This window comes from Salinivibrio socompensis S35, from assembly GCF_000513715.1.
In the GTDB taxonomy this organism is placed as follows: domain Bacteria; phylum Pseudomonadota; class Gammaproteobacteria; order Enterobacterales; family Vibrionaceae; genus Salinivibrio; species Salinivibrio socompensis.
The window spans coordinates 1-57,671 of record NZ_AQOD01000063.1 but is presented as its reverse complement, the minus strand read 5'-3'; the positions used below and the strand labels follow the sequence as shown (position 1 = coordinate 57,671).

Annotated in this window: 36 protein-coding genes and 17 pseudogenes (1 of these 53 running past the window's edge); 44 read left to right on the top strand and 9 right to left on the bottom strand. The window is 50.1% G+C overall.

All coding sequences use genetic code 11. The features are described from left to right. Window positions 1–561, top strand: a pseudogene (phoR, locus tag DZ54_RS20195) (phosphate regulon sensor histidine kinase PhoR); it begins 734 nt to the left of the window's first position. Then, window positions 555–1,509: pseudogene (locus tag DZ54_RS20190) on the top strand (PstS family phosphate ABC transporter substrate-binding protein). Before phoR ends, DZ54_RS20190 begins: the two co-directional pseudogenes overlap by 7 nt. On the opposite strand, the gene ppx reads toward DZ54_RS20190, so the two are convergent. Both ppx and ppk1 read right to left on the bottom strand, forming a co-directional pair. Then, a complete protein-coding gene (gene ppx, locus DZ54_RS0108335; RefSeq protein WP_025673738.1) occupies window positions 1,506–3,017 on the bottom strand; it encodes an exopolyphosphatase in 1,512 nt (503 codons plus the stop codon). The pseudogene DZ54_RS20190 and the gene ppx overlap by 4 nt on opposite strands. Next, window positions 2,992–5,105: pseudogene (ppk1, locus tag DZ54_RS20185) on the bottom strand (polyphosphate kinase 1). Before ppk1 ends, ppx begins: the two are co-directional and overlap by 26 nt. Before the next feature lie 472 nt (window positions 5,106–5,577). On the opposite strand from ppk1, the gene DZ54_RS25945 reads away from it, so the two are divergent. The 5 genes and pseudogenes from DZ54_RS25945 to phoU all read left to right on the top strand — a co-directional run bounded on the left by DZ54_RS25945 (window position 5,578) and on the right by phoU (window position 11,028). After that, a complete protein-coding gene (locus DZ54_RS25945; protein WP_240473944.1) occupies window positions 5,578–6,564 on the top strand; it encodes a hypothetical protein in 987 nt (328 codons plus the stop codon). Continuing rightward, on the top strand, window positions 6,564–7,808 hold the full coding sequence (locus DZ54_RS25940) for an ABC transporter permease subunit (RefSeq protein WP_240473943.1): 1,245 nt from the start codon (window positions 6,564–6,566) through the stop codon (window positions 7,806–7,808). Before DZ54_RS25945 ends, DZ54_RS25940 begins: the two co-directional genes overlap by 1 nt. 17 nt (window positions 7,809–7,825) lie before the next feature. Further along, window positions 7,826–9,472, top strand: a complete 1,647-nt coding sequence (gene pstA / locus DZ54_RS0108320) for a phosphate ABC transporter permease PstA (RefSeq protein ID WP_025673737.1) — start codon at window positions 7,826–7,828, stop codon at window positions 9,470–9,472. A gap of 18 nt (window positions 9,473–9,490) precedes the next feature. Then, a pseudogene (gene pstB / locus DZ54_RS20175) lies at window positions 9,491–10,310 on the top strand (phosphate ABC transporter ATP-binding protein PstB). Between the two features lie 10 nt (window positions 10,311–10,320). Beyond that, window positions 10,321–11,028, top strand: a complete 708-nt coding sequence (phoU, locus tag DZ54_RS0108310; RefSeq protein WP_021022902.1) for a phosphate signaling complex protein PhoU — start codon at window positions 10,321–10,323, stop codon at window positions 11,026–11,028. Window positions 11,029–11,032: 4 nt separating this feature from the next. Here the strand turns inward: phoU and ppk2 are convergent, their stop codons facing one another. The 3 genes and pseudogenes from ppk2 to DZ54_RS0108295 form a co-directional block, all read right to left on the bottom strand. Beyond that, entirely contained in the window at window positions 11,033–11,845 is an 813-nt protein-coding gene (gene ppk2 / locus DZ54_RS0108305; RefSeq protein WP_025673736.1) for a polyphosphate kinase 2, read from the bottom strand. Between the two features lie 129 nt (window positions 11,846–11,974). Beyond that, window positions 11,975–12,732 (bottom strand): annotated as a pseudogene (locus DZ54_RS20170) (copper homeostasis protein CutC). A 216-nt stretch (window positions 12,733–12,948) separates the two neighbouring features. Continuing rightward, complete coding sequence (locus tag DZ54_RS0108295; RefSeq protein ID WP_025673735.1) at window positions 12,949–13,551, bottom strand: peroxiredoxin C; 603 nt, start codon at window positions 13,549–13,551, stop codon at window positions 12,949–12,951. A gap of 142 nt (window positions 13,552–13,693) precedes the next feature. On the opposite strand from DZ54_RS0108295, the gene DZ54_RS0108290 reads away from it, so the two are divergent. The 3 genes and pseudogenes from DZ54_RS0108290 (at window position 13,694) to aceA (ending at window position 18,109) form a co-directional block, all read left to right on the top strand. Beyond that, window positions 13,694–14,626, top strand: coding sequence for a hydrogen peroxide-inducible genes activator (locus tag DZ54_RS0108290; RefSeq protein ID WP_025673734.1), 933 nt, complete (start codon window positions 13,694–13,696; stop codon window positions 14,624–14,626). A 495-nt stretch (window positions 14,627–15,121) separates the two neighbouring features. Then, window positions 15,122–16,728: pseudogene (gene aceB / locus DZ54_RS20165) on the top strand (malate synthase A). Between the two features lie 77 nt (window positions 16,729–16,805). Beyond that, window positions 16,806–18,109: pseudogene (gene aceA / locus DZ54_RS20160) on the top strand (isocitrate lyase). A 58-nt stretch (window positions 18,110–18,167) separates the two neighbouring features. On the opposite strand, the gene DZ54_RS0108275 reads toward aceA, so the two are convergent. Then, window positions 18,168–18,608, bottom strand: a complete 441-nt coding sequence (locus DZ54_RS0108275) for a CBS domain-containing protein (RefSeq protein WP_025673733.1) — start codon at window positions 18,606–18,608, stop codon at window positions 18,168–18,170. A 236-nt stretch (window positions 18,609–18,844) separates the two neighbouring features. On the opposite strand from DZ54_RS0108275, the pseudogene queA reads away from it, so the two are divergent. From queA to secF, 5 genes and pseudogenes are all read left to right on the top strand, one after another. Further along, window positions 18,845–19,902 (top strand): annotated as a pseudogene (gene queA, locus DZ54_RS20155) (tRNA preQ1(34) S-adenosylmethionine ribosyltransferase-isomerase QueA). Between the two features lie 108 nt (window positions 19,903–20,010). Then, a complete protein-coding gene (tgt, locus tag DZ54_RS0108265; protein WP_025673732.1) occupies window positions 20,011–21,132 on the top strand; it encodes a tRNA guanosine(34) transglycosylase Tgt in 1,122 nt (373 codons plus the stop codon). Between the two features lie 36 nt (window positions 21,133–21,168). Next, window positions 21,169–21,498 carry a preprotein translocase subunit YajC gene (yajC, locus tag DZ54_RS0108260; RefSeq protein WP_021022912.1) on the top strand — a complete coding sequence of 110 codons (330 nt, stop codon included), beginning with the start codon at window positions 21,169–21,171 and terminating at the stop codon, window positions 21,496–21,498. Between the two features lie 27 nt (window positions 21,499–21,525). Further along, window positions 21,526–23,379: a protein translocase subunit SecD gene (secD, locus tag DZ54_RS0108255; RefSeq protein ID WP_025673731.1), complete on the top strand. Its 1,854-nt coding sequence runs from the start codon at window positions 21,526–21,528 to the stop codon at window positions 23,377–23,379. Between the two features lie 12 nt (window positions 23,380–23,391). Continuing rightward, window positions 23,392–24,339 carry a protein translocase subunit SecF gene (gene secF, locus DZ54_RS0108250; protein ID WP_025673730.1) on the top strand — a complete coding sequence of 316 codons (948 nt, stop codon included), beginning with the start codon at window positions 23,392–23,394 and terminating at the stop codon, window positions 24,337–24,339. 134 nt (window positions 24,340–24,473) lie between these two features. On the opposite strand, the gene suhB is transcribed toward secF, so the two are convergent. Next, the gene (gene suhB / locus DZ54_RS0108245) at window positions 24,474–25,277 is read right to left on the bottom strand and encodes an inositol-1-monophosphatase (RefSeq protein ID WP_025673729.1); all 804 of its coding nucleotides are present in this window, start codon (window positions 25,275–25,277) and stop codon (window positions 24,474–24,476) included. Window positions 25,278–25,513: 236 nt separating this feature from the next. Between suhB and trmJ the strand changes: the two genes are divergently transcribed. The 19 genes and pseudogenes from trmJ to der all read left to right on the top strand — a co-directional run bounded on the left by trmJ (window position 25,514) and on the right by der (window position 42,995). Beyond that, window positions 25,514–26,278 (top strand): tRNA (cytosine(32)/uridine(32)-2'-O)-methyltransferase TrmJ, encoded by a 765-nt coding sequence (gene trmJ, locus DZ54_RS0108240; protein WP_025673728.1) that lies wholly within the window; start codon window positions 25,514–25,516, stop codon window positions 26,276–26,278. Window positions 26,279–26,400: 122 nt separating this feature from the next. Further along, window positions 26,401–26,922, top strand: coding sequence for a Fe-S cluster assembly transcriptional regulator IscR (gene iscR / locus DZ54_RS0108235; RefSeq protein ID WP_025673727.1), 522 nt, complete (start codon window positions 26,401–26,403; stop codon window positions 26,920–26,922). Between the two features lie 30 nt (window positions 26,923–26,952). Beyond that, window positions 26,953–28,165: pseudogene (locus DZ54_RS20150) on the top strand (IscS subfamily cysteine desulfurase). Window positions 28,166–28,218: 53 nt separating this feature from the next. Then, window positions 28,219–28,602, top strand: a complete 384-nt coding sequence (gene iscU, locus DZ54_RS0108225) for a Fe-S cluster assembly scaffold IscU (RefSeq protein WP_025673726.1) — start codon at window positions 28,219–28,221, stop codon at window positions 28,600–28,602. 20 nt (window positions 28,603–28,622) lie between these two features. Beyond that, a complete protein-coding gene (gene iscA / locus DZ54_RS0108220; RefSeq protein ID WP_025673725.1) occupies window positions 28,623–28,946 on the top strand; it encodes an iron-sulfur cluster assembly protein IscA in 324 nt (107 codons plus the stop codon). 13 nt (window positions 28,947–28,959) lie between these two features. Further along, window positions 28,960–29,471: pseudogene (hscB, locus tag DZ54_RS20145) on the top strand (co-chaperone HscB). 45 nt (window positions 29,472–29,516) lie between these two features. Continuing rightward, window positions 29,517–31,363 (top strand): annotated as a pseudogene (hscA, locus tag DZ54_RS20140) (Fe-S protein assembly chaperone HscA). A 2-nt stretch (window positions 31,364–31,365) separates the two neighbouring features. Next, a complete protein-coding gene (gene fdx / locus DZ54_RS0108205) occupies window positions 31,366–31,704 on the top strand; it encodes an ISC system 2Fe-2S type ferredoxin (protein WP_025673724.1) in 339 nt (112 codons plus the stop codon). A 29-nt stretch (window positions 31,705–31,733) separates the two neighbouring features. Continuing rightward, window positions 31,734–31,934, top strand: coding sequence for a Fe-S cluster assembly protein IscX (gene iscX, locus DZ54_RS0108200; RefSeq protein ID WP_025673723.1), 201 nt, complete (start codon window positions 31,734–31,736; stop codon window positions 31,932–31,934). A 203-nt stretch (window positions 31,935–32,137) separates the two neighbouring features. Beyond that, window positions 32,138–33,431: pseudogene (pepB, locus tag DZ54_RS20135) on the top strand (aminopeptidase PepB). A 171-nt stretch (window positions 33,432–33,602) separates the two neighbouring features. Continuing rightward, a complete protein-coding gene (gene ndk / locus DZ54_RS0108190) occupies window positions 33,603–34,031 on the top strand; it encodes a nucleoside-diphosphate kinase (protein WP_025673722.1) in 429 nt (142 codons plus the stop codon). Window positions 34,032–34,286: 255 nt separating this feature from the next. Beyond that, window positions 34,287–35,407, top strand: a pseudogene (gene rlmN / locus DZ54_RS20130) (dual-specificity RNA methyltransferase RlmN). Window positions 35,408–35,434: 27 nt separating this feature from the next. Next, entirely contained in the window at window positions 35,435–36,190 is a 756-nt protein-coding gene (pilW, locus tag DZ54_RS0108180; RefSeq protein ID WP_025673721.1) for a type IV pilus biogenesis/stability protein PilW, read from the top strand. Next, window positions 36,180–37,160 carry a cytoskeleton protein RodZ gene (gene rodZ / locus DZ54_RS0108175; RefSeq protein WP_025673720.1) on the top strand — a complete coding sequence of 327 codons (981 nt, stop codon included), beginning with the start codon at window positions 36,180–36,182 and terminating at the stop codon, window positions 37,158–37,160. Before pilW ends, rodZ begins: the two co-directional genes overlap by 11 nt. Window positions 37,161–37,175: 15 nt before the next feature. Continuing rightward, on the top strand, window positions 37,176–38,303 hold the full coding sequence (gene ispG, locus DZ54_RS0108170; RefSeq protein WP_025673719.1) for a flavodoxin-dependent (E)-4-hydroxy-3-methylbut-2-enyl-diphosphate synthase: 1,128 nt from the start codon (window positions 37,176–37,178) through the stop codon (window positions 38,301–38,303). A gap of 53 nt (window positions 38,304–38,356) precedes the next feature. Continuing rightward, window positions 38,357–39,625 (top strand): histidine--tRNA ligase, encoded by a 1,269-nt coding sequence (gene hisS, locus DZ54_RS0108165; protein ID WP_025673718.1) that lies wholly within the window; start codon window positions 38,357–38,359, stop codon window positions 39,623–39,625. 12 nt (window positions 39,626–39,637) lie between these two features. Next, window positions 39,638–40,231, top strand: a complete 594-nt coding sequence (locus DZ54_RS0108160) for a YfgM family protein (RefSeq protein ID WP_025673717.1) — start codon at window positions 39,638–39,640, stop codon at window positions 40,229–40,231. A 9-nt stretch (window positions 40,232–40,240) separates the two neighbouring features. Continuing rightward, window positions 40,241–41,398 (top strand): outer membrane protein assembly factor BamB, encoded by a 1,158-nt coding sequence (gene bamB / locus DZ54_RS0108155; protein WP_025673716.1) that lies wholly within the window; start codon window positions 40,241–40,243, stop codon window positions 41,396–41,398. A gap of 92 nt (window positions 41,399–41,490) precedes the next feature. Continuing rightward, window positions 41,491–42,995: pseudogene (gene der / locus DZ54_RS20125) on the top strand (ribosome biogenesis GTPase Der). A 402-nt stretch (window positions 42,996–43,397) separates the two neighbouring features. Here der and xseA read toward each other — a convergent pair. After that, window positions 43,398–44,785: pseudogene (gene xseA / locus DZ54_RS20120) on the bottom strand (exodeoxyribonuclease VII large subunit). Window positions 44,786–45,021: 236 nt separating this feature from the next. On the opposite strand from xseA, the gene guaB reads away from it, so the two are divergent. The 4 genes and pseudogenes from guaB to DZ54_RS0108120 all read left to right on the top strand — a co-directional run bounded on the left by guaB (window position 45,022) and on the right by DZ54_RS0108120 (window position 51,727). Beyond that, window positions 45,022–46,485: an IMP dehydrogenase gene (gene guaB, locus DZ54_RS0108135; RefSeq protein ID WP_025673715.1), complete on the top strand. Its 1,464-nt coding sequence runs from the start codon at window positions 45,022–45,024 to the stop codon at window positions 46,483–46,485. Between the two features lie 75 nt (window positions 46,486–46,560). Then, a pseudogene (gene guaA / locus DZ54_RS20115) lies at window positions 46,561–48,135 on the top strand (glutamine-hydrolyzing GMP synthase). 308 nt (window positions 48,136–48,443) lie between these two features. Then, window positions 48,444–49,651: pseudogene (locus DZ54_RS20110) on the top strand (tyrosine-type recombinase/integrase). Window positions 49,652–49,753: 102 nt separating this feature from the next. Then, window positions 49,754–51,727 carry a tetratricopeptide repeat protein gene (locus tag DZ54_RS0108120; RefSeq protein ID WP_128080485.1) on the top strand — a complete coding sequence of 658 codons (1,974 nt, stop codon included), beginning with the start codon at window positions 49,754–49,756 and terminating at the stop codon, window positions 51,725–51,727. Between the two features lie 140 nt (window positions 51,728–51,867). Here DZ54_RS0108120 and DZ54_RS20105 read toward each other — a convergent pair whose 3' ends face one another. After that, on the bottom strand, window positions 51,868–52,587 hold the full coding sequence (locus DZ54_RS20105) for a hypothetical protein (protein WP_205619376.1): 720 nt from the start codon (window positions 52,585–52,587) through the stop codon (window positions 51,868–51,870). Between the two features lie 346 nt (window positions 52,588–52,933). Between DZ54_RS20105 and DZ54_RS0108110 the strand changes: the two genes are divergently transcribed. From DZ54_RS0108110 to DZ54_RS0108085, 6 genes are all read left to right on the top strand, one after another. Next, complete coding sequence (locus DZ54_RS0108110; protein ID WP_025673713.1) at window positions 52,934–53,164, top strand: helix-turn-helix transcriptional regulator; 231 nt, start codon at window positions 52,934–52,936, stop codon at window positions 53,162–53,164. 4 nt (window positions 53,165–53,168) lie between these two features. After that, the gene (locus DZ54_RS0108105) at window positions 53,169–54,023 is read left to right on the top strand and encodes a helicase RepA family protein (RefSeq protein WP_025673712.1); all 855 of its coding nucleotides are present in this window, start codon (window positions 53,169–53,171) and stop codon (window positions 54,021–54,023) included. Beyond that, window positions 54,013–54,921: a replication protein C, IncQ-type gene (gene repC / locus DZ54_RS0108100; RefSeq protein WP_037353940.1), complete on the top strand. Its 909-nt coding sequence runs from the start codon at window positions 54,013–54,015 to the stop codon at window positions 54,919–54,921. Before DZ54_RS0108105 ends, repC begins: the two co-directional genes overlap by 11 nt. A 1,149-nt stretch (window positions 54,922–56,070) precedes the next feature. Continuing rightward, complete coding sequence (gene trbJ / locus DZ54_RS0108095; RefSeq protein WP_025673710.1) at window positions 56,071–56,850, top strand: P-type conjugative transfer protein TrbJ; 780 nt, start codon at window positions 56,071–56,073, stop codon at window positions 56,848–56,850. Window positions 56,851–56,852: 2 nt separating this feature from the next. Continuing rightward, window positions 56,853–57,035: a hypothetical protein gene (locus DZ54_RS0108090; protein WP_025673709.1), complete on the top strand. Its 183-nt coding sequence runs from the start codon at window positions 56,853–56,855 to the stop codon at window positions 57,033–57,035. Between the two features lies 1 nt (window position 57,036). Then, entirely contained in the window at window positions 57,037–57,558 is a 522-nt protein-coding gene (locus DZ54_RS0108085) for a type IV secretion system protein (protein WP_025673708.1), read from the top strand. Window positions 57,559–57,671: the final 113 nt, after the last annotated feature.

Here is a 57,671-nt window from a genome sequence, read left to right as displayed (position 1 = left end):
GCATGGCGTGATGACAGAGCAATTATCGCGGATGGAATCATTGGTTGAGCAGCTGCTTACTTTGTCTAAGATTGAAGCCGCGGCTAAGCCCGATCTCGATCATCATGTCGACGTTCCCGCGATGCTCGATGTACTGCAAAAAGAGGCGCAGGCGTTAAGTGGTGACAGTGAGCATTTACTTACCTTTGAGGTTGATACGGCGTTGAAAGTCCGAGGTAATGATGATCAGCTGCGTAGCGCGATCTCAAACCTTGTCTATAACGCGGTTAAACATACCCCCGCCCAAGCTGAGATTCAGGTGCGCTGGTATCGGTCGAAAAAAGGGCCGCGTTTAGAGGTCACAGACAGTGGTGAAGGCATCCCGCCGCAACATTTAGACCGATTGACAGAGCGATTTTATCGTGTAGACAAAGCGCGATCGCGAGAAACCGGTGGCAGTGGGCTGGGGTTAGCGATTGTCAAGCACGCGCTGAGCCACCATGACGCTGAGTTGGATATTAAAAGTGAAGTCGGGTAGGTAGCACCTTTGCATTCACGTTGCCGGAGCGCTTAGCATGTTAAAGTGCGTTATCATCGCGGTATGTCTATTTTGGAGCTTGGGTGCATTCAGCCAAACTGACCGTTTGCCGGACTACCAACGTACCAGTGGTGTATCAGGTAACTTAAGCTCTGTGGGCTCTGATACGCTCGGTAACCTCATGGCCGCGTGGACAGATGGGTTTAAACGTTTGCATCCAGGCGTCAACATTCAGTTGCAAAGCTCTGGGTCTGCATCGGCGTCCCCTGCGCTGGTGGAGGGCACCGCACAACTCGGGCCAATGAGCCGTGCGATGCGAGTCAGTGAAGAAAACGCCTTTCAAGCGAGGGTTGGCTACCCACCGACCGCGGTCCCGGTCGCGATTGACGCGATGGCCGTATATGTCCACCAAGATAATCCGCTTCGTGCCATCCGTTTTCAACAGCTTGATGCACTCTTTTCCAGGACGCTATGGTGCGGTGCCAGTGAACCCATCACGACTTGGGGACAACTGGGTCTAACCGGACGTTGGCAGCATCGTGATTTGCAGTTGTTTGGCCGAAATTCGGTATCTGGCACTTATGGCTATTTTAAACAATCAGCGTTGTGTCGCGGGGATTTTCGGGCCGATGTGAATGAGCAGCCAGGCTCAGCGTCGGTGGTGCAGTCGGTGGCTTCCTCTCTCAATGCGATAGGTTATGCGGGGATCGGACACCAAGCGTCTGGTGCTCGTATGCTTGCTATTTCCCACTATGGCGAGAAAGCCTTTCCCCCGACGTGATAAAGCCATCCGAGAAGGTGAGTACCCACTTACACGGCATCTGTATTTGTATATTAATAAAGCTCCGAATCAACCGCTTGCACCTTTAGAAGCGGCGTTTATGCGTTATATTCTCTCTTTGCAGGGGCAAAAAGCAGTGAGCCAGCAAGGATACATCCCATTACCGGCACAAATGGTGCGTGCACAACGACAGGCGCTCGAGCTCGATTAGTCGTGACAGGTCAACACCCAGTTTACTGATTGCCAGTAGTGTTTTTCGGCTTCAAGGTCTGCGGCTAACAACCGGTTATCTTGGAGCCATCCCGTAGGAAAATCGAGCTGCCATGCCCCTTTTTTATCCACATTGAGTGCGATATCGGGCAGTGGCTGATCGTTGCGTTGGGAGTGCAATACACACGCTAAGCGCAAAGCGCAAATCAACGTCTCAATCAGTTTCGGCTTAAACAGCGTGAACTTTTGCATTTCATTAAGCTTTAACGCCTTTCGGTGGAAGCGCGCGAGTGTTGCGAGTACTGTCTGTTGTTCTTGGTTAAAGCCGGGCAAATTGGTATGACGTAAAATATACGCTGAATGCTTGTGGTAACCCGGATAACCAATGCTCAGCCCAACCTCGTGGAGCAGCGCTGCCCAGTTAAGCAACCCGGCGAGCTCGGATTTTTTACTGCCTTTATCGGGTTCTGCTTGCCCATAAAAGTGGGCCGCCGTTTGCTGAACTCGTCGGGCATGACTGAGGTCGATATTGTAGCGCGCCGCCATGTCGTCCGTGGTGCGGCCGCGGATATCTGTGCGTTGAAAACGATCTTCCATCTCATAGAGCAAGCCCTCGCGCAGCGCCCCATCCGAAAAGCGCAGTGACTCGATGGCTAACGCATCAAAGATCCCGGACAAGATAGCTACGCCAGCGGCAAACACAGGCTGTCTATCGACTGACAAGCCCGGTAAATTGATGTGCTCAGTGGTTTTAAATGTAAGCAGCGTTTCAATCAAATTATCCAGGCGTTCGCGAGTAATAATACCATCTTCATCGCCCATGCCGATGATCACCTCGAGGATCGCTTTCACCGTCCCTGAAGCGCCTAGAGCCACTTGCCAGCCCGCTTGTCGGTATTGGCTTGCGAGACTCTCTAGCTTTTGCCGAGTGGCTAACTGCGCTGCCGCAAATTGCTTTGAAGTAATGGTGCCTTTGGGAAAAAAACGTTCATTGTAGCTAACACATCCCATTCGCTTACTATTGACCAGGATCGGATTAAAGTTATCGCCAATGACTAATTCTGTGCTGCCGCCGCCAATATCAATCACCAGTTTACGGCCGATATTTTGTTGGGTGTGTGATACGCCCATATAAATTAAACGCGCTTCTTCCTCACCAGAGATGATCTCAATCGGGTAAGGAAGCACTTGGTTCGCACGCTGGATAAACGTCTCGACATTTCGGGATTGACGCAACGTGTGGGTCGCGGCAATACGGACGTTATCCACGTCAATGCCGTTGAGGCGCTCGGCGAACATGGCTAAACACTCTACGCCTCGATCAATGGCTTCATCGCTAAGACAATGCTGACTGTCTAGCCCTGCCGCGAGTCGGACGCGTTGTTTATGGCGACTGACGATTTGAAGCCCTTCACCGACAACGCGCGCGACGACCATATGGAAACTGTTGGAGCCGAGATCGACAGCGGCAATCTCGCGCGGTTTATCTTTTGACTGGAGGTGTGTCATGTTGCAACTTTTCCGCGTGTTTGAGGGCTTGGCGCTCTATGTGCTTGAGGTAATCATAAGTCTCTATTTGTGAACGGATCTTTTTCTTATTACCGCGTTTAACATAGGCGTTGGACATGGCTTTATCGATGACACGCGCTTTCGCACGATCGGCAAACTGAATTTCCAAGATCGCCATGATGCGATCTTGGAGTTTTGGGTCACGAATAGGGCCCCAACTTCAATACGGTTATCGATATTTCGGGTCATCCAATCGGCAGATGAAATATAGATATCACGTTCACCGCCATTTTCAAAGGCAAACACACGCGGGTGCTCGAGGAAACGATCCACAATGCTGATCGCCTTGATATTTTGACTTACGCCCTTCACCCCAGGTACCAGCGAGCACATGCCGCGTACAATAATTCGAATTTTTACCCCTTCATTGCTGGCTTTGTATAAGAGATTGACTAAGCCTTTATCGACGAGGTTATTCACCTTTAAGGTAATACCAGCTTTGCGTTTGGCGCGTGCATGTTCCATTTCGCGCTCGATCAATTTATACATCCGGCGGCGTGAATTGCGCGGTGATACAATCAGGTGGTTAAATTTCACTGGGCGATAGGGGTTCTCGATAAAGTCGAAGACTTTTCGGATCTCTGATGTCAGCTGCTGATCGGCCGTGAAAAGGGCAAAATCGGTATAGAGCCGTGCTGTTTTCTCATGAAAGTTACCGGTACCAATATGACCATAATCGCGGATGACGCCATTTTCTCGGCGAGATATCAAACATAACTTAGAGTGAATTTTCAGCCCGGGTGTACCAAACACCACTTTGACCCCTGCATCAGTCAATACGCGAGACCATTCAATGTTGGCCTCTTCATCAAACCGCGCTTGAAGCTCGACCACCACGGTGACACGTTTGCCGTTGTTAGCCGCATCGATCATTGAATTGATAATGCGCGAGTTCTTTGCCACACGATACACGTTGATCCGAATGCTGCGCACTTTAGGATCAAACGAGGCTTGTCGCACCAGCTCAGTCATATGCCGGAAGGTATGGTAGGGATAGTAAAGCAGTATGTCGCGCTCACGTATCGCCCGAAACGCATTATTTTGTAGCTGAAAATCGGCACTTTCGAATGGCGGCAGCGGGGGATTTTCCAGGTATTTACGCCCCACATTGGGAAAGCCGATAAAATCACGAAAGTTATGATAGCGCGCTCCGGGCAATACACTGTCATAATCAGAAATCTTTAATACCTGGATGAGCTTGCTCACCATTTCAGGTGGCATATCACGCTGATAAACAAATCTCACAGGAAGGGCGGTTAAGCGTTGGTCCAAACTTTCCGACATGTTTTCGAGCAGGCTATGCTCGACTTCGTTGGTCAAATCATATTCGGCGTCACGGGTCATTTTCATTGCGTAAGCGTCGACAGTGTCGTAGTCGAACAAGCCACTAAATATTTGGTCAACACATAGACGAATAATATTGTCCAATAAGATGATGGTCTTACGCTGGCGCTTCCCCTTGGGCTCAGGCACTTTGACGAACCGGTCCAAGTCGTCAGTGGGGATCTCAATCAAGGCATATTTGGGCTCTTCTCCGGCTTTTTTTAGCTGGACGGCCAAATAGGAATACGCGTCTTTCAAAAAACTTAAAACATCGACGTCCTTGTTGAGCATAATTGGCGTAATGTAAGGCAAGATATTGCTGCGAAAGTAGCGTTTAAGCCATTGGGCTTGGTGTTCGGACAGTTGCCGCTCATTGACCAAAAAGATATTGCGGCGTGCCATCTCAAGCAATATATCATTATAAAGATGATCGAAGTCTTGATTGAGCTTGACGACTTTAGCCTGAATTTTACTGAGTAACGCCTTGGCGTTACTATCCACTCCTCGCTCTTCGTCGATAATGATACGGCGTTTCACATCGGCAAACCGTACTTGATAAAACTCATCAAGATTGGATGAGAAAATACCTAAAAAGCGAACACGCTCTATAATCGGCACGCTTTTGTCTGCGGCCTCCTGCAGCACGCGCTCGTTGAAGGATAGCCAGCTCAGTTCTTTGTCGACATGATGGGAGTCTAAAGTCATAGCGTGTGAGAAAATCCTGTTCTACTGAATAAGATGGCTGTCAAATAGACTCTCAAAGAGTCAGGCAGCATTTCAAGGGCTTCGTGTAATACGCTGATATTGGACACGCTTTTCAGAAGCGTATTCAGTTTGTTGATAGGTGAATAACAAGGTGCTTCATGCGCGATCCTTACGGCGATTGTTCAATCAATTATTGAGGTCGTTCAAGGTCTTGTCTATGCTTCACAACACTAAACTCACGAAAGTGTGCCCAATATCAACTTTGGCCAGCCTAAAGCCCATTTGTTGCATATTTATTGCGTACCGCTCAGTGACGTATCGTTCGGGCTTTGAGTGTGCTATTTCACACGCGATTCGACGAATGCCCGGATCTTCTCTGTTTTTACACAGATGAGATAGGGGGCTGTCCTGTCACAAAGTTGTCATTGTAATGAAATACAATCAAGGGCTTGATTAAAAACAAGAGGCACCAATGACCCACTCTTCCCCATCACTGACCGACACCAAACGCACGCGACGTTTAAAAGATAAACTGACGCGTCAAACCGTGCGTCTTGGTGGTGTGATGGTATTCGTGACCTTGTTGCTGCTGTTCTTTTATCTTTTAACCGTAGTGATTCCCCTTTTTTATCAAGCCAGTGTGACCGTCAGTGAACGCTTTTCTATCTCATCGCCTGGAACTCCCCGTTTTATCGGCACCGATAATCGCAATCAACTCGTTTATGGTTTAGATGAGACAGGGGTATTAACGGTTGCCCGTCGTCCCAGTCAATCTTCTGCACCCAAGGAAGCGGCGCTATCCGCGCAGGCTAAAACTGTCTTGCAACGTTCACTATCGAGCATCAGTCGTCCGGCTATGAGCTGGGCTCAAGGGACAGCGCCTGTTGTTGCGGTCGAGCGTGTCCCCGGTCAGATTGATGTCTGGCAGTTGAGTTTTCGCAATCACTATCAAGACAGTCATACGGTAATTCCGCAGTTATCACCGATGAGCGCGTTTGGTGGATCAGTGACGATGGATCCGGAAGGGCAATCTCTCGATAAGCTCGCGCTTGCGATACCAGATAGCTTGCATGGTCAGCCGACAGCGCCGGTGTTGGTTGCTGCGACCGCTGACAATCAATTGGTGATTTATCGGGGACGTCATCGAGCATCATTGCCTTTGAATGCGCCAGTCAGTGAGTTGGCGCTATCGGCAGATGGACAACGTTTATTCGTACGTCAGCATCATATTTTATCGGTTTGGCAGTTAACTAATGAGGAGTCAGTCAAACGCGAGCGTCTGAACCTGAGCAATGTGAACGCGAGCCCGGTGATTACCATGAGGCTACTGGCGGGTGGACGCTCATTAATGTTGCAACATCAAAATGGCGATTTGACGCAATGGTTTGATGTCATCAAAAGTGGTGAGCCGTCATTGACCAAGGTGCGAACGTTTCGCCCGGTACAGGGGCAAAAATAATGGCGCCAGAGCTACACCGTAAAAGCCTTGCCACCGTGGATAATACCGGGCAACTGAGCCTGATTCACGTCACCAGTGAAAAACAGCGACATTTTGATAGGCGATTTACGTCGGTCCCAGACGTGTTGGCGTTTGCCCCTCGCGCTAACGCCTTGATAGCGGTAACACAACACCAGTGGCAGTGGTTAGCCGTGGATAACCCTCATCCAGAAGTCAGCATCCATTCTTTATGGCAAAAAGTATGGTACGAAGGCTATTCGTCACCTCAATATGTGTGGCAGTCGACGTCGGCTGACGATAGCGCTGAAGCCAAGCTGAGTGTGGTACCGGTGATATTTGGCACATTAAAAGTAGCGGTCGTTGCCTTACTGTTTGCGGTTCCGATGGCCATTGGCGCTGCTATTTATACAGCTTACTTTATGTCATCAGGGTTGAGACGATGGGTAAAGCCGACGGTTGAGACGATTGAAGCATTGCCTACGGTGATCATTGGCTTTTTAGCGGGCTTATGGCTTGCCCCTTGGGTTGAAGCACATATTGCCAGTGTCTTTCTGTTGATGGTCCTGATGCCGTTGGTGTTGCTTGGATTGAGTGTCTGTTGGCGTATGATCCCCCGATATGCTCGCCGTCGTTTGCCGGACAACGCCCAAATACTGGTGATCATTCCAGCTCTACTATTGGTTGGCATGATAGCCGTGTCTCTGGGGCCTGGGATTGAGCAGATTTGGCTCGGGGGGGATGCGCGCCAATTCATTACACACGAGCTTGGTATTGGTTATGACCAACGTAATGCCTTAGTGGTTGGACTTGCGATGGGCTTTGCGGTGGTTCCCACCATATTCTCTATTGCTGAAGATGCGATATTTTCTGTTCCGCCGCATTTAAAGCAAGGCGCGTTAGCACTGGGTGCAACCCATTGGCAAACACTGATGCGAGTTGTGTTGCTCACTGCCAGCCCAGGAATCTTCTCTGCGGTGATGATGGGATTAGGCCGTGCGGTGGGTGAAACCATGATTGTGTTGATGGCGACAGGGAATACACCGATCATGGATTGGAATTTGCTAGAAGGGCTTCGGACCTTGTCGGCCAATATCGCGGTGGAGATGCCGGAGTCCGAAGTGGGAAGTTCACACTATCGCGTGTTGTTTTTAACCGCCTTTATTCTGTTTGTTTTCACCTTTGTCTTTAATACGTTGGCTGAGCTTGTCCGTCAGCGCTTACGCGACAAATACAGTCACCTTTAATTGAGATGAGAGTGCGTATGCGTCCATGGATAAAATCTGGCACACCTTGGGTCTGGATGACAGCGGGAATGGTGAGCGTCAGTCTTATTGCGATTCTCGGGGTATTGCTCTTACTCGGCGTTCGTGGCTTGGGGTATTTCTGGCCCATGCCGGTGACCAGTTTTGAATTGCAGACCGAACAGGGCCCAGAAACCGTGGTTGGACAGGTTTACCGCGCGGATGAGGTTGATGCCACTCAGTTGATTGACGCCGGTGTTAGCTTGCCAACATACCGCCAACCGACTTATCAGCGTTTGGTGGTGAAAATTGGAAACCGTGAACGAGAAGGTCTCGACTTTCGTCAGTTACTCGAGTTTCAGATAAAAAGTCAACATACGCCGATAGAAATGGCGATGATTGAGCGTCATGATAATGGGGTCTTTTATGGCAAGCCCAAAGCGTATATTGATCAAAACGGCATACGCCATGGCTTAGTGATTTCTACGCTTCGTCAACAACTGGCGGATTTGGCTGCCCGTCGTGATGTGATCAATAAAATTGAGCAAGTTCATCTGGCGGGGGTGAATTATCAGCTCGAACAGCTGCGATTAGAAAAAAAGTCCCTCGAGCTTGAGGGCGAATTGGACAAACACGCCCAGTCGCAGATGACAGCCCGCCGCACGCAGTTGCTGGCTCAGTATCAACAACTGGAGAAAAAGCTCGCACAGTTAAGGGATAAACAAAAAACGGGCCAACTCGTGGTTAAAGATAGCCACGGCGATGAGGTCGCACTGCCGCTCGAGAATGTGCTTAATGTTTGGTATCCCAATGCGATGAGCGAGGTGGATAAGCTGACATTTTGGGGGCATCAAGTCGCGGCTTTCTTGTCTGAATCACCGCGTGACAGTAATGCGGAAGGCGGTGTTTTCCCTGCGATTTTTGGCACGGTTTTTCTGGTTTTATTAATGGCGGTGATTGTGACGCCTTTGGGGGTTGTAGCTGCGATTTATCTTCATGAGTATGCGCCCAAAACGGCGTTCACTCGGTTGATTCGGATTGCGGTTGTCAACCTCGCTGGGGTGCCATCCATTGTTTATGGTGTGTTTGGTTTAGGCTTTTTTGTCTATTTCATTGGTGGCACCATCGACGATATATTTTACCAAGCGGCTCAACCGACTCCCGTGTTTGGTACGCCCGGCATTCTTTGGTCGGCGTTAACGTTAGCGATCTTAACCTTGCCGGTCGTGATTGTTTCAACCGAAGAAGGGCTGGCGCGCATTCCTACGAGCGTGCGTCATGGGGCGTTTGCGTTGGGCGCGACCCAATCTGAAATGCTCTGGCGGGTGGTGTTGCCGATGGCAAGCCCGGCGATGATGACAGGGTTAATTTTAGCGGTTGCACGTGCCGCTGGTGAAGTGGCGCCCTTAATGCTGGTTGGCGTGGTGAAAGTCGCGCCTTCGCTGCCTGTCGATGGTCACTTTCCTTTCTTACACTTAGAGCGGAAGTTTATGCATCTAGGCTACCATATTTATGATGTGGGCTTTCAAAGCGCACACATCGAGACCGCGCGACCCCTAGTGTATGCTACGTCGTTTTTACTCGTGTCTGTGATCGTGGCACTGAACTTGTCCGCGATCGGTATCCGTCATTATTTGCGTGAAAAATATCGCGCATTGGAACTGTAACGATAAGGATCCTGCTCGATGTTTTCGATAACACCGCCTATAGGGATAACGCCTCGCTTAGATTTGGGAAATTTGCCGAACGAGCAAACCGCGTTATCTATTCGGGATCTGAACCTTTATTACGGAGCGACGCAAGCACTGTTTGACATCAGTATGCGCATCCCGAAAGGCAAGGTCACGGCGTTTATCGGCCCGTCTGGATGTGGAAAGTCGACCTTGCTGCGTTGCATTAATCGTATGAATGATTTAGTGGATGGATGTCGCGTGCGTGGTGAAGTCACCTTACATGGACAAAATATCTACCACCGCGAGGTTGATGTGCCGGCGTTACGCCGCCAGGTCGGCATGGTATTTCAGCGTCCTAACCCGTTTCCTAAATCCGTGTATGAAAATGTTGTCTTTGGTTTACGACTGCAAGGGATTAATGATCCCCCGAACCCTAGACGATGCAATGGAGCGTTCGCTGCGGGGGGCGGCTCTGTGGGATGAGGTAAAAGATCGTCTTAACGATAACGCATTCGGTCTTTCAAGTGGGCAGCAGCAGCGCCTTGTGATTGCCCGTGCGATCGCAATTGAACCAGAAGTGTTATTACTGGATGAACCCTCCTCGGCGCTGGATCCGATCTCGACGTTGACGATTGAAGAGTTGATCAATGATCTGAAAACGCAATACACAGTGGTGATTGTTACCCATAATATGCAGCAGGCGGCGCGTGTCTCCGATCAAACCGCCTTTATTAATATGGGCCGCTTGGTGGAGTATGCCGATACCGATACCTTGTTTACGACGCCAAAAAACAAACAGACAGAAGATTACATCACCGGTCGCTACGGATAAGGAGCAGGCCTTGGATAATTACAATATTAGCCGCCATATTTCTGGCCAATTTAATGCTGAATTAGAAGCGATTCGTACCCATGTACTTGCGATGGGAGGGCTGGTGGAGCGCCAACTCACTGATGCACTTCGTGCCATGCACAATCAAGATGAAGAGCTGGCGCGCCATGTTATTCGTGAAGATCACAAGGTGAATGGCATGGAAGTGGCCATCGACGAAGCGTGCACGCGAATTATCGCCAAGCGTCAGCCAACGGCCAGCGATCTACGTCTAGTGATGGCGATCATCAAAACCATCACGGATCTGGAACGTATTGGTGATGTCGCCGATAGCATCGCTAAAATGGCATTGGATAACGCCAGTCATTCCCAGCAACCCTTTTTGGTGTCCCTAGAGGCATTGGGTCAGCGTGCCGCCAAAATGCTACATGATGTACTGGATGCTTTTGCGCGGATGGATATTGATGCAGCCATGAAGGTTTACCGGAAGGATGACTCTCTCGATCGTGAGTATGAGGGGATCTTGCGTCAGCTGATGACGTATATGATGGAAGATCCCCGTTCTATCCCTAATGTGCTAAAAGTGATGTGGTCAGCACGCGCGATCGAGCGCGTGGGAGATCGCTGCCAGAATATTTGTGAATACATCATCTATTTTGTGAAAGGGAAAGATGTTCGCCATATTCAAAAAGAGGAGCTAGAAAAGCTCCTCAAATAGGCGTTTAGTCGTTATCGATCCACTCACTGACCTTATCAGGGACAAAGCTTTGGTCATGGAGAGGCATGCGCACATATCCCTCTTTGTTGATCTCGGGAAGGATAACGTCGGGGTAATCAATCTCTTTATAGGGGATCTGAGAGAGAAGGTGCGCGATACAGTTGAGTCGCGCATGCTTTTTATTGTCGGCTTCCACCACCCACCATGGGCTCTCCTTGGTGTCTGTATGAGCAAACATGCGATCTTTGGCCTCGCTGTATTGCACCCAGCGATTGCGGGACTCTAAATCCATGGGGCTAAACTTCCAACGTTTTATTGGCGTATTTATCCGCTCGGCAAAACGCTTCTCTTGTTCTTCGTCGGAGACGGAAAACCAGTATTTGAGCAAAATAATCCCCGATCGGATCAGCATGCGCTCAAATTCAGGGCAAGTGCGGAAAAACTCTTCATATTCTTCATCGCTACAAAAACCCATGACGCGCTCTACGCCGGCGCGGTTGTACCAACTGCGGTCGAATAAAACCATTTCTCCGCCTGCAGGTAGGTGCTCGATATAGCGTTGAAAATACCACTGAGTGCGCTCGCGTTCCGTGGGTTTATCCAGTGCAACCACACGACACACCCGTGGATTGAGTTTTTCGGTGATCCGCTTTATCACCCCACCTTTACCTGCAGCATCTCGCCCTTCAAAGATCACCACGACTTTTAATTGTTCGTGCTTCACCCATTCTTGCAATTTGACCAGCTCAGTTTGCAGCTTGATCAATTTCTTTTCGTAGTGTTTTTTGCTGATTTTAGGGGACTTTTTATCTGACAAAGCGGCACTCCTTTTGCGATGGTCACCATTTTACGTTAGAAAACTCAACGATGAGATGCAATGTCCTTTCCTCCACGATCAATGCAGCGCTGCAAAAAGGCTCGATCAATCACAGTATGATGAGAGCGGCTAGCGGATTTCATATTGATTAAACCGAGACACAGCCTGCTTCACCGCTCTGACTTGAACGGGATCAGTGATAGGGTAACCGGATTCGTCTTTCTCACCCATGGTCGTAACCGCTTGAGTATGTGATGAGCTTGCTTTTGTTGTGCGTGCAGAAAGATGGATATCACGTGCACCGGTATGAGCGATGATTTCTGCGGCATTATCGGGCGTGATCCCTGCCCCCGGCATGATACGAAGCGAGGTGTGGCGGAGATAATCGACCCAGGTTTTTAATTGCGCTTTGCCTTGCATGGCATGGGGAGCGCCGCCTGAGGTAAGAATACGTTCAACCGCGGGTCGCGCGACAAGGGCGTCTAACGCTGCCATTGGCTCTGTGCAATGATCAAACGCGCGATGAAACGTCATCCCCATTCCACGGGCTTCGGTCAACATTGCATCGAGTAACGTCAAGTCTAAGGCACCATCTGGCGTAAGGCACCTATTACCACCCCCTGACAGCCAGCCTGGCGGGCAGCCGCAATGTCTCTGAGCATCACTTCTGCTTCATCAGAGGTATAAACAAAGTCTCCCTCTCGCGGGCGTATGATGGCGTAAACGGGCACGCGAGCTTGCTGCATGGCCTGATACAAGGTTCCCTTGCTGGGTGTGAGTCCCCCGAGTTTTAGTGAAGCACAAAGCTCGATACGGTCTGCGCCTGCTTGTTGGGCAATCGATAAGGACTGGATACTATCAATACATACTTCGACGATGATGGTCATGGGTGCTCCTTGTTCAATCGATCTAGCATAACCGTGAGTAGGACTGCCGTCATGAACAGATGAAGCAAGATGTGAGAAGCAAAGAAAGGTTGGTGGCGTGAAAGCGTTAGGAATAAACGGGAAATAAAAAAAAGGGCCCGGTTCAACCGGGCCTCATTATACTATTACATTGCTCAGTGCGGGGCACATTGCTTAGTGCGGGGCACGTAAACTTATTTACAGGTCGTCAGTGTGCTCAGAAAGGTACGCAGCGACACCTTCTGGTGACTCAGCCATACCGGCTTTACCTTCTTCCCACTGTGCTGGGCATACTTCACCGTTTTTCTGGTGGAAGTTCAATGCGTCAACCATACGCAGCATCTCGTCGATGTTACGGCCTAGTGGTAGATCGTTAACAACTTGGTGACGAACAAGGCCATCTTCGTCGATAAGGAACGAACCACGGAACGCAACGCCCGCTTCTGGGTGCTCAACGTCGTATGCTTTACAAATTTCGTGCTTAACGTCACCAACCAGTGGGTATTTCACTGCGCCGATACCGCCGTCTTCCACTGGCGTCTTACGCCATGCGTTGTGCGAGAACTGAGAGTCGATAGATACACCGATAACCTCAACGCCTTTAGCTTGGAAATCGCTCAGGCGCTTATCGAACGCGATCAGCTCTGATGGGCACACAAAAGTGAAGTCGAGTGGGTAGAAAAAGACAACCGCTTTCTTGCCTTTGGTGAACTCTTTCAGGTTGAAGTTATCAACGATTTCGCCATTACCTAGTACGGCAGCGGCAGTAAAATCTGGTGCTTGACGACCTACGAGTACCATATCTCAGCTCCTATTTAATTGTTGTCCTGATTATCAGGTTCCTATATAAGCGAGACAAACTATAGCTAACTTGTTAGATTGAAAAAAGTGGAATTAATAGATTGTTATAATCGGAAAATACGATTACCTAAAATATGATGTTATGAACAAATATCCCTCGTTAAAGCAGCTAAACTACTTGGTTACCCTATCCGAAACGCGTCACTTTGGTGAGGCGGCGAAACTGTGTTTTGTCAGCCAGTCGACACTGAGCGCGGGGATTCAAAATCTAGAAGAACTGATTGGTGCACAACTGATCGAGCGTGACAATAAAACCTTGGTACTCACCGGCATAGGTGAAGAAGTGGTGCGCCGAAGCCGGGAAATTCTCGCTCGTAGCCAAGATCTCATGGAGTTGACGCAAGTTAAGTCTGATCCGATGCATGGTAAGGTACGGTTAGGCTGTATCCCGACCATTGCGCCTTTTTTACTCTGTGATGTGGTCAAGCAAGTGAATCAACATTATCCCAATTTAGATTTACTGCTGCGCGAGGACACCACCGCCAATTTACTCACGGCGCTCAAGCACGGCGAGATGGACATCTTGATCCTCGCGCTACCAATGGATATTGGCACCATGACGCGCCGTGTGGTGGGTCGCGATCCGTTTAAAATGGTAATGAGCCGCAAGCAGGCGGCACAGCTAATTTTACCCGTCGATTATGAATCCCTACCTGATGAGTCTGTTTTTCTATTAGAGCGTGAACATTGCCTCACCGACCATGCAGTATCTGCCTGCCAAATGACGGCGTCACAGAAGATTAATCCATTCATGGCAACCAGCTTGCATACCCTGGTGCAGATGGTTGCCAACGGCAATGGAGTGACCTTCATCCCGCAAATGGCGATTGATCATGGTTTGATTGCTAATTTAGATGTGCATTTAGAAATGCCGCCAGGAAAAGCGGCTTATCGTGATATCGGTATGGTCTGGCGGCCCTCTTCAAGCCGATTAGAGACGTTTAATAAGCTCGCCGATCTGGTTGCAGGGCTGCTATCCCCAACAGTCAAAGACATATTAACTGAAAATGAGTGATCTATGCTGTATTGGTGGCGAGTATGCAGTTTTATATTCTGTTTTTGTGTCTCAAATATGACTGTATCGACGTTGGATTATTATCACGAAAAAAAGCAGCATGCCTAAATTCTACTTTGGTTATTTTGTTTTAAATAATGATTTAAAAGAAAAAATATTTTTGGTATGAGGTTATTAATGCCTTTTTATGTAATTTAATTACGTAACTGGTTACAATAGGGTGACAAAAATATGATCTTGGTAGCAGTGTTGCATCATTCTATTAATTCATACAAAAAAGCATATTCGAGTTTATGCTCTAAATTATATAAGATTATGATTTTTAATGGATCAGTGCGAATTTGTGGGTTTCTGCCACTGAACGTTAGGTTGATTTTTATCCGAGTTTGAGCCAACTTGAAGACGAAGGCTGGTGTTGGGCATCTAACGTTGACTCAATGCGCCTGAATAAATTTTGTTGTGATTGGATTACAAATGACAAGCCAGGGAGGCGATATGACAGAAGCGTGCTCAACCTTACGCGAATCACTGGTGATTAACGAGACCGTTACCCCAGAGCAGGCAGAAATTCTAACCGATGATGTATTGTGTTTTCTAGCCAGCCTCGCTGATCGATTTGCGGAGCGCGTGCCTGGTCTTCTTGCCACCCGCGAGCAGCGCCAGCAACGCATCGATGCAGGAGAACTGCTTGATTTCCTTCCTGAGACACAGTCGATTCGCCAAGATGACTGGACCATTCGCGGTATTCCCGCTGACCTACAAGATCGGCGGCTAGAAATCACCGGTCCGGTGGATCGGAAAATGGTGATCAATGCCCTTAACGCGAATGTGAAAGTGTTTATGGCGGACTTTGAAGACTCGTTTGCGCCGGCTTGGCCACAAGTGGTCGACGGGCAGCGCAACTTGCGTGATGCCATTAACGGCACCATTAGCTATGAACAACCGGAAACCGGAAAGCGTTATCAGCTTAATGAGGATCCTGCGCGCCTTATCTGTCGGGTCCGGGGCCTTCATCTGACAGAAAAACATGTGATGTGGAAAGGTAAGCCGCTACCTGGGGCTTTGTTTGATTTCGCGCTCTATTTTTTCCATAACTATCGTCGGCTGCTTGAGACAGGTTCCGGTCCGTACTTTTATTTGCCCAAGCTACAGGCCTATCAAGAAGCCGCTTGGTGGAGCGATGTGTTCTCATTTGCGGAAGATGAATTTGGGCTGAGCCGAGGCACGATTAAAGCCACCGTATTGATCGAAACTTTGCCGGCCGTGTTTGAGATGGATGAGATTTTATATCACTTACGTGATCATATCGTCGCACTGAACTGTGGCCGCTGGGATTATATTTTCAGCTATATCAAAACGCTACGTAACCATCCTGACCGGGTGTTACCTGACCGTCAGGTAGTCACCATGGACAAGCCCTTTCTCAATGCTTATTCACGACTGTTAGTGAGAACGTGTCACAAGCGCGGTGCATTAGCCATGGGCGGTATGGCGGCATTTATCCCGAGTAAAGACCCAACTGAAAACCAGCAGGTGCTGGATAAAATCGAAAAGGACAAAACCCTTGAGGCCAACAATGGCATGATGGGACCTGGATCGCTCACCCTGGCTTAGCGGATACAGCGAAAGCCATTTTCGATAAAGCGCTTGGCGATAAGCCTAACCAACTGGCGGTTTCACGTGAGCAAGATGCACCAATTACCGCTACCCACTTGCTTGAACCTTGTGAAGGGGAGCGCACTGAGGCCGGTATGCGCCACAATATTCGCGTAGCGGTTCAATACATCGAGGCCTGGATTTCAGGCAATGGTTGCGTGCCGATTTATGGCTTGATGGAGGATGCGGCAACGGCAGAAATTTCTCGTGCGTCCATCTGGCAATGGATCAAGCACCAAAAGCCGCTCAGCAATGGCAAGGTAGTGACCAAGGATCTGTTTACGCAATATCTGGAAGAGGAAATGGGTGTTCTCGAAAACGAGCTGGGCGCCGAGCGTTTCGCCCAAGGGCGGTATCGTCAAGCCGCAACCTTAATGGCCAAGCTGACGATCAGTGATGAGCTGGTTAACTTCCTGACACTGCCAGGCTACGAATATTTGCCTTAATGGGCATGGAAGCAAAACAACAACATGGAATGAAAGTGAGGGGCTAACAACGCCCTGCAAACAAAGAGGAATGGAACATGACTTTGACTCGCCAACAACAAATCGCGCAACTGGAAAAGGACTGGCTGAAAATCCACGCTGGAAAAACGTAAAGCGAACATACACCGCTGAGGAAGTGGTCAGTATGCGCGGCTCTTTTGTCCCTGAGAACACCATTGCCAAACGCGGCGCAGCTAAACTGTGGGATCTTGTTAACGGCAGTGCCAAAAAAGGCTATGTTAACTGCTTGGGCGCGTTAACGGGTGGCCAAGCGGTGCAACAAGCAAAAGCCGGCATTGAGGCTGTTTACTTATCAGGTTGGCAAGTAGCGGCGGACAATAACACCGCCTCAAGCATGTATCCGGACCAATCACTTTATCCGGTCGATTCGGTGCCGTCGGTGGTCAAACGTATCAACAATGCTTTTCGCCGTGCAGATCAAATCCAGTGGTCAAAAGGTGGATCACCAGAAGAGGGAACCGATTATTTCCTCCCTATCGTTGCCGATGCCGAAGCTGGGTTTGGCGGCGTACTCAACGCATATGAGTTGATGCGCAGTATGATTGAAGCAGGCGCGGCGGGTGTTCACTTTGAAGATCAGCTGGCATCAGTGAAAAAGTGTGGCCACATGGGTGGGAAGGTGTTGGTACCAACCCAAGAAGCGGTGCAAAAGCTGGTTGCGGCGCGTTTGGCCGCGGATGTTGCTGGGACTGATACGCTCGTGATTGCTCGTACGGATGCCAATGCGGCTGACCTATTAACGTCAGACTGTGACCCTTATGACAAAGACTTTATTGCCGGTGAGCGTACCGCTGAAGGTTTTTACCGCGTGCGCCCAGGCATTCAACAAGCGATTTCTCGTGGTCTTGCCTATGCGCCGTATGCCGATTTGATTTGGTGTGAAACTGCGACACCGGATCTGGAAGAGGCGCGTCAATTTGCCGAAGCGATTCATGCTCAATATCCGGATCAGTTATTGGCGTATAACTGCTCGCCATCCTTTAACTGGGAGAAGAACTTGGATGCCGATACCATCGCCCGCTTCCAGCAAGCGCTGTCAGATATGGGTTATAAGTATCAGTTCATCACCTTAGCGGGGATTCACAACATGTGGTACAACATGTTCGACCTTGCCCACGCTTATGCCCAAGGTGAAGGCATGCGCCACTATGTGGAGAAGGTGCAGCGGCCTGAGTTTTCTGCGGCGGAGCGTGGTTATACGTTCGTGGCTCACCAGCAAGAGGTTGGCACCGGGTATTTTGATCAGATGACCAATATTATCCAAGGCGGTCAATCTTCGGTGACTGCACTCACTGGCTCAACTGAGGAAGATCAGTTTTAATTCAAGCCGTTATCTTGGGCATGAAGTAAGAAAGGGAGTGGAGACACTCCCTTTTTATTTATTCGCCTTCTTCCATCGGTTCGCTTTCTTCCTGAATTTCGAGCAAAGTTGAGGCAATCGCGACAAAATCACTGTCGGTGATGATCCCAACCAACCGTTGGTGTTTAATCACGGGCAAGCAACCTATTTTCCGATCTAACATCGATAATGCCGCGGCACGTAATGAAGCCTCCGGCGTGACGGTAACAAGCTGCCTATCGGTAAATTGCGCGAGTGGCGTGTAGATTTGATCATCGCCATTGGTCGCTTTTCCTAAAGAAGACGCTTGGGCGGAGAGCACATCGCGTTGGGTGACAAGCCCAAGCAAACGCTCATTATCATCGACGATGGGTAGGTGACGGAAGCGTTCTAAACGCATTAAGCGATGCGCATCATCAAGGGTATGATTTGGACTCAGCGTATGCGGATGCCGGGTCATCATATCATCAACAGTAAACATGGCACCTCCTTGTTATCAGTGCACAGGATTACTTTTACTGTAGTGCACTTAAACCGGGGTAGACGTGATACGCATCAATTATCCGCGTAAGGGGTAAAAACGATAAACATAGCCGCGAGTGGATGACACGGAGCCACGCGCGGATGATCATGATTGAAAAATTGACCGTTTCGCTCGCTTGATATTCACGGTGGGCTACCTATACTAGCGGCCTGCTTTTTATCTAGGCAAACGTCATGCAATTATCCGATTTTCACTTTGAGCTTCCCGATGAATTAATCGCCCGCTATCCACAACCGGATCGTAGTGGGAGTCGATTACTGTCGCTGGAGGGGAATAGTGGTCAAGTCACGCACCGTCAGTTTAAAGATATCCTGGATTTGGTCGAGCCAGGCGACCTAATGGTGTTCAACAATACTCGAGTGATTCCCGCGCGTGTTTATGGCCGCAAAGCTCAGGCGGTAAGATTGAAGTGTTGGTTGAACGTGTGCTCGACGAGCGTCGTTTTCTCGCTCATGTGCGCGCATCGAAAGCACCAAAACCGGGGGCTGCGTTATTCCTCGGTGATAACGGACAGATCCCTGCAGAGATGGTGGCACGCCATGACGCCCTGTTCGAGATTCAGCTAAACGGCGATAAAGGAGTGGTCGATACACTGAACGACATTGGTCACATGCCACTGCCGCCGTATATTGACCGTCCTGATGAAGACAGTGACAAAGAGCGTTATCAAACCGTTTATAACCAAAAATCCGGTGCGGTAGCGGCACCGACCGCTGGCCTGCATTTTGATGATGGCATCATGGCGGCATTGAAAAACAAGGGCGTCAACATTGCCTTTGTTACCTTGCACGTGGGAGCCGGAACATTCCAACCGGTTCGGGTCGACAACATTGAAGAGCACACCATGCATGCTGAGTATGCTGAAGTGCCTCAAGAGGTAGTCGATGCGGTCAATCAAACGCGCGCACAAGGCAAGCGGGTGATTGCGGTAGGAACCACCTCTGTGCGCTCATTAGAGAGTGCGGCGCAAGCGGCGAAACAAAAAGGCGAGCCACTGGCGCCATTTTTCAACGATACCCAGATTTTTATCTACCCGGGTTATCAGTGGCAGCTGGTGGATGTGCTGGTTACTAATTTCCACTTGCCTGAATCAACATTGATCATGTTGGTAAGCGCGTTTGCCGGTTACGCGCACACCATGGCGGCTTATCGCGCTGCAGTTGATGAGCGCTATCGCTTTTTCAGCTATGGCGATGCCATGTTTATCACGCGTCAGCAACAACCTGATTAATGGATTGTCACGCGAAGCCAGGTTTCGCGTGAACTAAGCTTGCGGCAGGGTAAACCTTGTTAGCATAAGACACACGCCAGACTGTTTCTCTGGCACTGAGGAGGATTCGTGGAATACGAACTGAAGAAAACCGACGGGCGCGCTCGCCGTGGCCGTTTGATCTTTGAACGCGGTACGGTTGAAACCCCGGCGTTTATGCCGGTGGGTACGTACGGCACCGTAAAAGGAATGACCCCTGAAGAAGTGAAAGGCACAGGAGCTGAGATCTTACTCGGTAATACCTTTCACCTGTGGCTGCGCCCAGGACAAGAGATTATGCGACTGCACGGCGATTTGCATGACTTTATGCAGTGGCATGGCCCTATCTTAACCGACTCTGGCGGTTTTCAAGTCTTCAGCCTAGGGGATATCCGTAAAATTACTGAAGAAGGGGTGCATTTTCGTAACCCGGTTAACGGTGATCGCATTTTCATGGATGCGGAAAAGTCGATGGAGATCCAATACGACCTCGGTTCAGATGTCGTGATGATTTTTGACGAGTGTACCCCGTATCCAGCGACGCACGCGGAAGCGAAAAAATCGATGGAAATGTCACTGCGCTGGGCCAAGCGTAGCCGGAACCACTTTGACAAATTGGGTAACAAAAATGCGCTGTTTGGTATCGTACAAGGCGGCGTATACGAAGACCTGCGCGACATTTCGGTAGAAGGACTGACCGAGATTGGCTTTGATGGTTACGCCGTCGGCGGGCTGGCGGTCGGTGAGCCGAAAGAAGATATGCACCGCATTCTTGAACATACCTGTCCGCAGTTGCCGGAAGACAAACCCCGTTACCTAATGGGGGTGGGCAAACCGGAAGACTTAGTGGAAGGGGTGCGTCGTGGCGTTGATATGTTCGATTGCGTGATGCCAACTCGAAATGCCCGTAATGGTCACCTATTTATTACCGGCGGTGTGATCAAGATCCGTAATGCGAAACATAAAAGTGATACCTCGCCTTTGGATCCCGAGTGTGACTGTTACACTTGCCGCCATTATAGCCGTGCCTATCTTTACCATTTAGACCGTTGTAATGAAATCCTTGGTGCGCGACTCAATACTATCCATAATTTGCGTTATTATCAGCGCGTCATGGAAGGTTTGCGTAACGCGATTGACGAAGGTAGATTAGATGCCTTTGTAGCGGATTTCTACGCGCGTCGTGGCAAGGAAGTGCCACCGCTCGATTAATTTCGAATTCAACAACTAGAACGAGGACGTGATTGAATGTTTATCTCACAAGCTCACGCAGCGGCTGAAGCCGGGCCACAAGGTGGCGGTATGCAGCTTTTCATTATGCTTGGTCTCTTTGCGGTCATTTTTTATTTTATGATTTACCGCCCGCAATCGAAGCGTGTCAAAGAGCATAAAAACCTAATGGCATCGATGAGCAAAGGGGACGAGGTACTCACCGGCGGTGGTCTGGTGGGTAAAATTACCCAAATAGCTGAAGACAATGACTTTATTGTGATTGCTCTCAACGATAATAACGAAGTGACCATTAAAAAAGACTTCGTGACGGCAGTACTGCCCAAAGGTACTATCCAGTCTCTTTAATTTTCGCAACCATAAAGGATGCATGCTGTGCTAAACCGTTATCCTTTGTGGAAGTACATCATGGTGCTAATAGCTTTGGTTATTGGCATCGTGTATGCGCTTCCCAATTTATACGGTGAAGATCCAGCAGTACAAATTTCCGGGGCGCGTGGCGCCTCGGTAGATATGACTGCACTGGACTCCATCAAACAAACCCTCGAATCCAACGATCTCTCCTACCAATCGATTGCACTTGAAGAAGGTACCGTCTTAGCCCGCTTTAAAGACACTGAATCGCAAATCAGTGCCCGTGATGCGCTGATGTCTCGCTTCGATAGCAATGATTATGTAGTCGCATTAAACCTTGCGCCGGCAACGCCCTCTTGGTTGGACGCCCTTGGCGCAACACCGATGAAATTGGGCCTAGATTTACGCGGTGGGGTACACTTCCTAATGGAAGTGGATATGGACGCGGCGCTGGAAAAACTGATCACCCAGCAAGAAGATAGCTTTCGCACTGATTTACGTGAAGCCCGAATTCGCTATCGTGGGTTACGTGTCGAAGACAACACGCGCGTGATGGTTAACCTGCGTAACGCAGAAGACACCAATAAAGCCCTCGAACTACTGTCGAACAACTATCGAGACATGAACTTCTCGGTTGATGAAAACGACGGTACCTTGACCGCGGTCTATAAAGACGATCGGTTAAAAGAAATTCGTAATTACGCCGTGGCGCAAAACATCACCATTCTGCGTAATCGTGTTAATGAGCTCGGGGTCGCAGAACCTTTGGTCCAACGTCAAGGTGCGAGTCGCATCGTGGTTGAATTACCCGGTGTGCAAGATACGGCCCGAGCAAAAGAGATCCTGGGCGCGACCGCGACATTGGAATTTCGTGAAGTCGAGCAAGATGCCGATTTATCTGCGGCGATGGCAGGGCGTGTCCCACCTGGTAGTGAGCTAATGCGCTCGCGCGACGGGCGTCCTGCGGTATTGAAAAAGCGGGTCATCTTAACCGGTTCACACATCACAGACGCCAGCTCATCACGTGATGAGTACAGTCGCCCACAAGTGAATATCTCGCTCGATAGCGAGGGCGGTGACAAAATGTCTGACTTCAGTAAGCGCAACATTGGCGAGCTGATGGCCACCGTGTTTGCGGAGTACAAAGACAGTGGTGAGCGTGATGAAAACGGCAAGGTGATCTTGGAAAAACGCGAAGAAGTGATTAACCAAGCGACCATCCAATCAGCTCTCGGTCGTAACTTCCGAATTACTGGGATTGACTCAGCAGCAGAAGCGCACAACCTGGCGCTATTGCTACGTGCGGGTGCCTTGATTGCACCGATTTCGATTGTGGAAGAGCGCACGATTGGTCCATCCATGGGGCAGCAAAACATCAATATGGGTATACAAGCCTGTTTATGGGGCTTGGTTGCGGTCATGCTGTTTACACTGGTTTATTACCGTCGTTTCGGTTTGTTTGCTAACTGTGCGTTGTTCGCCAACATCATATTGATTATTGGGATTATGTCACTGATCCCGGGCGCGACCATGACGCTACCGGGTATTGCCGGTATTGTCTTGACCGTGGGGATGGCGGTGGATGCTAACGTGCTTATCTTCGAACGTATTCGCGAAGAGCTGCATGAAGGGCGTAGTCCACAACATGCGATTGATCGGGGTTACTCCAACGCTTTTAGCACCATTGCGGATGCCAATATTACCACGTTGATCACGGCGATCATCTTGTTTGCGGTGGGTTCTGGGGCAATTAAAGGCTTCGCGGTGACACTATCGATTGGTATTTTGACCTCCATGTTTACCGCTATCGTGGGAACGCGTGCACTGGTAAACCTAGTGTATGGCGGCAAGCGCGTCGAAAAACTGTCGATTTAAGGGAGCCCAAGCATGTTTCAAATATTTAAACCGGACATGTCGATCAACTTTATGCGTTGGTCCAAAGTGGCCTTCGTGCTTTCGATCTTCATGATTGCGGCCTCCGTGGTGACCTTATCAACCAAATGGTTGAACTGGGGGCTAGATTTTACCGGCGGTACCTTGATTGAAGTCGGATTTGAACAACCGGCTGATCTCGCGTTAATCCGAGATTCGCTATCCGCCGAAGGCTTTGGTGATGCCGTGGTGCAAAACTTCGGTAGCGCGACGGATGTGATGGTGCGATTGCGTCCACGTAATGACATGGAAGGTGAAAACCTCGGCAATGAAGTGCTGAATGCCATTAAGTCTGGCACCGGTGATAACGTGGAAATGCGCCGCATCGAGTTTGTCGGCCCTAATGTTGGGGACGAGCTGACGGAAGCAGGTGGTTTGGCAATCATCATTGCATTGGTTTGTATCCTGATCTACGTCTCGTTTCGTTTTGAATGGCGTCTAGCGTCAGGTGCCGTCATGGCACTGGCTCATGATGTTATTATTACGCTTGGGCTTTTCTCGCTGTTCGAAGTAGAGGTGGATCTCACTATCGTCGCGGCGTTACTGACTGTGGTGGGCTACTCGCTGAACGATACGATTGTGGTGTTTGACCGTATTCGGGAGAACTTCCGTAAGCTTCGTAAGGGTGAGTCAGACGAAATTATCAACGCATCTGTTTCACAAACCCTCAGTCGAACCACGATTACCTCGGGCACCACCTTGTTTGTGGTTATCTCGCTCTTTACCTTGGGCGGGTCGATGATCCATGGGTTTGCCATGGCGTTGCTGATTGGTATTACCGTGGGGACATACTCATCGATTTATGTCGCCTCTGCGCTGGCACTGAAACTTGGTATTGCGCGTGAACACCTCCTGGTTCCAGAAGTGGAAAAAGAAGGGGAAGAGTTCGACTCGATGCCTTAACTACATTGGCCCTGCGACATGAGTGGGGCAATGTATTGGTCTGATGGCTAACCTATCATAAAGCGCTATCCGGCAGACACAAAAAAGCGGCGTTCAATGAGCGCCGCTTTTTTATCGATATCTCGCCTGTATCTTTATTTTTTCATCGACTCAGGCGCGTGTTCGCGGACTTTGGCGAGCATGCCTTTTACGACACGTGCACCACCACTGACAATATTGCCAGAGCGCATGTAGTCAGTACCGCCGTTAAAGTCAGTACAAATGGCACCCGCTTCGCGTGCAATCAACTCACCTGCAGCCAGATCCCAAGGCTTAAGGCCAAGCTCAAAGAAACCATCAACACGACCTGCCGCTACATAGCAAAGATCCAACGCTGCCGACCCGGTACGACGGAAGTCAGCACACTCGACAAATAACGCACCGACCACAGCCATGAAGCCTTCAGCATGCTGTTTGGCTTTAAACGGGAAACCGGTTGCTAAAAGAGTGCCGTCAAGCTCTTTGGCACTGCCTGTACGGATACGTTTGTTGTTAAGTTGCGCGCCGGAGCCACGTTGAGCGGTAAATAGCTCATTGCGGATAGGATCATAAACGCAGCCGATCTCAGTGCGGCCTTTAATGCGCACGGCGATGGACACGCAGAAATGCGGAAAGTCATTAATGAAGTTAGTGGTGCCATCCAGTGGGTCGATGATCCATTGATAATCGCTGTCTTTTCCTTCGGCCACGCCTGACTCTTCGGCAACAATAGTGTGGTCCGGATAAGACTTTTTAATAATATCGATAATGATATGTTCCGCCGCTTTGTCGACATTGGTGACGAAGTCATTACTGCCTTTTTGTGCGGTTTCGATGTTGTCTTTGTTTTCTGCAGATTTAGCGATAAAATCGCCAGCCTTCCGTGCAGCACGGACGGCGATGTTTAGCATCGGATGCATACGGTTTTCCCAACGGATGTTAAAGAACGAAAGCGGAGCGGAGTATAACAGAGCCAGAGCAAAAGGAAAGTGGGTATTTTTTAACCGTCAATAATGGCGTGTCCGCGGTTAAATATGGCGCCAGCCGCAGGCTTAGCTGAGAAGTATTATCGATTGCACTGTGATAAACTGCGCGAAACTGACAGACCCCTGCCCATCCCACCAAGGTGGACAGAGCAAGAGACGAAAACAACATCATGTTAGATCAAATTCGCGTTGTATTAGTAGGCACCTCCCACTCCGGCAACATTGGCTCAGCGGCCCGAGCAATGAAAGTAATGGGGCTGACCAACATGACATTAGTGGCTCCCGGCTGTGAAGTGGACGGACAAGCCATTGCCTTGGCCGCAGGCGCCAGTGATATCGCCAATAACGCGCGGGTGGTTAACACGCTTGAAGATGCGGTTGCCGATTGTGGCTTGGTGATTGGCACCAGTGCAAGAAGCCGAACATTAGAGTGGCCAATGTTGGATGCACGAGAGTGTGGTCAAAAAGCGATTCAAGAGGCCGCAACGCATCCGGTCGCCATCGTCTTTGGTCGAGAGCGCACTGGGTTAACCAATGAGGAGCTGCAAACCTGTCACTATCATGTTTCGATTCCATCAAACCCAGACTATAGCTCTTTGAATTTGGCTATGGCGGTGCAAACACTCTGTTATGAAATGCGTGTTGCTTGGTTAGATAGTCAAGCCTACCAAGGCCCAAGTCTTGAGCAAGAGTATCCACTTAACCAAGACTTGGCGCGTTTTTATACTCACCTAGAAACGGTTCTCACCAAAACTGGGTTTATCCGCACCCAGCACCCAGGCATGGTAATGACGAAGTTGCGTCGCTTATTCAACCGAGCTCGGCTAGAGAGCCAAGAATTAAATATTTTACGTGGTGTCTTGTCATCGGTGGAAAAGGTGACCAAGCAAACGGCATCGAGCGAGCAGAATAGCGATAATCATCACACTCACTGATCCTTTCAAATGGCAAGCCGTACACCTTGGTGAAAGCCTGACAAAAATACTCAGGTAAATACTTGACCAAAATACTCAGGTATGTAACTATTTGAGTATCTATTCACCACAGGTAGCGTGTTATGAGATTGACTTCGAAAGGCCGTTATGCGGTTACCGCCATGCTCGATGTGGCGCTTCATGCCGAGCAGGGCCCTGTGCCCTTGGCGGATATCTCAGAGCGTCAAGGCATTTCATTGTCTTATCTTGAGCAACTGTTTTCACGGCTCCGTAAGTCGGGACTGGTCAGCAGTGTCCGTGGCCCAGGCGGTGGTTATCGTCTCGGAATAGCGGCGAACGAGATTGCCGTTGGCGCTGTGATTGCCGCTGTTGACGAATCGGTTGACGCGACTAAATGCCAAGGTAAAGCAGATTGCCAAGGCGGAACCCGTTGTTTGACACACACCTTGTGGCACGACTTAAGTGCCCGTATTAGCGGTTTTCTAAACGACATCACGCTCGGTGAGCTGATGCATGATAACGAAGTGAAGCAAGTAGCAGATCGTCAGGACGCTAAACGGGATGCCTCATTGGCACCAAAAAACACGTTTAGCTCGAAGGTTAAACAAGATAGCGCCACCATAGGCGTGAACGTTCGCTCCTGATGACCAATGTCGGTGTAATTGGAGAAAAACATGAAATTGCCCATATATTTTGATTATTCAGCCACGTGTCCGGTTGATCCGCGCGTTGCCGAAAAATGAGTCAGCACCTGACCATGGACGGGGTCTTTGGTAACCCAGCCTCCCGCTCGCACCGCTTTGGCTGGCAAGCAGAAGAAGCCGTTGATACCGCGCGCGAAAACATTGCTGACTATTGCAATGCCGATCCGCGTGAGATTGTCTTCACCTCAGGCGCGACGGAATCAGACAATCTGGCCATCAAAGGGATTGCCAATTTCTACTCGAAAAAAGGCAAGCACATTATTACGTGCAAGACCGAGCATAAAGCGGTGCTTGATCCTTGCCGGCAGCTAGAGCGTGAAGGGTTTGAAGTCACGTACCTAGAGCTCGAAGAAAATGGCTTGGTCGATCTTAAAAAGCTCGAAGCCGCGATGCGTGATGACACCATCTTGGTTTCTATCATGCACGTAAACAACGAAATTGGCGTGATTCAGGACATTTCGGCCATCGGCGAGTTATGCCGTGAGCGTAAAATCATGTTCCACGTTGATGCCGCGCAATCGGTGGGCAAAGTGCCACTGGACGTGAAAGAAATGAAAATCGATTTGATTTCTTTCAGCGCGCACAAAGCGTATGGACCAAAAGGTATCGGTGCCTTGTATGTGCGCCGTAAACCACGTGTCCGCATTGAAGCGCAAATGCACGGCGGCGGGCACGAGCGCGGGATGCGTTCAGGCACCTTGCCGACCCACCAAATTGTTGGCATGGGTGAAGCCTTCCGTATCGCGAAAGAAGAGCGTGAGAAAGATTTCCAACACGCATTAGCACTGCGCAACCGCTTTTATGAAGGTGTGAAAGATTTAGAAGAAGTTTACGTGAATGGCGATATGGAACAGCGTGTTCCACACAACTTGAACGTGAGCTTTGCCTTTGTGGAAGGTGAGTCTTTGTTGATGGCGCTAAAAGATCTGGCGGTTTCGTCAGGATCGGCGTGTACATCCGCAAGCTTGAGCCTTCTTATGTCCTTCGTGCGCTAGGACGCGACGATGAGCTCGCACACAGCTCACTGCGCTTTTCATTTGGTCGCTTTACCACTGAAGAAGAAGTGGACTATGCGATTGAAAAGGTCCGTGAAGCCGTGAACAAGCTGCGTGAAATGTCCCCACTTTGGGACATGTACAAAGATGGTATTGATTTAAGTACCGTTGAATGGGCGCACCACTAATTAGAAAAACGCGCCAACTGGCAACAGTGAGCAATCATATTGAGGAAACAATTATGGCTTACAGCGATAAAGTAATTGACCACTACGAAAACCCACGTAACGTTGGCTCGTTTGAGAAAGGCGATCCATCCGTTGGTAACGGTATGGTCGGTGCCCCGGCATGTGGCGATGTGATGAAGCTACAAATCAAAGTTAACGATGCAGGTATCATCGAAGACGCCAAATTTAAAACCTACGGCTGCGGATCGGCGATCGCGTCGAGCTCGTTAGTGACCGAATGGGTGAAAGGCCGTTCGATTGACGATGCAGCCGCAATCAAAAACTCTGAGATTGCGGAAGAGCTCGAGCTGCCACCGGTTAAAGTCCACTGCTCTATCTTAGCGGAAGACGCTATTAAAGCAGCCGTTAGCGACTACAAGAAAAAACACCAGCAGTAAACGAAGGGGTTGTTGATACTATGGCTATTACCATGACACAAGCGGCATCAGATCGCGTCAGAGCGTTTCTAGATAACCGTGGAAAGGGCATTGGCTTGCGTCTTGGCGTACGGACGTCAGGGTGCTCCGGCATGGCCTATATCATTGAATTTGCTGATGAGCTTCAAGAAGGTGATCAGGTATTCGAATACGATGATGTCAAGGTAATCGTCGATGGCAAGAGCCTGCTCTATCTTGATGGGACAGAGTTAGATTTTGTTAAAGAAGGCCTAAACGAAGGTTTTCAGTTCAACAACCCTAACGTCAGTAGCGAATGTGGTTGTGGCGAAAGCTTCAACGTGTAATACGTGAGAGCACATGAATCATTTTGAACTCTTCGGGCTACCGTATCAGTTTGAGCTGGACGGTAGCTCGCTTTCTTCAACGTTTCGGGAACTGCAACGTCAGTATCATCCAGATAACGTTGCTAGCCAAGACGATAAAACGCGTCTTCAGGCAGTGCAGAAAGCCTCGCAAATTAACGATGCGTTTCAGACGTTGAAAGATCCTGTTCGACGCGCTGAATATATGCTGACGTTGCAAAGTATTGATATAAAAGACGAACAGCAAACGATGCAGGATCCTGAGTTCTTGATGCAGCAAATGACGTTGCGTGAAGAGTTGGAGTCGATCACTGATAGCAAAGACGATGCTGCGTTATTTGATTTAGGCGAAAAAGCACAAGCCTTTATGCTGCCCTGATCAAAGAGGTGAAGCAGGCACTGGTTGCCTCTCAATGGCAAGAAGCGGCAGTGATTGTGCGCAAGCTTAAGTTTGCAGAGAAGCTTCGCTCCGAAGTGGAACGCGTCGAAGATCAGCTCATGAGCTGATCGGTACTATTCGCCTGTCAACGCAGTAAAGTTTAAGGATTAGACATGGCACTGTTACAGATTTCAGAGCCCGGTCAAAGTGCCGCACCGCATGAACATAAGCATGCAGTCGGCATCGATTTGGGTACCACCAACACCTTGGTTGCCACGGTACGAAGCGGTATCGCAACCACTTTGAACGATGAGCACGATCGGTCACTGATCCCGTCGGTGGTCCACTATGGTGGCGATGCCATTTCAGTGGGTTATGACGCCCTTCCTCATGTACAAACGGATAGCGCGAATACCCTAGTATCGGTCAAACGCATGATGGGACGCTCGTTGGGTGACGTTCAAACACGGTATCCCCAGCTCCCTTATCGGTTTCACAAACTGAAAATGGCTTGCCACAAGTCGAGACGCGACGTGGTGCCATTAATCCGATTCAAGGCTCGTCCGATATTTTACGGGCGGTACGCGAGCGTGCAGAAAACAGCTTGGGTGATGTGCTTGAAGCGTCGTGATCACTGTCCCAGCGTATTTTGATGTATGCCCAGCGTGCAGGCACCAAAGATGCCGCTAAACTCGCGGGCCTAAATGTGCTCCGCTTATTGAATGAGCCAACTGCAGCGGCCATTGCCTATGGGCTCGACTCAGGCCAAGAAGGCGTGATCGCGGTGTATGACCTCGGTGGCGGCACCTTTGATATCTCAATTTTGCGTCTCTCTCAAGGCGTCTTCGAAGTGATGGCGACTGGCGGTGATTCGGCATTAGGCGGTGATGACTTTGATCATCTGCTAGAGCAGTGGATTTGTGAGCAAGCCGGGTTTGAGATCCTCAGTGGTGATGAGCGCCGCACCGTGCTCCATGCTGCAACACAAGCGAAAATCGCATTATCTTCGGCAGACAGCACCCAAATCGAGGTACTCGGTTGGCAAGGTTCACTGACACGTGACACCTTTGATGCCTTGGTGGCTCCCCTCATCAAAAAGACCTTGATGTCTTGCCGCCGTGCACTCAAAGATGCGGGAATCAGTGCCGATGAGATCCTAGAGGTCGTGATGGTTGGCGGATCAACCCGTGTACCAGCAGTCCGTGATCAAGTCGGCGACTTTTTTGGTCGTGAGCCTTTAACCCGTATCGACCCGGATAAAGTGGTCGCAATAGGGGCGGCAACACAAGCGGATATCTTAGTCGGCAATAAGCCTGACTCTGATATGTTGTTGCTGGACGTGATCCCACTCTCGCTTGGTATTGAGACCATGGGCGGCTTGGTGGAAAAAATTATTCCACGTAATACCACGATCCCAGTGGCGAAAGCCCAAGAGTTTACCACCTTTAAAGACGGTCAAACCGGCATGAAGGTCCATGTGGTACAAGGTGAGCGGGAAATGTCGATAGTTGTCGCTCGCTAGCGCGTTTTTCATTGAAAGGTATTCCACCGATGACCGCCGGTGCGGCCCATGTCCGCGTCACCTACCAAGTGGATGCCGACGGTTTGCTGTCTGTGTCCGCGATGGAAAAGTCAACGGGGTTGAGTCGTCTATCCAAGTCAAGCCATCTTATGGCTTAACGACGATGAAATTGCCGATATGATTAAGTCATCGTTCACGCATGCTGAAGAAGACAAAGACGCGCGCTATTTAGCGGAACAACGCGTTGAAGCGGATCGCGTGATCGAAGGGCTGTTGGTCGCCATGCAGCAAGACGGTGACACCTTGCTTAATCAAGATGAGCAACAAGCACTCGTGAACGAGATTGAAACATTGATCGCGCTGCGTAACGGAGATGATGGCGCTGCCATTGAAGCGGGGATCAAAGCACTAGATAAAGCCAGCCAGACCTTTGCGGCGCGTCGTATGGACAAATCGATTCGTCATGCGTTGGCCGGTCAATCCATTGATGAGGTGTAATCATGCCCAAGATTATTGTTCTACCGCACCAGGACTTGTGCCCAGACGGTGCGGAGTTAGAGGCGAAAGAGGGCGAAACCGTCCTAGATGTGGCATTAAAAAACGGTATTGGTATTGAGCATGCGTGTGAAAAGTCTTGCGCTTGTACGACCTGCCACGTTGTGGTTCGCGAAGGCTTTGACTCGCTCGATGAAAGTGATGAGCTTGAAGATGACATGCTAGATAAAGCTTGGGGGCTTGAGCCTGAGTCACGCCTTGGCTGTCAGGCAAAAATCACCGATGAAGATCTCGTGGTTGAAATTCCGCGCTATACCCTAAACCATGCAGCTGAAAACCATTAATCCAAGGCTGCAACGGACGGAGAAGCACAATGAGTTTAAAATGGACGGACTCACTCGATATTGCGATTGAGCTTTGTGACGCTTACCCAGAGGTGGATCCTAAAACAGTACGTTTTACCGACTTGCATCAATGGATCACGGAACTGGATGATTTTGACGATGAGCCGGAACGTTCTAACGAGCGAATGCTAGAAGCGATCATCATGTGCTGGATGGATGAATTAGACTGAGGGATAGCTCTCGTGAGTGATTGATAATACTTGTGTTATCGTCACCGGCTCGGCACAGTACCTATGGCCAAATACGATTGTTACTAAAAGCGGGTCTATTGGCTCGCTTTTTTTATTCAACTGGGTGTCATTTATTCGATGCAAGCGACCCAGTCAGACACGCTGTACAGTAAAAAACAGCGCGACAGTACAAGGAGTGCAACATGTCAGAAACATTAAACGTAACCCTGTCGCATCAACCGGCAGCGGCGCAATGGGGCGACAACGCGCTCGTCTCATTTGATGCTGGAAATGCCGTGATCCATGCTCCCTCTGATGCGAGCCAAAACGATAAGGTTCAGCAAGCGGCCCGTAAACTTGAAGGACAAGGCGTGCCCGCCTTAACCCTAACTGGTGAACACTGGACCCTTGAGCTGGTCTGGGCGTTCTATCAAGGGCTTCGTGGGCCGAAAAATAAGGTCGCTTTTGAGCAAAACGTGCTCAGTGACAACGACGCCGAAGCGTTTAACTTACGGAAAACGGTCGTGGATTGGGTACGCGATATCATCAACCAAACCGCCGAAGAAGTCGGTCCGCATCAACTCGTAGCACGTGCGGGGGAATTTGTTAAATCGATGGCACCGGACCATGTCACCTATAAAATTATTTCAGGCACGGATCTGTTGGAAAAAGGGTGGCATGGTATTTATACCGTTGGCCGAGGCTCTGCCCGCAAACCAACGATGCTGCAACTGGACTACAACCCAACGGGCGATCCGGATGCACCGGTTTATGCGTGCTTAGTCGGTAAAGGGATCACCTTTGATTCGGGTGGCTATAGCATCAAAGGCTCGGATTTCATGACCACCATGAAAGCCGATATGGGTGGCTCAGCGACCGCAACCGGTGCGTTGGCAATGGCGATTGCGAAAGGCTAGATAAGCGCGTGAAATTAGTGCTTTGCTGTGCTGAAAACATGATCTCAAGTAGCGCATACAAGCTGGGCGACATCATTACCTACAAAAACGGTGTCACGGTTGAAGTGCTGAATACCGACGCCGAAGGCCGCTTGGTCCTGGCAGATGGTTTAATGTATGCCAGTGAGCAAAAGCCTGAACTCTTAATCGATTGCGCGACCTTAACCGGTTCGGCGAAAGCGGCATTGGGTAACGATTATCACGCATTGTTTAGCTTTGATGATGCGCTTGCGCATCGCACCCTGGAGGCAGCACAGCAAGAAGGGGAAGGAATGTGGTCTCTCCCTGTGGCCGAATTCCATCGCAACCTCCTGCCTTCATCGTTTGCGGATATTGCCAATGTCTCGACGGGCGCTTATATGCCAGGTGCAAGCACGGCAGCCGCGTTCTTGTCTTATTTTGTAGAAGACTACCAAAAAGGCTGGATGCACATCGACTGCTCGGGGACGTATCGTAAAGCCGCCAGTGACAAATGGGCTGTCGGTGCCACAGGGATGGGCGTAAAAACCTAGCGCGTGTGTTATTGAATGAAGCCAAGTAGCTTCACAGCCATCAAGTAGTCTCACCATCCTAAAGCGGTGATGCGTTGATGAATTTTTTGTGTCAGTTAACGCTTCACCGGATTGATGATGGGGACAGATAACAAAGTTTGCTAGGGTAAGCGTGTTGTTGCTCCTAGTGAGCCTGATTTAGACAGTGAAAGGACAAGCGAATGACCATTGAACGCACTTTTTCTATCGTCAAGCCTGATGCCGTAGAGCGTAACTTGATTGGCACGCTTTATCAGCGTATCGAAAGTGCTGGCTTGCGCATCGTGGCAGCTAAGATGTTACACCTTAGCAAAGAACAAGCTGAGGGATTTTATGCTGAGCACCAAGGAAAACCCTTCTTTGCGTCCTTGGTCGAGTTTATGACCTCTGGACCGATTATGGTGCAGGTGTTGGAAGGGGAGAGTGCCATCAACCGTTATCGTGAGTTGATGGGAAAAACCAACCCTGAAGAAGCGGCTTGCGGTACATTGCGCGCTGATTACGCAGAAAGTATGCAATATAACTCCGTGCATGGCTCGGATAGCCCAGACTCTGCTGAGCGTGAAATTGCCTATTTTTTCACCGCGGATGAAATTCATCCTCGTTGTTAAAACAAAAACGCACATAAAAAGTTAATAAAGTTAACAAAGAGGCGCGAGCCTCTTTTTTTATTTCTTTCATTCTCTGCCTCCCATCGAATAACCACGCTCATAGAGAGTGGAAACTGTGATCTAAAGCCTGTACAATTTCGCGCCTTAAGCGCGTTCCGAACAGGTTTCTTGACGAGGGTCAAGGTGTATTAATCGGAAAACGCGAGGCCAATATCCGTGTCTTACCATATAGCTAGTTCTTACGAGGCAACCCCAATGACGACAGAGAAAGTAAATCTGCTTGATTTTGACAGGCAAGGATTGCGTGCCTATTTCGCCGATGAGCTCGGTGAAAAAGCCTTCCGCGCTGACCAAATCATGAAGTGGATGTATCATTTTGGTTGCGATGACTTCGATGAAATGAACAACATCAACAAGAAGTTACGTGAAAGACTTAAGCAGGTGGCAGAGATCAAAGCGCCTGAGGTGAGCGAAGCGCATTACTCAAAAGATGGCACCATTAAATGGGCCATGCGAGTGGGCGGTCAGGATGTAGAAACCGTGTATATCCCAGAAGATGACCGAGCGACACTGTGTGTGTCCTCTCAGGTGGGTTGTGCACTCGATTGTAAATTTTGCTCGACAGGCGCGCAGGGGTTTAACCGAAATTTGCGCGTCTCTGAAATTATTGGTCAGGTTTGGCGTGCCGCAAAAGAAATTGGCATTGAGAAAGAAACCGGACGCCGTCCTATTACCAATGTGGTGATGATGGGGATGGGTGAACCGCTACTTAACATGAAAAACCTGCTGCCGTCGTTAAACTTGATGCTCGATGATAACGCCTACGGCTTGTCGAAACGTCGCGTCACGGTGTCGACCTCTGGGGTCGTGTCTGGCTTAGAGCAAATGATTGGCAAAATTGATGTGGCGCTTGCCATTTCACTGCACGCGCCGAATGATGAGTTGCGTAGCCAAATCATGCCGATTAACGATCGCTGGGACATCGATACTTTCTTAGATGTCGTTCATCGTTATATTGAAACCTCGAATGCCAACCGTGGCCGTGTGACCGTTGAATATATTTTGCTTGATCATGTGAATGACGACATGGAGCATGCGCGCCAACTCGCAGAGCTACTAAAAGATACACCGGCAAAGATTAACCTGATCCCATTTAACCCGTATCCTGGATCGCCATTCAATAAACCGAGTAACTCTCGTATTGATCGGTTTATGAAAACCTTAATGGAATACGATTTTACTGTCACGGTGCGTAAACGCGCGGCGATGATATTGATGCGGCGTGTGGCCAATTGGCCGGGGATATTGTCGACCGGACAAAACGCGCTGAGAAGCGACTGGGTGCGCAGGAGGTGATCCCTGTTCGACCCGTCTAGCATAATAGATCTTTGAGAGGGAAGAACATGGTAAAAACTGGCTGGGTATTCGTGTTGATTATCACGTTGGCAGGCTGTGCCTCGCCAGTTTCACAGCAAAACGACACTCAGTTTGATAAAATTCAAGCGGCAGAGGCACGAATTTCGTTGGGGCTAGGTTACTTAAACAGTGATCGCTATCAACAAGCGCAGCAAAACTTGCAGCAAGCACACCAATATGCGCCTAATTACTATCGTACCTCGCTGTCTATGGCGTATTATCAACAACGTGTCGGTGAAACCGACCAAGCGGACCGTTTATATCAAAAAGCGTTATCGCAAGCGTCTGAAAAAGGTGATGTGTACAATAACTACGGTGTGTTTTTGTGTGAACAGCAGCGTTTTGCAGAGGCAAAAGACGCATTTTTGCAAGCAGTCGCACAACCGTATTATCATCGTGTGTCAGACAGTTATGAAAATGCCGCGTTCTGTCAGCTGAAAGCTGGCGATATCAAGAGCGCCAAGGCCTTGTTTGAAAAAGCGACTGAGCATGACCCGCTGAGTGTCCGTGCAGGATTACAACTTGCCAAGTTAGAGATAGAACAAGCGCAAGAGACACGAGCGATCACGCGTATCAAACAACTCCATAAACGCGTGGGTGTCTATCCTAGCGGACTATTATTGTTGGTCAAAGCCTATCAACAACAAGGCAACACGGAACAAGCTGCCCATGATGCCCAGCGATTGGCGCGCCGGTTTCCAGAATCCAAAGAATATCAATTGTACTTAGCGAATGAATACTGAACAGACGGAAGAACACGCGCAATCAGATACGCAACCTGCGCCCGGGGAAGTATTAAAGCAAGCGCGAGAAAAAATGGGCTGGAGTGTTCGCGATGTGGCTGACCGACTGCGGTTGCGAGTCAGTGTTATCGAGGACCTAGAAAACAATAATCCAGAGATGGATCAACTGGCCACGTTTACGCGTGGCTATTTGCGATCCTATGCCAAGTTAATGCAAATCGATGCCGACCAGCTTCTGGGCAACAACAATATGGATGCGAGCAGTGCGGCAACGGTTCAGAAGATGCAAAGCTTTTCGCGCAAGACACGACGGCAAAGAAGCGAGAGCCGTTTAATGTGGTTGTCTTGGGTGATCATTGCTATCGCGGTAGGCATTACCGGTGTGTGGTATTGGCAAAATCAGCAAGCAATAACATCGTTACCCTCGAAATTGGATAGCGAACAAGCCGATGAGTTGGTAACGACCCCCTCCGATCAAGACAGTGGAGTCATTGCCGCTGGCCCTCAAACCACAGCGGGTAGGCTCGACACTGAGTCTATGGAGGCAACCGATGCGTCGCAACTGTTAGAATCAGCAGCAGAGGCGCAATCGACTCCAGCGTCCTCTGACGAGGCAATCGGCGATACGCAAACGGATGGTCAAACGAACGATGAAGCGAATCGTCATGAAACATCACAAGCACAAGCGTCATCGACGGACTCAGAGCCAACAACAACCGTGAGCGCCATCGAAAACCGCTTGGTTATGACCTTTCGTGGAGATTGCTGGATTGATGTGCGCGATGCCAATGGCGAGCGCTTGGCAACAGGCATAAAAGCTGAAGGTGAGCAAATCACCTTGACTGGCGAAACACCGTACCAATTGGTACTCGGAGCGCCAGGTGTGGTGAATATTACCTTTAATGGCGACAATATTGATCTTGATGGCTACCCAACCGGCCAAGTGGCTCGGTTGCGCCTTCCGCAGTAATCAGAGAACGTCAATATGCACAACGAAAATCCGATAAAACGTCGTCCGTCCAAACGTATCAATGTGGGGAATGTGCCGATAGGTGATGGTGCGCCGATTGCGGTGCAATCAATGACCAATACGCGCACGACGGATGTCGATGCCACCGTGGCGCAAATTAAAGCGCTAGAAAATGTCGGTGCAGATATTGTCCGCGTCTCGGTGCCAACCATGGACGCGGCTGAAGCGTTTAAAATCATCAAAGCGCAAACGTCGATCCCTTTGGTGGCGGATATTCACTTTGATTATCGCATTGCGCTTAAGGTTGCCGAATATGGTGTGGATTGTTTGCGTATCAACCCAGGCAATATCGGTAAAGAAGAGCGCATTCGCGCGGTGGTCGATGCGGCGCGTGACAAAAACATTCCTATCCGCATTGGTGTTAACGGCGGCTCACTAGAGCGTGACCTACAGGAAAAATACGGGGAGCCCACCCCAGACGCACTGGTAGAATCGGCCATGCGCCATGTCGATATCCTCGATCGGCTCAACTTTGATCAATTTAAAGTCAGTGTCAAAGCGTCAGATGTCTTTTTAGCGGTGGAATCTTACCGAAAACTAGCACAACAGATTGAGCAACCTCTCCACCTCGGGATCACAGAAGCAGGCGGCGCCCGCGCGGGTGCGGTCAAATCGTCGGTGGGATTAGGCATGTTGTTAGCCGAAGGTATTGGCGATACCTTGCGTGTGTCATTGGCTGCCGATCCGGTTGAAGAAATCAAGGTCGGGTTTGATATTCTCAAATCTCTCCGTATTCGTTCACGTGGGGTGAACTTTATTGCCTGCCCAAGCTGCTCTCGTCAGGAATTTGACGTGATAGGCACCGTGAATGCGCTTGAACAGCGTGTTGAAGATATTCTTACCCCGATGGACGTCTCAATCATTGGTTGCGTTGTTAATGGTCCCGGCGAAGCCGAAGCGTCGCATCTTGGTCTTGCCGGCGGTAACAAACGCAGTGCCTATTACCTCGATGGCAAACGTCAAAAAGAACGCTTTACGAATGATAACTTGGTGGATGAGTTAGAAGCGAAAATCCGCGCCAAAGCGGCGATGATGGACGAGCGTAACCGCATCCAGGTGTCTCAAATCGATCAAGAAAGCTAAGCCATCAGGCAGCTTTTCCCCTTTTTTATATTATATCGGTAACGGAAGTTAACGTGGCTAAAACAATTCAAGCAATTCGAGGCATGAATGATTGCCTCCCTTCTCAATCCCCTTTATGGCAGAAGCTCGAAAACACGATTAAAAAGGTCGTGAGTGCATACGGCTATAGTGAAGTGCGTATGCCCATCGTGGAAGCGACACATCTATTTAGCCGTGCCATTGGTGAAGTGACCGACGTTGTCGAAAAAGAAATGTACACGTTTGATGATCGAAACGGTGACAGCCTGACGCTACGACCTGAAGGCACGGCCGGCTGTGTGCGTGCGGGGATCGAAAACGGCTTGCTGTATAACCAAGAACACCGTTTGTGGTACACCGGGCCAATGTTCCGTCATGAGCGTCCACAGAAAGGCCGTTATCGTCAATTCCATCAGTTTGGCGTTGAAGTCTTTGGCTTGAATGGCCCGGATGTGGATGCCGAATTGATCATGATGACGGCACGTATGTGGCGTGAGCTCGGGATTGCTGAGCATGTACGACTAGAACTGAACTCGATTGGTTCACCGCAAGCGCGTGCGGATTATCGTCAAGCGCTAGTGGATTTCCTGATGCAGCACGAATCTGTGCTGGATGAGGACAGTAAACGGCGTATGCAGACCAATCCACTACGTGTGTTAGACACCAAAAATGCGGATATTCAGGCCATCCTTGTCGACGCGCCTCAGCTCAGTGATTATCTAGATGACGAGTCAAAACAACATTTTGCCGGTTTGTGTGAACTCTTGGATGCAGCAGGTATCGAATACCAAGTGAATCACCGTCTCGTTCGTGGACTGGATTATTACAACCGCACGGTCTTTGAGTGGATTACTGATAGCTTAGGCGCGCAGGGCACCGTTTGTGGTGGTGGCCGTTACGATGGTTTGGTTGAGCAGCTCGGTGGTAAGGCAACGCCAGCCGTCGGCTTTGCCATGGGTCTTGAACGCTTAGTGCTGATGCTAGAAAACCTCAGCCAAGATGATGTTCGCCCCGTGGTGGATGTGTACATGGTAACGGCCGGCGAAGGTGCCTTAGTCGCAGGGATGAAACTGGCAGAAAACCTGCGTGAGCAAGTGCCAGGGCTACGCGTGATGTCGCACTTTGGTGGCGGGAGTTTTAAAAAGCAATTTAAGCGTGCTGATAAAGTCGGCGCGTCCGTTGCATTGGTATTGGGCGAAGACGAAGTCGCCAATCAAACCGTAGCGGTAAAAGATTTAAAAGGCGGCGAGCAACAAACGCTGAAGCAAGATCAGGTCGCTGCCACATTAAAAGCATTGATTTAGAGAGGACAGATCGTGGACGTCTACACCACAGAAGAGCAACAAGTTGAAGCCATTAAAAAGTGGTGGCGAGACAACGGGAAAGCGGTTGTGATCGGCGCCGTTGTCGGCTTAGGTGCCTTATACGGCTGGCGTTATTTCCAGTCGCAACAGGTTGAAAGTAAGGAGCAAGCCTCTCAGCAATACGAGCAAACCTTAAACAGTATTGAGAGCGGTGACAGTGCGGCATTGAGTCAGCTTGAAGGGCATCAAGGCTATCAAGCACTGGCGGCATTAAACCTGGCCAAAAAACAGGTTGAACAAGGTGAATTAGACCGTGCCCGTGAACAGCTGCAAATGGCTCAGCAAGCCGTCAGTGATGACGTGCTCTATGGTTTGGTGACCACACGTTTAGCGCGCGTTGAGGCGGAGCTTGGTCACTATGACGCCGCACTCAGCGAATTGAAGAAGATTACCGCGTCAAGCTGGATAGCCAAAGTACAAGAAATTCGCGGTGATATTTTGCTTCGCCAAGGTGATAGCAATGCCGCGCGTGGTGCCTATGCCGCATCGCTTGAGGCCGCAGACAGCCCAACCGTCACCATGAAGCTTAATAACCTCAGTCAATAAGGGCGTGGTATGAGAAAAGGATTATGGCGCTTGGCCGCTGTGGCCACGACTCTGGCGATACTGACCGGGTGTGCAGGCGAAGAAGATGTGGTGCAAATGTCACTGTTACCCGCAGTGACGGATAAAATCTCATCATTACCGATTTGGCAAGCTCAAGTTGGTGACGGCGTTGGGCAATATTATTCGGCGCTGCAACCAACGGTCGCTTACGATAAAGTCTTCGCTGCTGACCGTCAGGGAACGGTCGCTGCGTTTGATCTTGAAAGCGGAGAGCGCATTTGGCAACGATCGGTGCAAACTGATACCTCAGCGTTATTATCTGGGGGACTGAGTGCGTCGTACGGTAAGGTGTATGTTGGGGGAGAAACGGGTGAACTGTATGCTTTAGATGCAGAAACAGGCGATCGTCTTTGGCAACACAATGTAAACGGTGAAATTCTGGCGAAACCTTTGGTTGATGCGGGTCTTGTGATCGTGAACACCAGCCGTGGCGAGTTGGTTGCACTGGATGCTGAATCGGGTGAGCCTCAATGGAATAATTCCAATGATGTGCCGAATTTAAGTTTACGTGGTGAAAGCGCCCCCGTTACCGTTTCAGGCGGCGTATTCTGGGGGATGGCCAATGGCCGTCTTGGCGCCGCGATGATCGAAACGGGTCGTTCGATTTGGCAAATCCCAATTTCGACACCGAAAGGCGCGACCGAAATTGATCGCCTTGTCGATGTGGATGCGACACCGGTGATTGATGGCGACCGTTTGTATGCAGTGGGCTATAATGGCCAACTGGTGTCCATTGATTTACGCTCAGGAAAAGCAGCCTGGAAGCGTGATTTTTCATCCGCCAACGATTTTATTGCGGCGGGCAATAGCCTTTATTTAATTGATGATCAAGATAATATCCTCGCATTAGATGCACGTAATGGGTTAGAGAAGTGGCGCAATAGCGAGTTAGCATACCGTATTTTGACCGCGCCAGCGGCAAGCGGTGGTTATCTCGTGGTCGGAGACAGCCAAGGTTATTTACATTGGCTCGATCCACAAACCGGGGACTTTGTTGCTCAACAATCGTTTGAAGGCAATGGTATTGCGGTAGCGCCCGTGCAAACCGATAATGGCTATATTGTGATAACACGCGATGGCCAACTGAGAAAGCTGGCTATCGACTAATATCAGCCACCCAGTTTTATATTTAGGCTCCTGGCTGTACAAACAGTTGGGAGCCTTGTTTATTGATAAGCGAATGAAAATAAGAGGTCTACATGATTCCTGTTATAGCCCTAGTAGGCGCCCGAATGTGGGAAAATCGACGCTCTTTAACCGTCTTACCCGCACACGCGATGCATTAGTAGCGGATTTTCCGGGACTGACCAGGGATCGAAAATACGGCAAGGCATTGCTGGATGAGCACGAGTTTATCGTGATCGACACCGGCGGGATTGATGGCACCGAAGAGGGTGTGGAAACCAAAATGGCCGAACAATCGCTTGCCGCGATTGAAGAAGCTGATGTGGTGTTATTTATGGTGGACGGGCGCGCGGGATTAACGCCTGCAGATCGGGATATTGCTCAGCATATTCGTGTCCGCGAAAAAACCAGCTTTTTGGTCGTCAACAAAGTCGACGGTATTGACCCCGATACCGCAACCGCTGACTTTTGGCAATTAGGTATGGACAACATGTATCAAATTGCCGCCGCCCACGGTCGTGGGGTCAGCGGATTGATTAATCGTGCCTTGACGCCTTTTGCAGAGCAAGCGCTGCAACAAGAGCAGGAAGAGGCAGGTTTGGTTGACTTAACCGATGAGCAAGATGACATCGATGAGCAAGACAACCCGACCGTGAACACAGAAGAGCAGGCGGAAAACGAGTACGCGTATCTTCAATCACTACCGATCAAAATCGGGATCATTGGTCGTCCAAATGTGGGTAAATCGACCTTGACCAATCGCATGCTCGGTGAAGAACGTGTCGTGGTTTACGATATGCCAGGCACCACGCGCGACTCCATTTACATTCCGATGGAGCGTGATGGACGCGAGTACGTGATGATTGATACGGCGGGCGTACGTCGTCGTAAGCATGTCAGTGAAAAAGTTGAAAAGTTTTCTGTTATTCAAACACTTAAGGCTATCGAAGACGCTAACGTCGTGCTGTTGGTGATTGATGCCCGTGAAAACATTTCCGATCAAGATTTGAGCTTGTTAGGGTTTGCCTTGAACGCAGGGCGTTCGATTGTGTTGGCCGTCAATAAGTGGGATGGCTTAGACAGCGAGATCAAAGCACGAGTGAAGTCCGAGTTAGATCGTCGTCTTGGCTTTGTCGACTTTGCGCGCGTTCACTTTATTTCTGCGCTGCATGGTACCGGCGTCGGCCACTTGTTTGAGTCCATCCAAGAGGCTTATCAGTCTGCGACCAAACGGGTCGGGACAGCGATGCTGACGCGTATTTTGAAAATGGCGCAAGATGACCATCAACCTCCGATGATACGGGGTCGCCGAGTGAAGCTGAAATATGCACACGCAGGCGGATATAACCCACCCATTGTGGTGGTTCACGGTAGCTTGGTGAATGAACTTCCCGACTCTTATAAACGCTATCTGATGAACTATTATCGCCGAACCTTAGATATTATGGGGACACCGATAAAGATCCAGTTCCAGAACAGTGAAAACCCGTACGAGGGTAAAAAAGAAAAGCTGACGTTATCCCAGTCACGTCAACGCAAACGCTTGATGGACATGGTGAAAAACCGCAACAAGAAGTAAACGGAAGCCCAGCATTGATGCTGGGCTTTTTTTTGATCCCTCTTACTTTTAACGATCCAGGCTGGGATCATGTGTTTATCATTCGTGATAAAAGTCACATTAAAGCCGTTTAATCTGTGATGTCGTGGATCCCAGTCTATCTCGTGCCTGCACAGGTTTTGAGCGGCGACAAATTCGCCACCACGTCATCGTGTCCTCATTTCATTTATTCTAGATCTTGTATTTATAATGCCCTTTATTAGTTTTTTATATCGATAAAAATCCAAATGCAGAACATGTAACTTATGCTTTCGGGAAGTGTATTGATAAATATTCTTTTCAGGGTAGGAAGCTGATCAAGGGGAATTAACCCCAAGATCGTTCGATCGCTCGCTGATCGGCCAGATGTGTATTGTGCAGAATTTAATCAGTGGATTGATTTGGATGGCGCTGTTGTACCACGCTGATAATATCCCCGTTACCTAGCTGGGTATGCAGGGTATCGCCTTTTTGTAGTTGGTGGATGTCATTAACGATTATCCCGTCACTGTCACGGCTAATCGAATAGCCGCGAGAGAGGGTCGCTAACGGGCTGACAGCATCTAAGGTCGCCACCAAGGTCGTGAATCGTTGTTGCGCGTGTGACAATTGCGAGTCCATCGCGTGAGAGAGGCGTTGATGGTACTGCGCCAACTGTGCTTGATATTGATGAATACGGTGCTCAGGTGTCACGCGCTGTAATCGGCTATCTAGGGCGTTAAGCTGGTGGCTACACCGTGAAAGCCACTGAGTAAGCGCCTGATGCATACGCCTTTGTAGCTCATCAATATGCTGGCTTTGCTGTTGTAGACGACGACGAGGGTGTTGGTGAGACAAACGGTGTTCGTGATGCGTTAGGGCACGTTGCTGGCGATAAAGCAAATTGCCGATCGCATTTTTTAACGCTTGTTCGCGTTGCTGATACTGTTGCAATCGATAGCTGAGATCACGGCTGACTAATTCGCTGCCGCCGATGGGGTGGGGGCGCGAACATCAGCCACAAAGTCAGCGATAGTGACATCGACTTCATGGCCGACGGCACTGACAATCGGGATCTGACTCGCGGCGATAGTACGAGCGACAATTTCTTCGTTAAAGCACCATAAATCCTCCAGTGACCCACCCCCACGGCCAACAATCAGCACGTCACACTCATTACGGCTATTCGCGCGACCGATCGCTTGTGCTATCGACACCGCGGCATCTTGTCCTTGCACCAGGGTCGGATAAATCACAACCGGCAGGCTAGGGTCCCGTCTTTTAAGCACATTCAGAATATCATGCAAGGCTGCGCCGGTTTTGGAGGTGATTATGCCAATACGGCGCGGCTGATTGGGTAAAGGTTGTTTTGCGGTTTGTGCGAATAACCCTTCTGCGGCTAATGCTTGTTTACGCTGCTCAAACGCTTGTTGTAAGCGTCCGTCTCCTTCAGGTTGCATACTTTCCAGGATCAGTTGATAGTCGCCCCTGGGCTCGTACATCGAAACACGCGCGCGAACCAGCACTTGGTCGCCATTTTTAGGTTTAAAGGTCACGCGACGATTGTTGCCACGAAACATCGCGCATTTCACCTGGCTTTGGTTGTCTTTGAGGGATAAATACCAATGGCCAGACGTTGCTGCCGTAAAATTGGAGAGTTCACCGGTAAGCCAGACGATGCCAATGTTTTTTTCTAAGCACAGTCGTACCTCCGCATTGAGGCGGGAAACGGACAAAATATTTCGATTACTCGCGGTCACAATCGCCAATCCTTTTGATAAACCTGACTGCATACTACCTGCCGCTTGCTGGGATGCCAACTGACAAAACCTGACCATGAAAAGGCGATCGAAGCAATCGATTGCGAAAAAATGGACATAGTATTCGTTGATAAATCAACCGACTAAATCTGTCTTGGTTAATGAATGGACATTCTTCATAAAAATCGATAGCCAAACGTTTGCGCTGCACGTATAATGCTGCGGCAATATTTTGTTCCCCTTCACAACGTCTAGTGTGAGATATTGCAATGCTGAGAATCGCGAAAGAAGCGTTAACCTTTGACGATGTACTCCTCGTCCCTGCCCACTCAAATGTACTCCCTAACCATGCGGATCTGCGGACCCAATTGACCCGTTCAATTAGCCTGAACGTCCCTGTGTTGTCGGCAGCGATGGATACAGTGACCGAAGCCCGTTTGGCCATTGCATTGGCACAAGAAGGCGGTCTTGGCTTTATTCACAAAAATATGACCATTGAGCAGCAAGCCGAGCAAGTACGCTTGGTAAAAATCTATGAAGCGGGCGTGGTGTCCAACCCGGTTACCGTCACGCCAGAAATGACGATTGCCGATGTCAAAGCACTGACCGAACGCAATGGTTTTGCCGGTTACCCTGTGGTTAATAAGCAAAAAGAGCTGGTTGGTATTATCACGGGTCGTGATGTGCGTTTTGTCTCAGACCTCAGTAAACGCGTTGAAAATGTGATGACCCCTCAGTCTCGTCTCGTGACCGTGCGTGAGGGCGCTGAGCGCGAACAAGTGCAACAATTGATGCAGCAGCATCGCGTTGAAAAAATCCTCGTCGTGAACCAAGACCATCACCTCAGCGGCATGATCACCGCCAAAGACTTCCAAAAAGCGGAAAGCAAACCGAATGCGTGTAAAGACGAACAAGGTCGGTTGCGTGTTGGTGGGGCCGTTGGTGCCGGCGCGGGTAACGAAGAGCGTATCGCTGCCTTGGTGGAAGCAGGAATCGATGTGTTACTTATCGACTCGTCTCATGGTCACTCTGAGGGCGTACTACAACGCATTCGTGATGCCCGTGCTGCGTATCCAAACCTACAAATTGTCGGCGGTAACGTTGCGACTGCCGAGGGCGCACGTGCATTGATTGATGCCGGTGTGGATGCGGTCAAAGTCGGCATTGGCCCAGGCTCTATCTGTACTACGCGTATCGTGACAGGTGTCGGCGTACCGCAAATCACGGCCATCAGTGATGCCGCTGCCGTGGCACAAGAATACGGGATCCCGGTGATTGCCGATGGTGGTATCCGCTTCTCGGGTGACTTGTGTAAAGCGATTGCGGCGGGTGCTTCGTGTGTGATGGTGGGATCTATGCTCGCCGGGACCGAAGAGTCTCCGGGTGAAGTCGAGCTTTACCAAGGCCGTGCGTATAAATCTTATCGCGGTATGGGCTCGGTGGGCGCGATGTCGAAAGGCTCGTCTGACCGTTATTTCCAAAGTGATAACGCCGCAGATAAGCTGGTGCCTGAAGGCATTGAAGGACGTGTTGATTACAAAGGCATGATGAAAGAGATCATCCATCAACAAATGGGCGGCTTGCGCTCCAGCATGGGCCTGACCGGCTCAGCCACCATTGAAGAAATGCGCACCAAAGCGCAGTTTGTTCGTGTCACCGGTGCCGGGATGAAAGAGTCTCACGCGCATGATGTCACCATTACCAAAGAGGCGCCAAACTACCGCCTCGGCTAAAGACATCACAACCGCCATACCTTTGAGAGGGGAGCACGGCTCCCCTTTGTTCCACTTAATTGAGAAAGCCAGATAATGACCCAGAACATTCATGCTCAACGTATTTTGATCCTTGATTTTGGCTCCCAGTACACCCAACTGATTGCGCGCCGTGTCCGTGAAATCGGTGTGTATTGTGAGCTGTGGAGCTGGGATGTCGATGAGCAAGACATTCGTGACTTTGCCCCCAACGGCATCATCCTGTCCGGTGGTCCAGAGAGCGTGGCCGAGGCCAACTCCCCACGTGCGCCCCAATATGTCTTTAACGCCGGCGTGCCTGTGCTGGGTGTATGCTACGGCATGCAGACCATGGCGGAGCAGCTTGGTGGTCAGGTAGCCGGCTCTGAGCATCGTGAGTTTGGCTACGCGCAAGTGAAGCGCGTTGGACAAAGCGCGCTGTTTGATGGCATTGAAGATGCGATTGCCGATGACGGCCACCCGCTGTTAGATGTATGGATGAGCCATGGCGATAAAGTGGTCGCTATTCCTGAGCACTTTGTCAAAATTGCTGAAACCGATACCTGCCCGTTTGCGGCGATGGCTAACGAAGAAAAACGTTTTTATGGCGTTCAATTCCATCCAGAAGTCACGCACACGCGCCAAGGCCAACGGATGCTCGAGCAGTTTGTGATGCAAATCTGCCAATGCGAACGCTTGTGGACGCCGGCTACCATCATTGACGATGCGATTGAGCGGATTCGTGAACAAGTCGGGGATGACGAGGTGATCCTTGGCTTGTCTGGCGGCGTCGATTCTTCCGTAGTGGCCATGCTGGTTCATCGAGCCATTGGCGATAAACTGACCTGTGTGTTTGTAGATAACGGCTTGCTACGCCTCAATGAAGGTGAGCAAGTGCTAGAAATGTTCGGTGACCACTTTGGGTTGAACATTATTCACGTCAATGCCGAAGATCGTTTCCTGACCGCGCTGGAAGGCGAAGCCGATCCCGAAGCGAAACGTAAGATCATTGGCCGTGTGTTCGTCGAAGTGTTTGATGAGCAAGCGAGTAAAATGGACAACGCCAAATGGCTCGCGCAAGGCACCATCTACCAGATGTGATTGAGTCGGCGGCTTCGAAAACCGGTAAAGCCATGTGATTAAATCACACCACAACGTCGGTGGCCTACCGGAAGAAATGGAAATGGGCCTGGTTGAGCCACTCAAAGAGTTGTTCAAAGATGAAGTGCGTAAAATTGGCCTAGAGCTGGGCTTACCGTACCACATGCTTTATCGCCACCCCTTCCCAGGGCCAGGCTTAGGTGTGCGTGTACTGGGTGAAATCCAAAAAGAATATTGCGATCTGCTTCGTCGCGCCGACGCTATCTTTATCGAAGATCTGCGCAACGCTGACCTCTACGAGAAAGTCTCGCAAGCCTTCGCGGTGTTCCTGCCGGTTCGCTCGGTAGGTGTGATGGGTGATGGCCGTAAATACGATTGGATTATCGCCCTGCGTGCCGTCGAAACCATCGACTTTATGACCGCGCACTGGGCACACCTGCCATACGATTTCCTTGGTAAAGTGTCGAACCGCATTATCAACGAAGTCGACGGCATCTCCCGCGTGGTTTACGACGTCTCCGGCAAACCCCAGCGACGATTGAGTGGGAATGATCACACGTTAGGCACTGGCTGGAAGTAACTGGTACAAAAACACATTTAAGCCCATGTTTTTATGGGCTTTTTTGTTTTTATGTCTGGCAGTGTTTGGCAACTGATGGCAGCGAGAAGCACCGCTTGAGCGTGGTATCCAAAGTGGTATTATCGAGACATGATGCCATGAGTGATAGCCGATACCATGCTGCTTGATCCTGTGTGTTCATGGTATCAAAATTATTTAACTCTTTGTTTTTATTGAGATTGTACTCTGGTTTTAGAGTGATCTTTCAGCATGGTATCGGAATCGAAGAAGGATAAGACTGTTGCTGACCGATACTAAGCTGCGCAACCTCAAGCCGAGGGATAAACTCTACAAGGTGAATGACCGGGATGGCCTCTATGTAGCTGTCACCTCTGCCGGTTCCATCTCATTCCGTTACAACTACTCGATCAATAGCAGGCAAGAGACGATCACCTTTGGCCGCTACGGCGTTGGGGGCATCACTCTGGCAGAAGCCCGTGAGCGACTTGGTGAAGCCAAGCGGATGGTTGCCGATGGAAAGTCGCCAGCGAAGGAGAAGGCACGAGACAAGGCGCGTGTAAAAGGGGCTGAAACCTTTGGTGCCTGGGCGGAAAAGTGGCTACGTGGCTACCAGATGGCCGACTCTACTCGTGATATGCGTCGCTCGGTCTATACACGAGAGTTGGAAGCGAAATTCGGCAATCAGAAGCTGACTGAAATCACTCACGAGGACTTGCGAGCACTGACCGACGCCATCGTTGAGCGTGGTGCGCCTGCTACGGCGGTTCATGCGCGTGAGATTGTACTCCAGGTATACCGCTGGGCGACTGAGCGAGGCCAGAAGGTTGAGAACCCGGCAGACCTGGTTAGGCCAGCAAGCATTGCCAGGTTTGAGCCGCGGGATAGAACCCTGACGCCCGAAGAAATCAGAATGATGTACCAGTACATGGGGCGTATTGGTACATCGCCATCGATCCGGGCAGCAGTAAAACTGTTGTTGTTGACGATGGTGCGTAAAAGTGAGCTGACGAATGCCACTTGGAGTGAAATCAATTTTAGCGAAGCGCTCTGGACGATCCCCAAGGAACGGATGAAGCGGCGAAACCCTCACTTGGTATTTCTATCCAGACAGGCCATGGACATCTTCATCGCTTTGAAGACGTTCTCCGGTGGATCGGAGTATGTTCTGCCGTCACGCTACGATTCTGACGTCCCCATGAGCAGTGCCACGCTGAACCGGGTGATGACGATGACTTATAAGCTGGCTCAGAAAGAGGGGCAACCGCTTGCCAAATTCGGCCCGCACGACTTGAGACGAACAGCCAGTACCTTGCTTCATGAAGCCGGTTACAACACCGACTGGATAGAGAAATGCCTGGCACATGAGCAAAAAGGTGTAAGGGCGATATATAACAAAGCCGAGTATCGTGATCAGCGTACAGCTATGTTGCAGGACTGGCTGATATGATAGACGAATGGACTGCTAAAGATGCTTGCGGACCCATTTAGCTAAAAGCATAGGTGTTCGGGCACATGCTTAAAATATATTGAAGAAGCTAATTGGCAACTTACAGCATGGGATTTTGACATCATTGAGGACAATAAAAAGAAATGGCTGACGATATGGAATGCTTTGACGACCTTCCAAAGCGTGCCTCCAATCATGTCACGGAGGAGAAGGCAGAGACGGCATTTCAGAAATGCCTAACAGAGAGTGGTCGTTTTATCCTCCAGCGTGCTGACCGCAAGGACTATGGTACAGACTGCGAGATCGAAATTGTCGAGGGTGGGAGAGCCACCAACATTAGGATTCACGTTCAGCTTAAGGGGACCGAGCGTGCATTGAATGCGGACGGCTCTCTCAGCGTTGAAGTTAGTCGCACAAACCTGAATTACTTATTGATGCATCCGCATAGTTTTTATGCTGCCTATCACGTCCCAACGGCGACGCTACGCATTTGCCTCGCGGAAACCGTTCTCCGTAAATACGAGCATGCTGGAAAAAACTGGACCCAGCAGCAATCACTTACAGTCAGCTTTACGGAAGCTTTGACAACCGAGCGGTTGGGGCGACTTGCTGAATTGTCCAGTTCTGCAACTCGAGCGGCACGCAATCGTCGCGTCGAACAGTTCCGGGCAGCCCCAGAAAATTTGATTGGTCTCCTTCGCCGATCTGTACCGGAGGTTCATGTTCCTGATGATCCAGACTCAGCTCGACAGCTCTTGGAACACCTATATGACCAGGATGCGGATGAGGAGATTAGTGCCGCCTTTGACCGATTCATGGCCGTGCTTGGGCCAGAAGATGGTGCCATGGGCTGCGCTTATATGTCTGAAATTAACTTGGGCATGTGTGAGAGAAGCCAGTTTCCTGAGCGTATCGAAACAGCAGTGCTCCATTTTCAGAGTCAGCTTAGTGCGGGGCGTTACGAGCAGGGTGGCCTGCACTACACGATCGGTAATGCTTACTCGGCGCTCGGCCGGGAGAGTGACGCCACAGAGGCCTATAAGGCAGCGTTGCTCGAACCTACATTCGCAAATTCGCCAAGTCTGGCATCCCAAGGTCATAAGAATCTCGGGACGAGCTTTGAACGGCTCGGAGATGAGGTGAGAGCAGTTCAGCATTATCGCGAAGCTTTGCGGATGAATCCTCTCCTTCCTGAAGCCCATTATGCCTTGGCCCTATTCTACGTGCGTGAGGGCGAGTGGAAGACCGCTCTCGAGCATCTGGATCAGGCCGTCTTTACAGATCCTATATACGCTAAAGCAGCTGGAGTTGCGGGTTGGCGGGCTAACGTTCTTTTCAACATGGGAGAGGGGAGGACTGCATTCCGCGAAATCAACAGTCTTCTTGCCCAAGCCGACCGCGAACCATGGGTTTGGCCGTTTTTCGCACGACTGGTAGCTAGTTTCGGTCGGGCTACGGCTGAGAATGCGCGTCAGGCGCAGGGTTTCTGGTATCGCTATGTAGATGCTCACCCCGATACATCTGGAGGCCGTCGCGAGATGTTATTGGCGACCTTATATTTGCGGGCGGAAGGCCAAGATATAGGCCAAACCTACACGGAGTTTCTGGGTAAATTTGTTAGGCATATTAAGCACATTGATAGTACGGAAGAATCCGCGTTTTTGTGGGATCGCCTTGGACATTGGGCACAGGATGAGGGCAACTGGCTAGAAGCGGAGCGCTGTTTTCGGATGGCCTACGATCTCGCTGGAGGGCACTACGGATATTGTCTAGGAACCGCTCTTAACTTTCTTGGAAGATTTGAAGATAGTTTGCCGATCCTACTTGAGCAGGCAGAGTATATCCAACCCGATGCAATGAGCTGGTTTCAGCTTGGTGCAGCGTACGGTGACCTTGGCCAATCAGAGCAAGCTATTAAATCCTATGAAAAAGCGTTAGATCTTGATCCAGAGTACGACTTGGCGATGTTCAATCTAGGTGGTGTCTACTGGAATAGAGGGAGCATAGTCGATGCTTTGGATATTTGGAGCGCGGCGATTGAGCGTTTTCCAGACCATGAGCTTGCAGCCAAACTTCAACGTGATTTTCCGAAGTTCTTTCCTCGGGATGCCGACTAGCTGTATGCAAACCTGATTTTGATGTGGTTGGTTTACCTGTTTAGCATTAGGAGATCGGTGTCATAAATCGGTTATGGAGATGGGCCGGTTTCAAGCGCTGCATTTTAGCCGCTAAAATTTCTCCTGAGTCTTAGCCGATTTCATAACAGGAACTCCTTTCGAACTGATGCCAACGCTTTAGACACGGCTTGGCGTGTCATGGGCTGCTGCTTGGCGTTCAGTATTCGTTTTCCAATTTCAGCCTGGCTGAACCCTGACCGCTTGAGTACCAGCATTTTTTTCTTGGTGTCCGATAGTTTGGAGTCCACCATCCTGCGGGCAAGATTGCGTAATTCAGCTTTGTCTGCTGGCTGTAAAGTTAGTCGTAGCATTAATTGGAAGAAGTAGCTGTCAATCAACTCATCCCCTGACATGGCGTGAGGCTTGGACCGATTCGCACACTGATGGGTCAGTCGTTTGAGTTCGATATTAAATTGCGTTAGAGAGCGTTTTGCTTGCCTATAGGTAGGGTTCCACTCACCATTCGCCAACTTGGGTCTATGCACTTCGCAGTACTGGTGGCTGAGCTCAAGTTTTTTACGGTCCTCTAGCTCTACGTCATTGATATGCTGGCCTGCCACCGTCGACATGAATGCCGCGAACTCTGTCTGGTTTCCGCATAGTTCGCAAAAACCGTGTTTGCGTTGTGTGTTTAAGTTGACGCCTTTTGTAGAGGATGATCTTTTGGGGCGCTTGCAAGCACAATCCCAAACCAGTCCAGTCAAGGATTCGAGAGTCGCTATGAAGTGCTCGTCCGTCGTGGTCTTCTGTTCTACTGTTTTAATGAACTGGCGCAGTAACTGGCGTTGCATTCGTTCCATGGCCTCAAGTCCTACCATTCGAATGATCGCGCTGAATCCTAGTCCAGTACCGGCTCCAGGAACATAACCAGCGTAGCTCCTGGAAGGGTATCCATGTAGGTTGCCAGGGCAGGATCGATGACTTCCTCTATCAAGCGCACGATCGGGTAGCGTCTTGAGGACGCAGAGTAAGGATGCCAGCGTTCTTCAAAACGCTGGATAGCTTTTGTGACGATTGGATCACAGCCTTCCCAGATGACGATGTTCGACTCATTTTAATTGTCAACCATTTTAGCCAATTTATAGCCTTAATCAAGTGGCATTGCTGGGCACTATAGAGCTTTCATAAGTAAGTGGAGGCACAAGTATGCAAACAATGGCAAACAAGACGCTGATCAATCGAAAAGTGCTCTTGGAGATGATTCCTCTCTCCTCACGGACAATTTACAACTTGGAGAAGCGAGGTGAGTTTCCCCGTCGAATTGCACTTACCAGCAGAAACGTCGCGTGGGACCTGTCGGAAGTAGAGCAGTGGATTGAGGAGCGTAAGTCTTCAGGAATCCAGGCTACTCGGCCTGGCAACACGATAGGGGCCTAACAGTATGGCCCTTGATCTTATGGCGGCCTTTTCGGAAGCGCCGCTGCCTCTTGATTATGTCTTACCTAACATGGTTTCCGGCACTGTGGGGGCCTTGGTTTCACCAGGTGGTGCCGGAAAATCCATGCTGGCCTTACAGCTTGCCACGCAGATCGCTGGAGGCCCGGACTTGCTGGAGGTCGGAGAATTTCCTGTTGGGCAAGTTATCTATCTTCCCGCAGAAGATCCTCCCGCTGCTATCCATCACCGATTACATGCGCTTGGGGCACATCTCACTGCCGAGCAGCGGCAAGCCGTTGCTGAAGGCTTGCTGATTGAGCCGCTGATAGGAAGGTGCCCCAACATCATGTGTCTCGATTGGTTCGATGGCCTTAAGCGAGCGGCTGCGGGCCGCCGCCTGATGATCCTGGATACCTTACGTCGTTTCCACATCGAAGATGAAAACGTTAGCGGTCCAATGGCGCAAGTGATCGGACGTATGGAGGCCATTGCCGCCGATACGGGGTGCTCTATAGTATTTTTGCACCATGCCAGTAAGAGCGCCGCCATGATTGGTGCGGGTGACCAGCAACAGGCCAGCCGTGGGTCGTCTGTTCTGGTCGATAACATTCGCTGGCAATCGTATCTGTCTGGCATGACGCAAACCGAGGCTGAGGAATGGGGTGTTGATGATAGTCAGCGTGGGTACTTCGTCCGCTATGGCGTGAGCAAGGCGAATTATGGCTCTCCTTTCGCAGAGCGTTGGTTCCGGCGTCACGAGGGCGGTGTGCTGAAACCTGCCGTGCTTGAGAGGCAGCGCGTAGCTAATGGCGTTTTGCCATTCAAGAAATCTAAGGGGAGGTCACGTGATGAGCTTTGATCTTACCCACGTTCGACATGATCCAGCTCACTGCCTGGCTCCTGGCTTGTTCCGTAGTCTGAAGCGTGGAGAGCGCAAGCGGCTCAAGCTGGACGTAACCTATACCCATGGCGAGGATTCGATACGTTTCTGGGGGCCCGAGCCTCTAGGTGTTGATGATCTTCGTATCTTACAAGGGCTTGTGGCTATGGCCGCAATTTCTGGTGATGGAGGACGCGGGATTGTGCTGCGAAACGAAACAGAATCAGAAGTTGGGCAGCAATTGCGTCTCTTGTTAGACCTGAAGTGGGACGCGGTTGAGAAGGATGCAATGGTTGCCAAGGGCAGCTTCCGACAATTGGCCCGAGAACTTGGTTATGCCGACGATGGAGGCAGCCAGTTCAAAACTATCCGCGATAGCATCGAGCGCCTATGGGCAGTATCGGTCATTGTGGAGCGTAACGGGCAGCGTCAGGGGTTCCGCATACTGTCCGATTACGTCAGCGACGACCGGGAAGGTAAACTGTTTGTCAGCCTTAATCCTCGATTAGCAGAGGCTGTAATGGGAGAGCGTCCACATACTCGGCTCGACATGACTGAGGTTCGGGCGCTACAGACCGATCCTGCTCGATTAATACATCAGCGATTATCGGGCTGGATTGATGCCGGTAAATCTGGGCGGGTAGAACGGGATACTCTTTGCAACTACGTTTGGCCGGACGAAACGAAGAACCCCAACACCTTGAAAAAGCGCCGTCAGACGGCCCGGAAAGCATTGACTGAACTTATTTCAGTGGGTTGGACTGTACATGAATACGCCAAGGGGAAATGGGAAATTAGGCGGCCAGGGGTCAACCAGGCCACCCCCCGGCGCGACAGCACCCATCCCCGGCATAATAGTACCCGTGCCCCGGCATAACAGTATCCCATCCCCGGCATAACAGTACCCGCTTCAATCGCGCAAACGCTTGCAGGGCAAGGCTTTCCGGCCTGTTTTGGAAATCGATCCAAGATATTCCAAAGAATATCCATCATGCGCGGCATAGCCCGCGCCTGAATGGCGCGTTCATGCTTTGCCAACTCAATCGGCCTTTGGCCGATGTTTTAACGCCAAGAGAGGGGCCGATTCTGCTTCCTCGCCAAGGGCTATTACCTCTTCTTGGTGTTCAATCCGTCCGAAGGACAGACCAAAGCCGCCTTATAAGCTCCAGGAGCGTCGATCAGAGGCTGGCTAGGGGTTGGCGGAGGGTGATGCCTGAAGCGCCTCTCTGGGCGGCTCAGAAAGCCGTATTCCATACATCAAGATGAATAGCCACTTCAGGCGGTAGTAGGCTGAAAATTTGTGCGGTTTGTAGTATGTAGTAGCACCATACAACATACTACAACGCTACATTCCTATTCGCATTGACGCTGTGCCCGAAAAGCTGTCCGAAGTTGGGCGCTAGCGGCTCGACACGCACAGGGTGTTGATAGCGGTCCTTCCTGACCGTATGACCCAACCGATACCAATCTGAAACTGTCAAAGAAAAGGCCGACGAGAGTGTCTGGTGAGTTTGAAAACCCATGGAATACAGCGCTCTACATTCGATGAGTTGCTAGCACTCGTACGTTTCATTGACACTTGAGGGGCGCTATCCCTCCTGAATTAGTAAAGCTGTGTATTCCTGTGTTTGTTTGCTGTGTAAACCCCCGCGTTAGCGTAGTAATTGCCTGATAATACGCGTTTATTTCGTGCTTCTGTTCTAGCAAGAAGGTGAACAAGCGATTTTATATGGTTTGCACTAAAAACAAGATTTTCGCGGCAACACTTTCCTTGGCGTAAACAACGCTGAAAGGCGGGCAAGATAGGTGAAGTAGGCCCACCGACAAGTCGGCGGTTCCTATTTCACTCCCCTTTATTCGCACCGGAGGTGCTCAACGGGAATCTTGCTCTTCGAGGCTACCGGCTGCCGCCGTAGGAGTTATTGGCTTAAATTTCTTCATGTCAACTTTTATGTCCAATTATTGAGCTTATACGTTATGCATTGAAAGGCACGATAAAGCATTCATTGGTAATGGAGATCAACGTATGCAAAAAGTTAGAAGAAAAAATTTAGCCGCTAAAATTGCTCTGGCCGTCGTTATGACGACCTGCACTTTGCAACCCGTCTACGCCGGTATTCCAGTAGTTGATGGCACCAATCTGACGCAAAACATCATGTCTGCTTTGGAAGCGGTCGCGCAGACGGCCAAGCAGATTCAGGAATACCAAACCCAACTCCAGCAGTACGAAAACCAACTGCAAAACACGATGGCCCCGGCGGCCCATATTTGGGACCAGGCGCAGCGCACCATAAACGATCTGAACCAGGCGACCAACACGCTCGCCTATTACCAGAACCAGCTTGGCAGCCTCCGATGCTACCTGGGCAAGTTCCAGGACGTGGCCTATTACCGCAGCTCGCCTTGTTTCTCGGCGGCGGGATGCAGTGATGCCGAACGAGCCGCGATGGCCGAGAACCGTCGCCTGGCGTCTGAATCGCAGAAGAAGGCCAACGACGCGCTGTTTAAGGGCCTGGAGCAGCAGCAAGTCAATCTTGAAGCCGACGCCCGACAGCTTAACCGCCTGCAATCTGCCGCCCAGGGCGCAGACGGCCAACTGGCCGCCATCGGGTACGCTAACCAGCTCGCCAGCAACCAGGCCAACCAGCTCCTGCAAATCCGCAGTTTGCTGATTGCCCAGCAGAATGCCGTTGGCACTCGAATGCAGGCGGATGCTGATCGCGAAGCTCAGTATCAGGCTTCACGCGATAAGCTCTATGAGGGGCTGTCAGAGCCAGTCAACCGTTCTCACAGCAAGGAGTACTAAGTATGAACTACATGATTCAAATGCTGACACTCCTGCTTTCGTTGTCCCTTATGGTGGGGTGTGGTGAGAAGGAAGAGAACTGCGAAAATACAAACCAACAGCAAGAGCAGTGCGAAAAGCAGGACGGGACTATCTACGATAGCCTGAAAGAATCGGTGGACCGCTCTAAGAGCAAGGAGTTCTGATATGAAAACAGTACTTCTTCGCTTTGGGGCAGTACTGCCCTTTGCTTCCATTTCACCAGCCGCCTTTGCCGAAATAGATAAAGGCGGTGTGTTGAATGAAGTTTCGGACCGTTTTTTAACCGAAAGCTCAAATTGGGCGACAACAATTACTGATCATGCGTCCTGGTTATTCTGGACCCTCGTTGTTATCTCGATGGTTTGGACGTTCGGCATGATGGCACTGCGCAAGGCCGACATTGGCGAGTTCTTTGCCGAGTTTACCCGTTTCACCATTACTACCGGGTTCTTTTGGTGGCTGTTGATCAATGGGCCTGGCTTTGCAATGGATATTATCAACTCGCTGAGAAATATCGCGGCTGAAGCTTCCGGTCTGCCAAGGGGGTTGAATCCGTCCACGCCGATAGATATTGCATTTGATATTATCGCTAAGGCAGCGAGCAGCTATAGCATCACTAGCCCTATGGTATTGAGCGACAATTACGGTGGCCGGTCTAGCGACAATTATCTTGGCCGGTTGGTCTGATAAGGTTCGGTACAGCAGAACGGAGGGAGTTCACTGTGCCGGGAACACGAATCACGGATCAACAGGTCACTATCTATATGACTCATAGAAAACGAAATAGMCAAGTTGTTGCT

What these genes read in the sequence shown, in the direction of transcription:
- rodZ (WP_025673720.1), top strand. Translation starts at nt 36,180, where the DNA reads ATGAATACTGAACAGACGGAAGAACACGCGCAATCAGATACGCAACCT.
- yajC (WP_021022912.1), top strand. Translation starts at nt 21,169, where the DNA reads ATGTTTATCTCACAAGCTCACGCAGCGGCTGAAGCCGGGCCACAAGGT.
- DZ54_RS0108120 (WP_128080485.1), top strand. Translation starts at nt 49,754, where the DNA reads ATGGCTGACGATATGGAATGCTTTGACGACCTTCCAAAGCGTGCCTCC.
- DZ54_RS0108110 (WP_025673713.1), top strand. Translation starts at nt 52,934, where the DNA reads ATGCAAACAATGGCAAACAAGACGCTGATCAATCGAAAAGTGCTCTTG.
- DZ54_RS25945 (WP_240473944.1), top strand. Translation starts at nt 5,578, where the DNA reads ATGACCCACTCTTCCCCATCACTGACCGACACCAAACGCACGCGACGT.
- repC (WP_037353940.1), top strand. Translation starts at nt 54,013, where the DNA reads ATGAGCTTTGATCTTACCCACGTTCGACATGATCCAGCTCACTGCCTG.
- DZ54_RS0108275 (WP_025673733.1), bottom strand. Translation starts at nt 18,608, where the DNA reads ATGTTTACTGTTGATGATATGATGACCCGGCATCCGCATACGCTGAGT.
- trbJ (WP_025673710.1), top strand. Translation starts at nt 56,071, where the DNA reads ATGCAAAAAGTTAGAAGAAAAAATTTAGCCGCTAAAATTGCTCTGGCC.
- iscU (WP_025673726.1), top strand. Translation starts at nt 28,219, where the DNA reads ATGGCTTACAGCGATAAAGTAATTGACCACTACGAAAACCCACGTAAC.
- iscX (WP_025673723.1), top strand. Translation starts at nt 31,734, where the DNA reads ATGAGTTTAAAATGGACGGACTCACTCGATATTGCGATTGAGCTTTGT.
- DZ54_RS20105 (WP_205619376.1), bottom strand. Translation starts at nt 52,587, where the DNA reads ATGGAACGAATGCAACGCCAGTTACTGCGCCAGTTCATTAAAACAGTA.
- ppx (WP_025673738.1), bottom strand. Translation starts at nt 3,017, where the DNA reads ATGACACACCTCCAGTCAAAAGATAAACCGCGCGAGATTGCCGCTGTC.
- secF (WP_025673730.1), top strand. Translation starts at nt 23,392, where the DNA reads ATGTTTCAAATATTTAAACCGGACATGTCGATCAACTTTATGCGTTGG.
- pstA (WP_025673737.1), top strand. Translation starts at nt 7,826, where the DNA reads ATGCGTCCATGGATAAAATCTGGCACACCTTGGGTCTGGATGACAGCG.
- guaB (WP_025673715.1), top strand. Translation starts at nt 45,022, where the DNA reads ATGCTGAGAATCGCGAAAGAAGCGTTAACCTTTGACGATGTACTCCTC.
- suhB (WP_025673729.1), bottom strand. Translation starts at nt 25,277, where the DNA reads ATGCATCCGATGCTAAACATCGCCGTCCGTGCTGCACGGAAGGCTGGC.
- DZ54_RS0108295 (WP_025673735.1), bottom strand. Translation starts at nt 13,551, where the DNA reads ATGGTACTCGTAGGTCGTCAAGCACCAGATTTTACTGCCGCTGCCGTA.
- DZ54_RS0108105 (WP_025673712.1), top strand. Translation starts at nt 53,169, where the DNA reads ATGGCCCTTGATCTTATGGCGGCCTTTTCGGAAGCGCCGCTGCCTCTT.
- fdx (WP_025673724.1), top strand. Translation starts at nt 31,366, where the DNA reads ATGCCCAAGATTATTGTTCTACCGCACCAGGACTTGTGCCCAGACGGT.
- ndk (WP_025673722.1), top strand. Translation starts at nt 33,603, where the DNA reads ATGACCATTGAACGCACTTTTTCTATCGTCAAGCCTGATGCCGTAGAG.
- ispG (WP_025673719.1), top strand. Translation starts at nt 37,176, where the DNA reads ATGCACAACGAAAATCCGATAAAACGTCGTCCGTCCAAACGTATCAAT.
- DZ54_RS0108090 (WP_025673709.1), top strand. Translation starts at nt 56,853, where the DNA reads ATGAACTACATGATTCAAATGCTGACACTCCTGCTTTCGTTGTCCCTT.
- DZ54_RS25940 (WP_240473943.1), top strand. Translation starts at nt 6,564, where the DNA reads ATGGCGCCAGAGCTACACCGTAAAAGCCTTGCCACCGTGGATAATACC.
- bamB (WP_025673716.1), top strand. Translation starts at nt 40,241, where the DNA reads ATGAGAAAAGGATTATGGCGCTTGGCCGCTGTGGCCACGACTCTGGCG.
- DZ54_RS0108085 (WP_025673708.1), top strand. Translation starts at nt 57,037, where the DNA reads ATGAAAACAGTACTTCTTCGCTTTGGGGCAGTACTGCCCTTTGCTTCC.
- DZ54_RS0108290 (WP_025673734.1), top strand. Translation starts at nt 13,694, where the DNA reads ATGAACAAATATCCCTCGTTAAAGCAGCTAAACTACTTGGTTACCCTA.
- iscR (WP_025673727.1), top strand. Translation starts at nt 26,401, where the DNA reads ATGAGATTGACTTCGAAAGGCCGTTATGCGGTTACCGCCATGCTCGAT.
- iscA (WP_025673725.1), top strand. Translation starts at nt 28,623, where the DNA reads ATGGCTATTACCATGACACAAGCGGCATCAGATCGCGTCAGAGCGTTT.
- pilW (WP_025673721.1), top strand. Translation starts at nt 35,435, where the DNA reads ATGGTAAAAACTGGCTGGGTATTCGTGTTGATTATCACGTTGGCAGGC.
- trmJ (WP_025673728.1), top strand. Translation starts at nt 25,514, where the DNA reads ATGTTAGATCAAATTCGCGTTGTATTAGTAGGCACCTCCCACTCCGGC.